Annotated in this window: 54 protein-coding genes and 1 pseudogene (1 of these 55 running past the window's edge); 23 read left to right on the top strand and 32 right to left on the bottom strand. The window is 65.1% G+C overall.

Annotated features, from left to right (window positions below):
- Positions 1-1,091, bottom strand: the 5' portion of a protein-coding gene (locus tag VGN46_RS10765; RefSeq protein WP_331643576.1) for a winged helix-turn-helix domain-containing protein. 178 nt of this gene lie to the left of the window's left edge; 1,091 of the gene's 1,269 nt are visible here — the first part of the coding sequence; the start codon lies at positions 1,089-1,091; its stop codon lies off the left edge, out of view.
- A 114-nt stretch (positions 1,092-1,205) separates the two neighbouring features.
- Between VGN46_RS10765 and VGN46_RS10760 the strand changes: the two genes are divergently transcribed.
- A complete protein-coding gene (locus VGN46_RS10760) occupies positions 1,206-1,787 on the top strand; it encodes an EF-hand domain-containing protein (RefSeq protein WP_331643574.1) in 582 nt (193 codons plus the stop codon).
- A 138-nt stretch (positions 1,788-1,925) separates the two neighbouring features.
- Positions 1,926-2,993, top strand: a complete 1,068-nt coding sequence (locus VGN46_RS10755) for a phospholipase A (protein ID WP_331643572.1) — start codon at positions 1,926-1,928, stop codon at positions 2,991-2,993.
- A 113-nt stretch (positions 2,994-3,106) separates the two neighbouring features.
- On the opposite strand, the gene VGN46_RS10750 is transcribed toward VGN46_RS10755, so the two are convergent.
- Positions 3,107-3,589: a peptidylprolyl isomerase gene (locus VGN46_RS10750; RefSeq protein ID WP_331643570.1), complete on the bottom strand. Its 483-nt coding sequence runs from the start codon at positions 3,587-3,589 to the stop codon at positions 3,107-3,109.
- 187 nt (positions 3,590-3,776) lie between these two features.
- On the opposite strand from VGN46_RS10750, the gene VGN46_RS10745 reads away from it, so the two are divergent.
- The 12 genes and pseudogenes from VGN46_RS10745 (at position 3,777) to VGN46_RS10690 (ending at position 15,806) form a co-directional block, all read left to right on the top strand.
- Positions 3,777-5,771 (top strand): acetyl/propionyl/methylcrotonyl-CoA carboxylase subunit alpha, encoded by a 1,995-nt coding sequence (locus tag VGN46_RS10745; protein WP_331643568.1) that lies wholly within the window; start codon positions 3,777-3,779, stop codon positions 5,769-5,771.
- 11 nt (positions 5,772-5,782) lie between these two features.
- A complete protein-coding gene (locus VGN46_RS10740) occupies positions 5,783-6,682 on the top strand; it encodes a hydroxymethylglutaryl-CoA lyase (RefSeq protein ID WP_331643565.1) in 900 nt (299 codons plus the stop codon).
- A 128-nt stretch (positions 6,683-6,810) separates the two neighbouring features.
- Positions 6,811-7,299, top strand: a pseudogene (locus VGN46_RS10735) (GNAT family N-acetyltransferase); the annotation flags it as partial.
- A 75-nt stretch (positions 7,300-7,374) separates the two neighbouring features.
- Positions 7,375-7,785: a GNAT family N-acetyltransferase gene (locus tag VGN46_RS10730; protein WP_331643627.1), complete on the top strand. Its 411-nt coding sequence runs from the start codon at positions 7,375-7,377 to the stop codon at positions 7,783-7,785.
- A complete protein-coding gene (locus VGN46_RS10725; protein ID WP_331643563.1) occupies positions 7,782-8,345 on the top strand; it encodes an N-acetyltransferase family protein in 564 nt (187 codons plus the stop codon). The genes VGN46_RS10730 and VGN46_RS10725 overlap by 4 nt, the downstream gene beginning before the upstream one ends.
- A gap of 161 nt (positions 8,346-8,506) precedes the next feature.
- Positions 8,507-9,274, top strand: coding sequence for an SDR family NAD(P)-dependent oxidoreductase (locus tag VGN46_RS10720; RefSeq protein WP_331643560.1), 768 nt, complete (start codon positions 8,507-8,509; stop codon positions 9,272-9,274).
- Between the two features lie 27 nt (positions 9,275-9,301).
- Complete coding sequence (yeiP, locus tag VGN46_RS10715) at positions 9,302-9,865, top strand: elongation factor P-like protein YeiP (RefSeq protein ID WP_331643557.1); 564 nt, start codon at positions 9,302-9,304, stop codon at positions 9,863-9,865.
- 115 nt (positions 9,866-9,980) lie between these two features.
- Positions 9,981-12,053 carry an FUSC family protein gene (locus VGN46_RS10710; protein ID WP_331643555.1) on the top strand — a complete coding sequence of 691 codons (2,073 nt, stop codon included), beginning with the start codon at positions 9,981-9,983 and terminating at the stop codon, positions 12,051-12,053.
- Between the two features lie 101 nt (positions 12,054-12,154).
- Positions 12,155-13,231, top strand: a complete 1,077-nt coding sequence (locus VGN46_RS10705) for an amidohydrolase family protein (protein ID WP_331643553.1) — start codon at positions 12,155-12,157, stop codon at positions 13,229-13,231.
- A 77-nt stretch (positions 13,232-13,308) separates the two neighbouring features.
- Positions 13,309-13,809: a hypothetical protein gene (locus VGN46_RS10700; RefSeq protein ID WP_331643551.1), complete on the top strand. Its 501-nt coding sequence runs from the start codon at positions 13,309-13,311 to the stop codon at positions 13,807-13,809.
- 18 nt (positions 13,810-13,827) lie between these two features.
- On the top strand, positions 13,828-15,108 hold the full coding sequence (gene kynU, locus VGN46_RS10695; protein WP_331643549.1) for a kynureninase: 1,281 nt from the start codon (positions 13,828-13,830) through the stop codon (positions 15,106-15,108).
- 53 nt (positions 15,109-15,161) lie between these two features.
- Entirely contained in the window at positions 15,162-15,806 is a 645-nt protein-coding gene (locus VGN46_RS10690) for a hypothetical protein (protein ID WP_331643547.1), read from the top strand.
- A gap of 42 nt (positions 15,807-15,848) precedes the next feature.
- Here the strand turns inward: VGN46_RS10690 and VGN46_RS10685 are convergent, their stop codons facing one another.
- The 9 genes from VGN46_RS10685 to VGN46_RS10645 form a co-directional block, all read right to left on the bottom strand.
- Positions 15,849-17,102, bottom strand: coding sequence for a glutamate-5-semialdehyde dehydrogenase (locus VGN46_RS10685; protein ID WP_331643545.1), 1,254 nt, complete (start codon positions 17,100-17,102; stop codon positions 15,849-15,851).
- Positions 17,099-18,238 (bottom strand): glutamate 5-kinase, encoded by a 1,140-nt coding sequence (proB, locus tag VGN46_RS10680; protein WP_331643543.1) that lies wholly within the window; start codon positions 18,236-18,238, stop codon positions 17,099-17,101. Before proB ends, VGN46_RS10685 begins: the two co-directional genes overlap by 4 nt.
- A 97-nt stretch (positions 18,239-18,335) precedes the next feature.
- Complete coding sequence (locus tag VGN46_RS10675; RefSeq protein WP_331643541.1) at positions 18,336-19,628, bottom strand: argininosuccinate lyase; 1,293 nt, start codon at positions 19,626-19,628, stop codon at positions 18,336-18,338.
- 9 nt (positions 19,629-19,637) lie between these two features.
- On the bottom strand, positions 19,638-20,585 hold the full coding sequence (gene argC, locus VGN46_RS10670; RefSeq protein ID WP_331643539.1) for an N-acetyl-gamma-glutamyl-phosphate reductase: 948 nt from the start codon (positions 20,583-20,585) through the stop codon (positions 19,638-19,640).
- 8 nt (positions 20,586-20,593) lie between these two features.
- On the bottom strand, positions 20,594-21,859 hold the full coding sequence (locus VGN46_RS10665; RefSeq protein ID WP_414675250.1) for an acetylglutamate kinase: 1,266 nt from the start codon (positions 21,857-21,859) through the stop codon (positions 20,594-20,596).
- A gap of 40 nt (positions 21,860-21,899) precedes the next feature.
- Positions 21,900-22,997 carry an acetylornithine deacetylase gene (locus tag VGN46_RS10660; protein WP_331643535.1) on the bottom strand — a complete coding sequence of 366 codons (1,098 nt, stop codon included), beginning with the start codon at positions 22,995-22,997 and terminating at the stop codon, positions 21,900-21,902.
- A gap of 9 nt (positions 22,998-23,006) precedes the next feature.
- Complete coding sequence (locus VGN46_RS10655) at positions 23,007-24,215, bottom strand: argininosuccinate synthase (protein ID WP_331643533.1); 1,209 nt, start codon at positions 24,213-24,215, stop codon at positions 23,007-23,009.
- Positions 24,216-24,262: 47 nt separating this feature from the next.
- Complete coding sequence (locus tag VGN46_RS10650) at positions 24,263-25,294, bottom strand: N-acetylornithine carbamoyltransferase (protein ID WP_331643531.1); 1,032 nt, start codon at positions 25,292-25,294, stop codon at positions 24,263-24,265.
- 381 nt (positions 25,295-25,675) lie between these two features.
- Positions 25,676-26,236, bottom strand: coding sequence for a glycine zipper 2TM domain-containing protein (locus VGN46_RS10645; RefSeq protein ID WP_331643529.1), 561 nt, complete (start codon positions 26,234-26,236; stop codon positions 25,676-25,678).
- Positions 26,237-26,442: 206 nt separating this feature from the next.
- Here VGN46_RS10645 and cysS point away from each other — a divergent pair, with 206 nt between their 5' ends.
- Positions 26,443-27,822 (top strand): cysteine--tRNA ligase, encoded by a 1,380-nt coding sequence (gene cysS / locus VGN46_RS10640; RefSeq protein WP_331643526.1) that lies wholly within the window; start codon positions 26,443-26,445, stop codon positions 27,820-27,822.
- Positions 27,819-28,259, top strand: coding sequence for a SufE family protein (locus VGN46_RS10635; protein WP_331643524.1), 441 nt, complete (start codon positions 27,819-27,821; stop codon positions 28,257-28,259). The genes cysS and VGN46_RS10635 overlap by 4 nt, the downstream gene beginning before the upstream one ends.
- A gap of 75 nt (positions 28,260-28,334) precedes the next feature.
- On the opposite strand, the gene VGN46_RS10630 is transcribed toward VGN46_RS10635, so the two are convergent.
- On the bottom strand, positions 28,335-29,753 hold the full coding sequence (locus tag VGN46_RS10630; protein WP_331643522.1) for a nicotinate phosphoribosyltransferase: 1,419 nt from the start codon (positions 29,751-29,753) through the stop codon (positions 28,335-28,337).
- A 76-nt stretch (positions 29,754-29,829) separates the two neighbouring features.
- On the bottom strand, positions 29,830-30,843 hold the full coding sequence (dksA, locus tag VGN46_RS10625) for an RNA polymerase-binding protein DksA (protein WP_331643520.1): 1,014 nt from the start codon (positions 30,841-30,843) through the stop codon (positions 29,830-29,832).
- 120 nt (positions 30,844-30,963) lie between these two features.
- Here dksA and yidD point away from each other — a divergent pair, with 120 nt between their 5' ends.
- From yidD to VGN46_RS10610, 3 genes are all read left to right on the top strand, one after another.
- A complete protein-coding gene (gene yidD, locus VGN46_RS10620; RefSeq protein WP_331643518.1) occupies positions 30,964-31,224 on the top strand; it encodes a membrane protein insertion efficiency factor YidD in 261 nt (86 codons plus the stop codon).
- Positions 31,217-32,557: a dihydroorotase gene (locus VGN46_RS10615; RefSeq protein WP_331643516.1), complete on the top strand. Its 1,341-nt coding sequence runs from the start codon at positions 31,217-31,219 to the stop codon at positions 32,555-32,557. The genes yidD and VGN46_RS10615 overlap by 8 nt, the downstream gene beginning before the upstream one ends.
- A gap of 95 nt (positions 32,558-32,652) precedes the next feature.
- A complete protein-coding gene (locus VGN46_RS10610) occupies positions 32,653-33,441 on the top strand; it encodes a M23 family metallopeptidase (protein WP_414675248.1) in 789 nt (262 codons plus the stop codon).
- Positions 33,442-33,540: 99 nt separating this feature from the next.
- Here VGN46_RS10610 and folE2 read toward each other — a convergent pair whose 3' ends face one another.
- The 7 genes from folE2 to efp all read right to left on the bottom strand — a co-directional run bounded on the left by folE2 (position 33,541) and on the right by efp (position 39,092).
- Positions 33,541-34,464, bottom strand: coding sequence for a GTP cyclohydrolase FolE2 (folE2, locus tag VGN46_RS10605; protein ID WP_331643514.1), 924 nt, complete (start codon positions 34,462-34,464; stop codon positions 33,541-33,543).
- A 96-nt stretch (positions 34,465-34,560) separates the two neighbouring features.
- Positions 34,561-35,397, bottom strand: coding sequence for a squalene/phytoene synthase family protein (locus tag VGN46_RS10600; RefSeq protein WP_331643512.1), 837 nt, complete (start codon positions 35,395-35,397; stop codon positions 34,561-34,563).
- Positions 35,394-36,074: an HAD-IA family hydrolase gene (locus VGN46_RS10595; protein WP_331643510.1), complete on the bottom strand. Its 681-nt coding sequence runs from the start codon at positions 36,072-36,074 to the stop codon at positions 35,394-35,396. The genes VGN46_RS10600 and VGN46_RS10595 overlap by 4 nt, the downstream gene beginning before the upstream one ends.
- On the bottom strand, positions 36,071-36,802 hold the full coding sequence (ubiG, locus tag VGN46_RS10590) for a bifunctional 2-polyprenyl-6-hydroxyphenol methylase/3-demethylubiquinol 3-O-methyltransferase UbiG (RefSeq protein ID WP_331643508.1): 732 nt from the start codon (positions 36,800-36,802) through the stop codon (positions 36,071-36,073). The genes VGN46_RS10595 and ubiG overlap by 4 nt, the downstream gene beginning before the upstream one ends.
- Before the next feature lie 10 nt (positions 36,803-36,812).
- Entirely contained in the window at positions 36,813-37,088 is a 276-nt protein-coding gene (locus VGN46_RS10585) for a YciI family protein (RefSeq protein WP_331643506.1), read from the bottom strand.
- Positions 37,085-38,425: a TRZ/ATZ family hydrolase gene (locus VGN46_RS10580; RefSeq protein WP_331643504.1), complete on the bottom strand. Its 1,341-nt coding sequence runs from the start codon at positions 38,423-38,425 to the stop codon at positions 37,085-37,087. The genes VGN46_RS10585 and VGN46_RS10580 overlap by 4 nt, the downstream gene beginning before the upstream one ends.
- Positions 38,426-38,510: 85 nt before the next feature.
- Positions 38,511-39,092 carry an elongation factor P gene (efp, locus tag VGN46_RS10575; RefSeq protein ID WP_331643502.1) on the bottom strand — a complete coding sequence of 194 codons (582 nt, stop codon included), beginning with the start codon at positions 39,090-39,092 and terminating at the stop codon, positions 38,511-38,513.
- An 88-nt stretch (positions 39,093-39,180) separates the two neighbouring features.
- Between efp and epmB the strand changes: the two genes are divergently transcribed.
- Both epmB and VGN46_RS10565 read left to right on the top strand, forming a co-directional pair.
- Positions 39,181-40,206: an EF-P beta-lysylation protein EpmB gene (epmB, locus tag VGN46_RS10570; RefSeq protein WP_331643500.1), complete on the top strand. Its 1,026-nt coding sequence runs from the start codon at positions 39,181-39,183 to the stop codon at positions 40,204-40,206.
- 103 nt (positions 40,207-40,309) lie between these two features.
- The gene (locus VGN46_RS10565) at positions 40,310-42,373 is read left to right on the top strand and encodes an EAL domain-containing response regulator (RefSeq protein WP_331643498.1); all 2,064 of its coding nucleotides are present in this window, start codon (positions 40,310-40,312) and stop codon (positions 42,371-42,373) included.
- Positions 42,374-42,533: 160 nt separating this feature from the next.
- On the opposite strand, the gene rplS is transcribed toward VGN46_RS10565, so the two are convergent.
- The 5 genes from rplS to ffh all read right to left on the bottom strand — a co-directional run bounded on the left by rplS (position 42,534) and on the right by ffh (position 46,025).
- Positions 42,534-42,935, bottom strand: coding sequence for a 50S ribosomal protein L19 (gene rplS, locus VGN46_RS10560; protein ID WP_331643496.1), 402 nt, complete (start codon positions 42,933-42,935; stop codon positions 42,534-42,536).
- 10 nt (positions 42,936-42,945) lie between these two features.
- Positions 42,946-43,728 (bottom strand): tRNA (guanosine(37)-N1)-methyltransferase TrmD, encoded by a 783-nt coding sequence (gene trmD, locus VGN46_RS10555; RefSeq protein WP_331643494.1) that lies wholly within the window; start codon positions 43,726-43,728, stop codon positions 42,946-42,948.
- Positions 43,729-43,746: 18 nt separating this feature from the next.
- On the bottom strand, positions 43,747-44,262 hold the full coding sequence (rimM, locus tag VGN46_RS10550) for a ribosome maturation factor RimM (protein WP_331643492.1): 516 nt from the start codon (positions 44,260-44,262) through the stop codon (positions 43,747-43,749).
- Complete coding sequence (gene rpsP / locus VGN46_RS10545) at positions 44,262-44,513, bottom strand: 30S ribosomal protein S16 (RefSeq protein WP_045831310.1); 252 nt, start codon at positions 44,511-44,513, stop codon at positions 44,262-44,264. Before rpsP ends, rimM begins: the two co-directional genes overlap by 1 nt.
- 132 nt (positions 44,514-44,645) lie before the next feature.
- Positions 44,646-46,025, bottom strand: a complete 1,380-nt coding sequence (ffh, locus tag VGN46_RS10540) for a signal recognition particle protein (RefSeq protein ID WP_331643488.1) — start codon at positions 46,023-46,025, stop codon at positions 44,646-44,648.
- Between the two features lie 119 nt (positions 46,026-46,144).
- Between ffh and VGN46_RS10535 the strand changes: the two genes are divergently transcribed.
- The gene (locus VGN46_RS10535; protein WP_331643486.1) at positions 46,145-46,939 is read left to right on the top strand and encodes a cytochrome C assembly family protein; all 795 of its coding nucleotides are present in this window, start codon (positions 46,145-46,147) and stop codon (positions 46,937-46,939) included.
- Between the two features lie 145 nt (positions 46,940-47,084).
- Here the strand turns inward: VGN46_RS10535 and radA are convergent, their stop codons facing one another.
- The 4 genes from radA to VGN46_RS10515 form a co-directional block, all read right to left on the bottom strand.
- The gene (gene radA / locus VGN46_RS10530) at positions 47,085-48,476 is read right to left on the bottom strand and encodes a DNA repair protein RadA (RefSeq protein WP_331643483.1); all 1,392 of its coding nucleotides are present in this window, start codon (positions 48,474-48,476) and stop codon (positions 47,085-47,087) included.
- A 70-nt stretch (positions 48,477-48,546) separates the two neighbouring features.
- Positions 48,547-49,635 (bottom strand): alanine racemase, encoded by a 1,089-nt coding sequence (gene alr, locus VGN46_RS10525; protein ID WP_331643481.1) that lies wholly within the window; start codon positions 49,633-49,635, stop codon positions 48,547-48,549.
- 135 nt (positions 49,636-49,770) lie between these two features.
- Positions 49,771-50,739 carry a CsgG/HfaB family protein gene (locus VGN46_RS10520; RefSeq protein WP_331643479.1) on the bottom strand — a complete coding sequence of 323 codons (969 nt, stop codon included), beginning with the start codon at positions 50,737-50,739 and terminating at the stop codon, positions 49,771-49,773.
- A gap of 268 nt (positions 50,740-51,007) precedes the next feature.
- Positions 51,008-51,769: an SGNH/GDSL hydrolase family protein gene (locus VGN46_RS10515; RefSeq protein ID WP_331643477.1), complete on the bottom strand. Its 762-nt coding sequence runs from the start codon at positions 51,767-51,769 to the stop codon at positions 51,008-51,010.
- A gap of 186 nt (positions 51,770-51,955) precedes the next feature.
- On the opposite strand from VGN46_RS10515, the gene VGN46_RS10510 reads away from it, so the two are divergent.
- The gene (locus tag VGN46_RS10510; protein WP_331643475.1) at positions 51,956-52,288 is read left to right on the top strand and encodes a low molecular weight protein tyrosine phosphatase family protein; all 333 of its coding nucleotides are present in this window, start codon (positions 51,956-51,958) and stop codon (positions 52,286-52,288) included.
- A 56-nt stretch (positions 52,289-52,344) separates the two neighbouring features.
- Here VGN46_RS10510 and VGN46_RS10505 read toward each other — a convergent pair whose 3' ends face one another.
- The 3 genes from VGN46_RS10505 to VGN46_RS10495 all read right to left on the bottom strand — a co-directional run bounded on the left by VGN46_RS10505 (position 52,345) and on the right by VGN46_RS10495 (position 56,588).
- Positions 52,345-53,793 carry an NAD(P)/FAD-dependent oxidoreductase gene (locus VGN46_RS10505; RefSeq protein WP_331643473.1) on the bottom strand — a complete coding sequence of 483 codons (1,449 nt, stop codon included), beginning with the start codon at positions 53,791-53,793 and terminating at the stop codon, positions 52,345-52,347.
- 34 nt (positions 53,794-53,827) lie between these two features.
- Positions 53,828-55,240, bottom strand: coding sequence for a replicative DNA helicase (locus VGN46_RS10500; protein ID WP_331643471.1), 1,413 nt, complete (start codon positions 55,238-55,240; stop codon positions 53,828-53,830).
- A 127-nt stretch (positions 55,241-55,367) separates the two neighbouring features.
- Positions 55,368-56,588: an alginate export family protein gene (locus tag VGN46_RS10495; RefSeq protein ID WP_331643469.1), complete on the bottom strand. Its 1,221-nt coding sequence runs from the start codon at positions 56,586-56,588 to the stop codon at positions 55,368-55,370.
- Positions 56,589-56,768: the final 180 nt, after the last annotated feature.

Genomic DNA, 56,768 nt, shown 5'->3' with positions numbered 1-56,768 from the left:
AGGCCGGCGCCACGGTGTGCTTTCGCATCCAGCCGGCCGACCAGGCGACCACGATGCAGGATGGGTAACGCGTAATAGCCGTAGCGCCGCTTCGGCGCTGGCGTGTAGCACTCGATCGTGTACTCGAAACCGAACAGTTCCAGCGCCCGCGCGCGGTCCCACACGACGGGATCGAACGGCGAGAGGAGGGTGGTACGCGTCGCACGCAGCGCATTCGCCGCGGCCTTTTCGAGCAGGCCGGCATGTCCCGCATGCACGTACGCGGACTCACCCCACCCATCCACCTCGACGCGCAGTAACGCGCCTTGTGCTACGAGAGGATCGAGTTCCGCCTCTGTCACACGAGGTTTAAGGCGAAAATAGTCGGCGATCCAGCGAGCCCGTGCGATCCCCAGTGCCTGAACGCTGCGTAAGATGAAATGCGTACGCACGGCAGCTTCGTCGAGTGTTCCCGCCGGCGGCTGTTCGGGCCAGCGCGATGTCACTCGCCCCGCAAGATCGTAGACACGCTGGAAACGTTCGCGGCGCAGCACCATTAACTCGCCAAGCGCGAACCACGCTTCCAACCATTTCTTCTCAGGTTTCCACCCCCACCAACCCTTGCTGGCCGGACCTTCGCGTTCAAAGTCCGAAGCACGCAGCGGCCCTTCACTGCGAATGCGTTCCAGCAATGCGTCCATGTCCTTGCGCGCTTCGGCATGGGTGCGTTCAGCGAGTTTCTGCGCCCAGTGGCCTGCACGACCTAGGCGATAATCGCGGTGATAGTGGAATTCACCCGCGGGCACGAACGACGCTTCGTGGGCCCACGCTTCCGCCAGGTGGCCTTCCGCCAGCGCATCGTCCAGCCACTCGTTGCGGTAATCACCAAGGCGCGAGAAAAGCACCATGTAGGGACTGCGCGCGACCACGTTGATCGTATCGATCTGCAACATGCCCATGCGTGCCACCGTGGTGGCGATGTCGGCCTTGCGAGCCTTGCGGGTGGCCCGCTGGAGCAGCCCCTGGGCGGCCAGGTGGAGCAACTGGGCAGCGCGGGGCGATAACCGGATCACGTTGTCTGTCGAGGTCTCGTCGGAAACGCGTGACGCCACGGTGGAGGCCTGTTAGCAGTTGGGCCACCATTAAATCGCCCCTTGCTAGCGTCGGCAATGAGGTCGTGGGCGACGCTCGCGATGCCCTACCACGCTAACCCAAGGAGGCTTTCGATGAAGATGCCACTACGCGCCGCTGCCTTCGGCGCATCGCTGCTGCTGGCAGGCACGGCGTTCGCCCAGACCGCCCCCACCGGCCAGACGCCGCCGCCTCCGCCTCCGCCGGGCCAGACCATGCCCACGGATCCGTCGCAAGCGCTGCCACCACCGCCACCGGGCGAGGCCACGCCTCCGCCACCGCCTTCGCCAGCCGACAATCCGGGCATGCCGCCACCGGCCGCTACTGCACCGCCGCCGCCTCCACCCCCGCCGGCGCCACCGGGTCCGCCGCCTCCGGCTCCTCCAGCGCCTCCAGCCCCAGGTGATACCGGCTCAGCCGGCACGACCAGCGGCACGACGATGCCCACCCCGCAGGGCCAGGTGCAGGTCAACAGCGGGCCGGCGGCAGCCAAGCCCGCGGGTCCGGCACCCGACTTCAAGACGCTTTCGGGCGGCAAGGCGTCCATCACCGCTGAACAGGCTTCGGCCTATCCGCTGCTCGCGAATGACTTCCAATATGCCGATAGCAACCGCGATGGTCGTATCAGCAAGGCGGAATACCAGAAGTGGGTCGCTCATTCGGGGGCGGGTCAGTAACCGTGTTCACGCGGGAAGCGAATCGCCGCTTCCCGCGTCCTTACCTGAACGCGCGCGGCGTTACACATTTTTCACACGTTCGTGGCGGATACACTCCCGGCTCGCCGTATTTGGCTGCACGCCAGGGAGTACCAACGCATGAATCGATTACCCGCCCTGAGCGCACTGGGCGCCATCGCCTGCCTGCACGTTGCCCAGGCTTTCGCGCAAAACCCTAGCCCCATGGATATCCGTGCCTGCTCGGCGATCGAAACCGACTCGCAGCGCCTGCTTTGCTATGACAAGGCCGTCGGCCGCACGCAGATGCCGCAAGCGGCGAAGAAGGTCGACGAGAAGGCGAACTCGGTCAGCGTCGACCTGGCCACGCGTGATTCAGGCCATGTCGCCCGTCCGTTATCGCTGCTGGATAGCCGCTGGGAGCTGTCACCCGAATCGAAGCTCGGAACACTGAACCTGCGTGGTTACAAGCCCACGTATGTGCTGCCGTTCTTCGGGACCACGAACCAGAATGACACGCCGCACAGCCCTGCGCCGGACCACACCGTGACCACGCCCCAGGAGCTCGACAGCGTTGAGTCGAAGTTCCAGATCAGCCTGAAGACCAAGGCCTTCGAAAACCTCTTCGGTGACAACGGTGACCTGTGGGTGGGTTACACCCAATCCTCGCGCTGGCAGGTCTATAACAAGGACAATTCGCGTCCGTTCCGTGAAACGAATTACGAGCCCGAAGCCTTGCTCGTCTTCAGCACGCATTACAACATCCTTGGCTGGGATGGGCGTCTGGCCAGCATCGGCATCAACCACCAGTCGAACGGACGCGCGGATCCACTCTCGCGCAGCTGGAATCGCGTCGTGGCGGATGTCGGCTTCGAACGCGAAGGCTGGACGGTGATGCTGCGTCCGTGGTGGCGCATTCCGGAAGCGCGCAAGGACGATGACAACCCGGATATCCAGGATTACATGGGCCGCGGCGAAATCCAGGTGGTCCATGAGGTCGGCAGCAACGAATTCGGCCTGACCGCGCGACATTCGTTCCGCACGGGCGATCGCTCACATGGCTCGCTGCGTGGTACCTGGAGTTTCCCGGTGGTGAACAACCTGCGTGGCTACGTCGAGGTATTCAACGGGTATGGCGAAAGCCTGATCGATTACAACCACCGGGCGACGTATCTGGGGGTGGGCGTTTCGTTGCTTGATTGGTATTGATCGGAGCAGAGTCACTGCTTCGTCGGTTATCGCGTGCAAGCACGCTCCTACAGGGCCGAGGTTGTAGGAGCGCGCTTGCGCGCGATCAAAGGCATGGCGCCAAAGGCGCAACCTTAGTGGTGGTGGCCGCCTTCACCGTGCACGTGGCCGTGCTGCAGCTCTTCGTCGCTGGCTTCACGCACGTTGGTGATTTCCACGGCGAAATGCAGGGTCTGGCCGGCGAGCGGGTGGTTGCCATCGACCGTGACGTTGTCGCCTTCGATCTTCGAGACGGTAACGTTGATCGAGCCCTGGTCGTTGCGACCCTGGAACTGCATGCCCGGCTCGAGGTTCTCGACGCCCTGGAACGCAGCCTTCGGCACGACCTGGATCAGTTCCTCGTGACGCACGCCGTAGCCTTCTTCCGGGATGACGTCGACCTTGAACTGGTCACCGACCTGCTTGCCTTCCAACGCCTTCTCGAGGCCCGGAACGATGTGGCCTTCGCCATGGATGTAGGCAAGCGGCTCGCGACCTTCCGAGCTGTCGATGACGGTGCCCTGGTCGTCGGTGAGCGTGTAGTGGAAGGAAACGACGTTGCGGTTGGCGATCTGCATGAATTTCTCGCTCTGGGAGGGGGGGATGAAGGCTGGAAGCGCCCTCGTGCCCGCCAAGGCTAGGGGACCGGCCCCTCAGGTGCAAACCCACGCGCTGCCGGATGCTGCGCCGCAACCCGCCAGAACGGCACAATCTGTTAATTTCGCGGGCTTTCCCCCTACCCCACGCCGCGTCTCCGGGAGCCCCATGTTCGACTGCATTCTGATCGCCAACCGCGGCGAAATTGCTTGCCGCGTGATCCGGACCTGCCGCCGTTTGGGCATCCGCACCGTTGCGGTGTACTCCACGGCCGATGCCGACGCGCAGCATGTGCGCCTGGCCGATGAGGCCTGGCCGATCGGTGGTCCCCGCCCTGCCGAGTCCTATCTGCGTGGCGACGCGATCATTGAGGTGGCGAAGCAGGCCGGCGCCCAGGCGATCCACCCGGGCTATGGGTTCCTTTCAGAAAATACGGATTTTGCTCGCGCCTGCACGGCCGCCGGCATCGCGTTCATCGGCCCACGCCCGGAGAGCATCGATGCCATGGGCTCGAAGGCCGCCGCGAAAGCGCTGATGGAAAAACACGCGGTCCCGTTGGTGCCTGGCTACCACGGGGCCGACCAGGACCCGGCGCACCTGGCACGCGAGGCTGAAAAGACTGGTTTCCCGCTGATGATCAAGGCTGCTTCCGGCGGCGGTGGCAAGGGGATGCGCATCGTCCGTGACGCAGGCGGCTTCGTCGAGGCGCTGGCCTCCGCACAGCGTGAGGCGGCCAACGCGTTTGGCGATACCCGGGTCATCCTCGAACGCTACGTCGAGCACCCGCGCCACATCGAATTCCAGGTATTCGGCGATACCCACGGCAACATCATCCACCTCAACGAGCGTGAATGTTCGGCGCAGCGCCGTTACCAGAAGGTACTGGAAGAAACCCCTTCGCCGTTTCTCGATGCGGACCGTCGCGCACGCATGGGTGCCGCCGCCGTCGCCGCCGCGCGTGCCGTGGATTACGTAGGCGCGGGCACCGTCGAATTCATCGTCGGCCAGGATGGCGAGTTCTTCTTCATGGAGATGAACACGCGCCTGCAGGTGGAGCATCCGGTCACCGAGGAGACGCTTGGCCTCGACCTGGTGGAGTGGCAGTTGCAGGTGGCCGCCGGGGAGGCGCTGCCGCTCTCGCAAAGCGATGTCAGGGCCCACGGCCATGCGATTGAAGTGCGCCTGTACGCCGAAGACCCGGAGGCGAACTTCCTGCCGGGATCAGGCAGGCTTATGGCACTGACCTTGCCGACGCCGTCCCGCCATGTGCGCCTCGATGGTGGCGTAGTGGCCGGCGACACCGTGACGATCTTCTACGACCCGATGATCGCCAAGCTCATCGTTTACGGCGAAGACCGCGCCGACGCGCTCGAGCGCCTGCGCGACGCACTGGCGCACACCGAGATCGTCGGTCCGAAATCCAACGTGGCGTTCCTTGAGCGCCTCGTCCGTCACCCGGTGGTCATCGAAGGGCGCATCGATACGGGTTATCTCGATCGCCACCTCAATGAATTCCTCGCGGCCGATACCCGGGCCGGTGACACCGAACGATTTGCGGCCGCCGTGGCAATGCTGATGGCCGATGAGGCCGAACAGCGCAATGCATCCCACGACCCGTATTCGCCGTGGGGTGGTGCCGATGCGTGGCGCCTCGGTCACCCAGGCAAACGTGTGATCGCGCTGATGGAAGGTGACACCCGCCACGAGATCGACGCGCACGGGCACGCAGGCCATTACGTCCTGCACCAGGGCGACGCGCGCACCACGGTCGCTGGCGCCCGTGTGGGCGGTGCCGCCCTTTCCGCCCGCTTCGACGACCATGCGCGGCGCATCCCGCTGGCCACGATGGGGCCTCGCGTGCGCGTGCACGATGCGGAGGGTCGCCGCTGGACCTTCGAGCGCGCGCCCGCCTTCGCCTGGGCCGGTGCCACCGGCGATACCGCGCGGCACGTCGTGGCGCCCATGCCCGGCCGCATCGTGCTGGTGCGTGCCGCGCCAGGCGATACCGTGGAAGAAGGCCAGGAACTACTGGTCATGGAAGCGATGAAGATGGAGCTGGCCTTGAAGGCGCCGCGTGCCGGCCGCATCGAATCGATAGCGGCCGCGCAGGGCGATTTCGTGGATGCCGACAGCATCCTCGTCCGCTTCGCCGAATCGGCCTGACCGGAGCATCCATGAACACCTCGAACCACATCCGTATCGTCGAAGTGGGCCCCCGTGACGGCCTGCAGAACGAAAAAACCATGCTGCCCGCCGCGGTAAAGATCGAACTGATCAACCGTCTCTCGGAGACGGGATTGCAGACGATCGAAGCCACCAGCTTCGTGAGCCCGAAGTGGGTACCGCAACTCGCCGATGCCGCCGAGGTGTTCACCGCGATCCGCAAGGCGCCTGGCGTGGTCTACCCCGTGCTGGTGCCGAATCTGCAGGGCTATGAGCGGGCTCGCGAAGTAGGAGCCACGGAAGTCGCGGTATTTACCGCCGCGTCGGAAGCGTTCAACCAGAAGAACATCAACGCGTCCATCGATGAGTCGATCGATCGCTTCGTGCCGGTGATGGAGCGTGCGCGCGCCGAGGGCGTGGCCGTGCGTGGTTACGTTTCCACCGTACTGGGCTGCCCCTACCAGGGCGAGGTGCCGGTGGCCGATGTGGTGCGTGTCGCGAAACGCCTCCACGAACTGGGCTGCCACGAGATCTCGCTGGGCGACACGATCGGCGTTGGCACGCCTGCCAAGGCGCGGGCGATGCTGCGCGCGGTGGCAAGTGAAGTACCGATGGCGGCACTGGCCGTGCATTTCCACGATACCTACGGCCAGGCCCTCGCCAATATTCTTTCCTGCCTGGAAGAAGGCGTGCGCGTGGTCGACAGTGCGGTCTCAGGGACGGGCGGCTGCCCCTACGCAAAGGGCGCCACAGGCAATGTGGCAAGCGAAGACGTGGTCTACATGCTGCATGGCATGGGCATGAGCACGGGCGTGGATCTGGATAGCCTGGTGCAGGTCGGCGCGTGGCTCGCCGCGCAACTGGGCAAGGACACGGCGAGCCGGGTGACCAAGGCTCGTACGGCTGCCTGAGGAGGCGGGGATCGCGCGCAAGCGCGGCTCCTACAAAAGCCTTCGCAGGTCTTGTGTAGGAGCGCGCTTGCGCGCGATCCGGCAACGAAGCGGTGACGCCATACCCTCCCCCATGGCAGCATCACCCCATGGCCTCTCCCGAACCCCTCATCCGCCCCATCGAACCGCGCGACGACACCCAGGTCGCCGCGGTCATACGTGCCGTCATGCCCGAGTTCGGGGCGGATGGACCCGGCTTCGCCATCCATGACCCCGAGGTGGACCACATGTCCGCTGCCTACGCGGGAGGACGAAAGGCTTACTTCGTCGTCGAGATCGACGGCCATGTCGTCGGTGGCGCGGGCATCGCCCCGCTCGAAGGCGGCGACGCGGTCACCTGCGAACTGCGCAAGATGTATTTCCTGCCTGCCGCGCGCGGTACCGGCGCCGCCTCACGGCTGATGCGCCAGTGCCTCGATGCCGCGCGGCGCGAAGGTTTCACCCGCTGCTATCTCGAAACGCTTACCGGTATGGACGCCGCCCAGGCGGTGTACCTGCGCCACGGCTTCACGCGAATCAATGCCCCGATGGGTGGCACCGGTCACTTCGCCTGCGATCGTTTCTTCTTGCGCAGCCTCAACGACGGCGACCTCATCGTCGCGCCGAAACCGCCCTCCCTCGCCTTCGCCATTGACGATCCGGGCCGCACCGATGTGCTGCCCCTGATCGAACAACTGCACGGCTACCTTTCCGACCTCGACCGCCACCCCGTCTCACCGGCGGTCACCGTGGAAAGCCTGCAGCGGCCGCACGTCACCTTCATGACCGCGCGTGTCGACGGCATCCCGCTTGCGTGCGGTGCCGGCCTCGACCTGGGCGAGTACGTGGAGTTGAAATACATGTATGTACTCCCCGCTTGCCGTGGCATGGGCCTGGGCAAGCAGATGCTGGAAGCCCTTGAAGCCCAGGTACGCAAAGCGGGCGGCACACTGGTGCGCCTGGAAACAGGTACGGCGCAACTGGAATCGATCGAACTGTATGAACGTTCCGGCTACCGCCGCTGCCCGCCGTTCGGCGATCATCACGCGCACCCCGGCAGCATTTTCATGGAAAAGCCCTTGTGATCCGTATCGCCACCGAAGCCGACGCCGCCGCGTGCCACGCCATCTACGCCCCCATCGTCGAGACCAGCGCCATCACCTTTGAAACCGAACTGCCTGGCGAAGCGGTGATGCGCGAGCGCATCCGCACGCGCCTGCAGAACCACCCGTGGCTGGTTTGGGAAGACCAGGGCGAGGTCGTCGCCTATGCCTACGCCGGCCGATTCCGCGAGCGTGCCGCGTACGACTGGATCGCCGAGACCTCGATCTACGTGCACGAAAAGGCCCGCCGCCGCGGCATCGCCCGCCGGCTCTACGCAGTGCTGCTGGACGCGATGCAGCGCCAGGGGATCAACCAGGCGGTCGGCGTGATCACCCTGCCCGGCGACACCAGCGTGGCCATGCACGAGGCCATGGGCTTCGCCCCCGCCGGTGTCTGGCCGAAGGCAGGCTACAAACTCGGCCGCTGGTGGGACGTAGGCGTGTGGAGCAGGTTCATGAGCGAACCATCGGTACCGCCGGTGCCCGTCGTGCCGTTCGCCACGCTGGCCACGCAGGGCGGCCTGGACGACCTCCTCGACTAACCGAGCCCTTTAGGAGCGCGCTTGCGCGCGATCGGGGCTTGCCGCGAGCACCCATCGCGCGCAAGCGCGCTCCTACATTCGGCTTTTTGCGGCGGCGCGGCAGCGCCTTGGGCGCGCCCTCGGCTAAACTCGGCGTTTTCGCCCCTATCCCCGGAGTCATCATGCAGCTCGATCAGGTCAAGGCCGTCATTACCGGTGGCGCCTCCGGTCTCGGCCATGCCGTTGCCCAGCGCCTCGTCGCCGCCGGCGCCAAGGTCGCCCTCTTCGATGTGAACGAGGAAAAAGGCCACGCTGCGGTAGCGGCCCTAGGCACCCAGGCAAGCTTCCAGCGTACCGACGTGACCTCCGAAGAAGGCGTGGCCGCCAACGTCGCCGCCGCCGCGCAGGCCATGGGTGGCCTGAACGTGGTGGTGAACTGCGCAGGCATCCTCGGTGCGGGTCGCGTCCTGGGCAAGGAAGGCGCCATGCCGCTCGCGACCTTCGGCGGCACGGTCATGGTCAACCTCGTGGGCAGCTTCAACGTGGCCAAGGCGGCAGCGCAACTCATGCAGGCCAACAGCGCCGGTGACGACGGCGAGCGTGGCGTCATCATCAACACGGCATCCGTCGCCGCCTATGAAGGCCAGATCGGCCAGGCCGCGTATTCCGCCTCGAAGGGCGGTGTCGTGGGCATGACCTTGCCGATGGCGCGCGAGCTCTCGCGATTCGGCATCCGCGTGAATACGATCGCCCCAGGTATCTTCTGGACCCCGATGGTCGATGGCATGCCGCCGCAGGTGCAGGAGTCGCTGTCAGCCTCCATCCCGTTCCCCTCGCGCCTGGGCAAGCCGGATGAATTCGCCGACATGGTCGCGTTCATCCTTGGCGCGCGCTACCTCAACGGCGAAACCATCCGCCTCGACGGCGCCGTCCGTCTCGCTCCGAAATAATCCAACCAACGCACCGGCATCCAGGCCATGAAAGCATCTGACGTAAAGAAGGGAAATGTCGTCGAGAACGACGGCATCGTGTACCAGGTACGTGATATCGAACGCAGCTCGCCCAGCGCGCGCGGCGGCAACATCACCTACCGTTTCACGCTCTACTCCATCCCCGGCAACCGCAAGTTCGACCTGAGCATCCGCTCGGAAGATGAGCTGAAGGAAGTCGACCTGGCCCGTCGCCAGGCGAAATTCTCGTACATGGATGGCGACGCGTTCGTCTTCATGGATGACGAGGACTACACGCAGTACGTGCTCGACGCGGCGGTGGTTGGCGACAACGCCGGCTACATCGTCGAAGACGCCGAGGGCTACTACGTGCAGGTGATCGACGATGCACCGGTCGGCCTGCAGGTTCCCAGCAGCGTCGTGCTCACCGTGGTCGACACGGCGCCTGAACTTAAGGGCTCCAGCGCCACCAAGCGCAACAAGCCGGCCAAGCTCAGCACCGGCATCGAGATCCAGGTGCCTGAGTACATCACCAACGGCGAGAAGGTGACGGTGAACACCCTCACCGGCGAATTCTCAGGCCGCGCCTGATGCATCGCGCGGGGCGGAACGCATCATCGCTTCCGCCCTGCGTTTTCGCTCGCCGTACAGTCAGGAAGGCTGCGGCACAATCATCGGCCCACAGGAAGGGCCACCGCACACCACCATGAGCCAGGGTTACTCGCTTCGCGCCAGCGTCATCGATACCCTGATCCGGACGAAGCGTCCCGATGTCCCCATGCGTGTCGCCCTGCGCAATACCGCGGCGGTCGTCCTTCCACTCGCGATCGGCATCTACGCCGGCTACCCGCAGGTCGGTATCGGTATCGCCGCCGGTGCGCTCGATACCATGTTCTCCGACCAGCCTGGCCCCTACCAGCAGCGACTCAGCCGGTTGTTCCTCGCCGCGCTCTCCGCCGGTGCCGCTGGCCTCATCGGCTTCCTGATCGGCAACGATGTCTTACCCATGGCGCTGGCCTGCATCGTCTGTGGTTTTTTCGGCGGCATGCTCGTGGTGTTCGGGCCCGATCTCGCACGGGTGGGCATGACCAGCATGTTGCTGCTCGTGATCTGCGCCGCCGTGCCCACCGACTGGCGCGGCGCGGTGGCCGGTGGCAGCCTGATTTTCGCTGGCGGCATGTTGCTGGCCGCCTTCTCGGTCGCCGCATGGCCTTTGCAGCGCTACCTGCCCGAGCGGCGCGCGCTTGCCGCTGTCTACCGCGGCCTGGCCGAGCTAGCCAGGCAGCCGCTGCGCGAGGGCGAGGCGCCAGCCCTGACCGAGGCGATGAATGAGCTGCAGATCACCCTGCTCGGCCGGCACCACGCACGCGGCCGCGCAATGGAAGCGTTCCGCGTGCTGCTGGAACTCGCCGAGCGCGTGCGCCTCGAGCTCGTTGCCATGGCTGAACTGGAAACACGCCGCGATAGCATGGGGGAGATGTTCCGCGCCGATGCCGCCCGCGTGCTTAGCGCAACCGCGGCGGCGCTGGATGCCGCCGAACCGCCGGAACGGGCACAGCGCGCGCTGGCCACGCTGCAGGCGAGCGAACGCGCCCTGCTCAGCGCCGGCGCCTCGGGCCTGGGACTCACCGCGCATATCCGCGCCCTATCCGGCCAGCTCGCCGCCGTGGTGCGTAACACCAACTGGGCCGGCAGCCGCGGTGAAGAGCGCGCACAACGTGAGGAAGTCACCCTCCCCGAAACCCTGCGCAGTACGTCACCGTGGGCGACGCTGCGTGCCAACCTCACGCCGCATTCGGTCGCGTTCCGGCATGCGGTGCGCTGCGCCGTGGTGCTCACGCTGGCTTTCGTTCTATCGCGGCACTTCCAACTGCCGCATGGTTACTGGCTGCCGATGACCGCCGCCATCGTCCTGCGCCCGGACTTTGCCGCCACGTTCAACTTCGGCTTGCTCCGCGTCGTCGGTACCGTGCTCGGCCTGATGTTGACCACTTTCCTGTTGCGCCTGACCCCGGATGTCGTCTGGGCGCACCTCACGGTGATGGCGGTCCTGTGCGTCGCGTTCCGTTACCTCGCCGGCGCGCATTACGGCATCGCCGTCGCCGCCCTCACCGGCACCGTCGTGGTGCTGCTGTCGTTTGAGGGCGTGGATCCGTTCAACGCAATGTCTGATCGCGTGCTAAATACGGTGCTGGGCAGCGCGCTCGCCTTGCTCGCTTACGTGTTGTGGCCATCGTGGGAGCGTCACCGCGCCCGCACCGCGTTGTCGGAAATGCTTTGCGCGTATGCCGATTACCTCGATGCGCTGGTGTTGCCTGCCGACGCCCGCAAGCGCCAGGAAGTACGCAGCGCCACGCGCACTGCCCGCACCAACGCACAGGCCTCCGTCGACCGCATGCGCGCGGAGCCGGGCACACCCGCCTTGCTACAAGAACTGGCTGAAACGCTGTATGCGAACGGCAACCGTGTCGCACGTACCGGTATGACGCTGGAAGCCCTGATCGAAGCGGGCGATACCCCTCCCGAATGGGAGCACGTCGGGCCGTTCATCAAGGAAGCCTCGGGGGAGTTGCGCAAGTTCGGCCTGGCCCTGACCCATGTCGAGCCGGTGGATATCCCGCCGCGCCTGCGCGACCACCAACGCGCGCTGGTCGATGCGCTGGCGCGTACGCCGGACCGCGCGCTGGCCGAGGTCATCGGGCGCCTCACCGATCGGTTGACCGATAACGTCGATACCATCGCCCATGTGGTTAATCGGCGGAGCAGCGCTCCGGCCTGATCGCGCGCAAGCGCGCTCCTACAGGGGTGCGCGCGGCCGCCATGCGCAGGTCTTGTGTAGGAGCGCGCTTGCGCGCGATGGCTGAGACCCCGTGAACGCCCATGCTGCACCGCCAGAGGCGCCCGGCGGCCGCCGGCCCTACACTCGGCTCCATGCTCAAGATCGACACCCACGCGCACATCCTGCCTCGGGACTGGCCCGATCTGGCGTCCCGTTTTGGCGACGACCGTTTCCCGGTCATGACCCACAGCGGCGGCCACCACCGGATCTACCGTGGCGGCAAATTCTTCCGCGAAGTGTGGGATTCCGCGTTCGACATGGATCACCGGATCAAGGACTACTCCCGCTTCGGCGTCGGCGTCCAGGTGGCCTCCACGGTACCCGTGATGTTTTCGTACTGGGCGAAGGGCCACCAGGCGCTCGAACTGCACACGCATCTCAACGACAGCATGGCCCAGGTGTGCGAGGCACGCCCGCGCAACTACGCCGGTATCGGCACGGTACCGCTGCAATCGCCTGACCTCGCCATCCGCGAAATGGAGCGCTGCATCGGCGAACTCGGTCTGCAAGGCGTGCAGATCGGCTCGCATTGCAATGACTGGAACCTGGACGCGGACGAGCTGTTCCCTTTCTTCGAAGCCGCCGCCGATCTTGGCGCCGCGGTTCTGGTGCACCCGTGGGACATGATGGGCACGGAGACGATGCCCAAATACTGGATGCCCTGGCTCGTGGGAATGCCGGCGGAGCAATCACGGGCTGCATGCTCGCTGATCTTCGGTGGCGTGCTGGAACGCCTGCCCGACCTGCGGGTGATGCTGGCCCACGGTGGCGGCAGCTTCCCCTACACCATCGGCCGTATCGAACACGGTTTCCGCATGCGGCCCGACCTGGTCGCCACCGACAACGCGCGCAACCCGCGCGAATACTTCAAGCGCCTGTTCTTCGATTCCTGCGTGCACGACGACACGGCACTGCGCTACCTGCTGGATACCGTCGGCACCGACCGCGTGATGCTGGGGACCGACTACCCCTTCCCCCTGGGCGAACAGGAGCCCGGCAGTGGCATCGAGGCCCTGGGCCTCGACGAGGCCAGCCGCGCCCGCCTGTTCCACGGCACGGCACTCGAGTGGCTCGGGGTCCCCCTCGCCCGCTTCCAGTCCGTTGCTGCCGTGGCGTGACGCGGCGCACACCGCCATCGCGGCCGGGTCGCGGCGGGTATGCCAAAATGGCAAGACTTCCCGGGGGAAATCGACCGATGCTTCGCAAGTTGCTGCGCGCCCTTCCGCTCGCGCTCGTTCTGGCCGCACCTGCTATCCACGCTGCCGATGTCGCCATGGCCGACGGGGTCATTCATTTCACCGTACCGGACAACTGGTCGCTGATCATGCAGTCCAGCGGCGAGACCGAAACCCAGGTATTCCAGGTGCCCGGCTCCAGCCATGCCGACGCCACGCTCTCCCGCGTGACGATCACACTGAAGAAGGCGATGGACCTGCGCGCTTTCCAGACCTTCTCGGGCGAGTTGCGCAGCCGCGCCACCAACCTGAAGGACTATGCCCCAGGCAACCCCAAGGCGCCGACGGAAAATGTCTACTCGGCGAAAGAAGGCACGACGAAGCTCGACTACTACGAGCGCTACCTGTTCGCCAACGGTTACGCCATCCAGCTGCGTTGCATACGCCCCGATGGCGATGCGAAATTCAGCGCCACTTTCGACAAGGGCTGCACGGACGTGGCCAACTCCCTGCCCAACTGATGCTCCAGGTTTTTTGCCATGAACGGTTTTGAAGCCACCCATGCCTGGGCCGATGCCCAGGATGCCGCCGACCCCCTGCGCCGTTTCCGCGACGAGTTCCATATCCCGCCGCATGATGGTGGCGAAACGCGCTACTTCTGCGGCAATTCGCTAGGCCTGCAACCGAAGGGTGTGCGTGCCGCGTTGGAAGCGGAACTGGATGACTGGTCCGGGCTAGCGGTCGAGGCACATTTCCGCGGCCGTTCGCCCTGGATGAACTACCACGAGTATGTGCGTGACGCGATGGCCGACGTCGTCGGTGCGATGCCGCATGAAGTCGTGGCGATGAATTCGCTGGGCGTGAACCTGCACCTGTTGATGGTGAGCTTCTACCGCCCGACCCGGGAGCGCCCTGCGATCCTGATGGAAGCCGGCGCCTTTCCGACCGACCGTTACGCGCTGGAATCGCAGGTGCGCTTCCACGGCTTCGATCCGGCTACCGACCTGATCGAGATGAAGGCCGACGGCCCGGGCGGCACGCTGTCGATGGATGCCATCGAAGCGGCCATCGCCGAGCATGGCCACCGCGTAGCGCTGATCCTGTTGCCCGGTATCCAGTACCGCACCGGGCAAGTGTTCGACCTCAACCGCATTGTGGAATGCGGGCATGAAGCGGGTTGCCTCGTCGGTTTCGACCTTGCCCACGCTGCCGGCAACCTGCCGCTGACCTTGCACGACACCGGCGCGGACTTTGCCGTGTGGTGCACCTACAAATACCTGAACGCAGGTCCAGGTGCCGTCGCCGGCGCGTTCGTGCACGAACGCCACGCCAGGGCTGACGTGCCGCGGTTCGCGGGCTGGTGGGGTCACGACAAGAGCACCCGCTTCCAGATGGGTCCGGAATTCGTTCCGACACCTGGTGCCGATGGCTGGCAGCTTTCAAACCCACCGATCCTCGCCCTGGCGCCACTGCGTGCATCACTGGACGTATTTTCCCGCGCCGGCATGCCGCGCCTTGTCGAGAAGAGCCGCCGGCTCACGGCATACCTCGACTGGCTTATTCGCACGCGCCTGGATGACACGCTGGATATCGTGACGCCGAACGATCCAGCCCAGCGTGGTGCCCAGCTCTCGGTACGCGTGCGCGCCGGGCGTGACGCGGGGCGCGCGTTGTTCGAGTACCTCGAAACGAATGGCGTGATCGGCGACTGGCGTGAGCCTGACGTGATTCGCCTGTCGCCTACCCCGCTTTACAACCGCTTCGCGGATTGCCTTGGCGCCGTGGAAGCGATCGAAGCCTGGCGTGCGGGTCTGGCATGAGCGCGGGGGATCTTTTCGCCGCGCCGCACGTCGAGCGCGGGGACGACTTTGCCATGCAAGCGACCACGCATTGGTTGCGGCTGGTCCCGGGCAGGACGCTGTTTGGCCTGAAGGCCGGCGGCTTAGCCGTACAGCTTCCGGATTTACCGGATGGCGTTCGCCATCCAGGCCTGGAAGCCGCGACCGATGGTCACCGCGTCGCCTTGATCGACGTCAGCAGCCAATGGTTGCGCGATAACCCGGACCTCACCGACCGCTATGCGGCGAACCTGCGCGGCGTACTGGCGAACAAGGCAGCCCGCGTGGACGCGTATGCGAAGCACGTGATGGTCCATGGCAGCATCGAGTTGTTCCTCGGACGGGAGCTGGATCGTGTGCCGCTTGAGGTCGAAGCGGGTGATGGGTCCTATGAGGTGGCGGTGAACCTGCTCGCCAACGCGCCGCGTAATGGGCGTGCCGCCTTTGCCATGCCGCGTGGCGCGGGGTCCTCTAAGTACGACGACCCGGACTTTCTTGCCGGCACACAATCGTGGATTGATGGCGAGCGGTTGCTGATTGAGTTCACACCGGAGGAAGGCGGCCGGCAGGAGACGCTGGCTGCGGACCGCAAGCAGTTCCTTACGGCTCTAGAGCGGTGCTGGGCGACCATGCAAGCCGTCTCCGAACGCATGCGCCGCGGCCTGCCTGGCGTTGCCTGACGTTGTCGTTGCTCAGTCTTCGATTGCCGGCCATTTGAATCGCTAAACAGGATGCCGCGTCTGACCCACTCCACGCACCACGAACCTTTCGACGGTCAGTGATTCGGCACCCATGGGGCCATACGCGTGCAATCGTGTCGTCGAAATGCCGATCTCGGTCCCCAGCCCGAGCTCTCCACCATCGCTGAAGCGCGACGAAGCGTTCACCATCACCACCGCCGACCGAAGCGCCTTCACGAACCGCTCGCCGGCGTTCACGTCCTGCGTGGCGATGACCTCGGTATGGTCGGAACCAAACCGGCGAATGTGTGTGATGGCTTCATCGATATCCGGCACCACACGCACGGCGATAACGAGATCAAGAAACTCGGCAGCGTAATCTTCGTCGGTGGCTACGCCGACCTCGGGCGCAAGGATGCGCGTGGCTTCGTCGCCACGTACTTCCACACCGCGGGCGTGCAACGCGGCAACCGCTTTGGGAAGAAACGACGCGGCGATGTCCTGGTGGACCAGCAAGGTCTCCAGCGCATTGCACACGCCGGGTCGGCTGGTCTTGCCGTCGATGAGCAGGTCGATGGCGAGCGTTTCGTCGGCATCCTGGTCGACGTAGAGATGGCAGACGCCCTTGTAGTGCTTGATGACCGGCACGCGGGCATGCTCGGCAACGAAGCGGATGAGGCCTTCGCCGCCGCGGGGGATCGCCAGGTCGACGATGTCGGTGAGTTGAAGCAGTTCAACCATGGCCTCGCGGCTGGGATCGTCGATCACCGTGACGGCTGCCTCGGGCAGGCCTTCCTCGCGCAAGGCACGGCGAAGCGCACCGGCGATCGCGAGGTTGGAATGCATCGCATCGGAGCCGCCACGCAGGATCGCGGCGTTTCCCGCCATGAGGCAGAGCGCGGCGGCGTCGGCGGTCACGTTGGGGCGCGCCTCGTAGATCATGGCGATGACGCCGAGCGGGATGCGGACACGTTCGACGGTGATGCCGTTCGGGCGCACCTCGCGCCGGGTGACCTGGCCCACCGGATCGGAAAGTTCGGCGACCTGCCTGATCGCGGCAACCACGGCTGCCACGCGCCCCTCGTCGAGACGCAGCCGGTCGAGCATCGCAGCGCTTGTGCCGTTGTGGCGTGCGGCCTCCATGTCACGGGCGTTCGCTTTGAGTACCGCATGCGTCTCAGCGGCCAGCGCGTCCGCCATACGATGGAGCAGGCGCTGCTTCGCTGCCGTATCGAGGGCAGCGACGGCCGGCGCGGCGTCGCGGCAGGCCAGGGCCTGGTCTCGCAGGTGGGTCATGGTGTTCTCGCGGGTTCGGGCAGGACGACGAGATCATCCCGGTGGACGATGGTTTCCCCGTAGCTGTAGCCGAGGACCGCTTCGATGTCACGCGTATGCCGTTTGGCAATCCGGCGTACGTCGGTCGCGGCGTACTGCGCAATGCCGCGGGCGAACGGTGCATTGTCGGTAGCTATCTCGATGACATCGCCACGGGCGAAGTCGCCGGTCGCGTCGACGACGCCACCGGGAAGCAGCGAGGCACCACGGCCGCGCAGCGCATCGAGCGCACCGGCATCCACGCTGATACGTCCCACTGCGGGGGCATGACGTAGCCAGTACTTGCGGGCAGCCAGGCGTGACTGTGGCGCGCGCAAGCGCGTGCCGGTAAGGACGCCATCAGCGAGGCGGCCAATGCACCGCGCATCCCGGCCATCGAACAACACCGTCTCGATACCGGCCGCCGCAGCCTTCATGGCAGCTTCCAGTTTCGTACGCATGCCGCCGGTTCCAGCGGCCGTCCCTGCGCCGCCCGCGCTGTCGAGATGCGCTGGGGTAAGCTCGACGACCTCGGGCACCGCCTGCGCGGAAGGATCAACGCGTGGATTGGCGGTGTACAGGCCAGTGATATCGGAGGCGATGAACAGCACATCGGCATCGACCAGCGCAGCGACGATCGCCGCAAGGTTGTCGTTATCGCCGAGCTTCAGTTCGTCGACGGCGACTGTGTCGTTCTCGTTGATGACGGGAATCGCGCCGAGGGCCAGCAACTCGCGCAGCGTGGTGCGGGCATTGAGATAGCGGCGGCGGTTACGCAGGTCGTCGTGGGTCAGGAGCACCTGCGCGACCGGAGCCTCGAAGAAGGTTTGCCACAAGCCAACGAGGCGGGTCTGGCCGAGCGCGGCGAGCGCCTGGCGGCCGCTGAGGCCCGTGCTGCGTGTGGGGGGTGGGACAATGCCGCGGCCGGCCGCGACGGCGCCTGAGGAGACGATGACGACTTCCCTGCCCGCCCGCCGGCTGGCCGTGACGAAGGCGGCCAGGGCCTCAGCGTACTCACCGGTGAGTGCACCCTCCGGCGTGGTCAGCAGGCTGCTGCCGACTTTCAGGACGGCGCGGTGCCATGCGGGTAGCGCTTGTTCGGTGAAGCCGGATGCCATCGTGCCTCCTGCTGTCTCCGTGTAGGAGCGCGCTTGCGCGCGATGGGGTCTTGTCGCGAGCACCCATCGCGCGCAAGCGCGCTCCTACAGGGAAGGGTTATTGCATCTTGGAGAGCCTTGCGCGGAGCGTGTCGAGCATCAGGTCGTTGCCAGCACCAGGCGAGGTGCGGGCGGCGAGGCTGGATTCCGGCGACCGGCCTTCGCCGGCCGAGCCGGCGGTCTCGGCGGCGGCGCGGTAGGCGTCGCGGAACGGGACGCCGGCCACGGCCTGCTCGATCGCCACGTCGGTGGCGTACATCGCCGGTTCGATCGCCGCGCGCATCTTGTCGGCCTTCCACTCGAAGCGGGCGAGCATGTCCGGCAGCAGTTCCAGGGCACCGAGGCCCATGGAGAAACCATGGAACAGCGAGCCCTTGGAGAACTGCAGGTCGCGCTGGTAGCCCGACGGCAGCGATAGCAGCTGCTCGATCTCGGTACGCGCCGCGGCGACGCTGGCGTAGCTTGCGCGAAGCAGCTCGACCACATCGGGGTTGCGTTTGTTCGGCATGATCGACGAACCGGTGGTGTACTCCGCCGGCAGTTTCACGAAATCGAACTCGGCCGTGGTGAACAGGGAAAGATCCCATGCCAGGCGGCGCGTATCGAGCAATGCGGTACCCACCGCATCCAGGGCGGCCATTTCAAACTTGCCACGGGAAAGCTGCGCGTAGATCGGCGAGACCTGCATGCGCGCAAAGCCCAGCGCCTGTGTGGTGTGCGCACGATCCAAGGCGACATTCACGCCATAACCTGCCGCGGTACCCAGCGGGTTGGCGTCGATCAGCTCCAGCGCCTGGCGGGCGCGCAGCGTGTTGTCGATAAACGCTTCGGCGAAAGCGGCAAACCACATGCCCGTCGACGACACCACCGCACGCTGGATGTGCGTGTAGCCCGGCATCGGCAACGCTTCGCCAGCGGCGCGCTCAAGACATACCTCGGCGATGCGGCGGCACACTGTCTCCAGCGTCGCCAGCTTCTCTTTCAACCACAAGCGCGTGGCGACCAGGATCTGATCGTTACGGCTGCGGCCAGTGTGCACGCGACGGCCGGCATCGCCGAGGCGCTCGGTCAGGCGAGCTTCGATCGCCGAATGACCATCTTCGAAGCGTTCATCGAGCACAAAAGCACCGGCCGTGAAATCCGCGGCCAGTGCATCAAGCTCACGCTTCAACGCGTCACGCTCATCAGCGGATACGACACCGATATTGGCAAGGCCCTCGACATGCGCCTTGCTCGCGGTGATGTCATGCAGGAAAAATTCGCGATCCAGCACCACGTCGTTGCCGGCGAGGAAGCGCATGATCTTCGCATCGACCTGGGTATCGGATTTCTGCCAGAGCGGCTGGGTCATCGTCGGTCCTTAAAGCGGGATGGCGGTCAGCTCGTCGAAGCCGAGCGCGCGGTTGACGTTCTGCATGGCCTGGGTAGCGGCACCCTTGAGCAGGTTATCGAGCGTGGCAACCACGACGACGCGGCGACCATCGACGGAGAGCGCAAAGCCCCCCACCTCGAGATAATGCTTGTGCGCGATCTGGCTCACCCACGGCGCTTCATCCACGACGTGGATCAGCTTCTCGTTCGCGAAACGCGCCTCGAAACGCAGGACGATGTCCTCACGCCTGGCCTGCTTGGCGAGGTACAGGTTGGTGGTTACGGTCAGGCCACGGAAATGCGGCGCCACATGAGGCATGAACTCCACCGGCACGCCCAGGTGGCGGCTGGCTTCCTTTTCATGCATGTGCCCGGTCAGCGAGTACGGCATGAGGTTGTCGCGTAGCTTGTCCGGGTCGTTGCGGTCGGACGGCGTGGTACCCGCCCCCGAATAGCCCGAGACACCGAACGACACCGGCGGTGCGGCCAGCAGGTCCTTGATCGGCGCGATCGAGCACTGGATCGCGGTGGCATAGCAACCGGGGTTGCTGATGCGCTTCTCGCCGCGCCAGCGGTCGCGGTACAGCTCGGGCAGGCCGTAGTACCAGCGCTCGTCGAAGCGGTAGTCCGCGGAGAGATCGACGATGACGGTGTTGCCACCGACCTTATCGATCGCCTCGACGAAGGGCGCCGCCTTGCCGTTGGGCAGGGCCAGAATCACCACATCCACGCCCTGCTCCGCCACGGCGGCCGGATCCAGGTTGGAGTAGGCCAGATCGCCCTTGTACACGTCGTTGTGCTCGGCAAGGCGCTGGCCATCCAGCTCGCGCGACGACACAAACGCCAGTTCCAGCGAGGGATGGCGAGCGATGAGGCGGATCAGCTCGGCGCCCGTGTGGCCGCGTGCACCGACGATACCGATGGTCTTGGTGGCCATGGCTTGGGTCAATCCTGCAAGGTGGGGATGCGGGTGGCGCAATGAGTCACGCAGCGCTCGATATCGGCGAAGTTATCCAGGCCGTACCAGAACACCTTCCAGCGCGACTGCTTGAAGCAGCCATCGGATTCCGCGTAGTAAAAATGGTTGATCGCGTTGCCATGGCGCGAGCGCCAGAACAGCGTCGGGTTCTCGTCACGCATGACCTGCCACACCGCACGGCCCAGGCCTTCGCCCTGGGCCTCGTCGAGCACGGCGAACTTGTCGAGGTAGGCGAAGCCGTCTTCGTGAGTGAGCACCATCGCGGCGCGATAGTTCTCCGACACGTACAGACGGAACAGCTTCGTGCGCTCGAAATAGTCCGGGACCAGCGTGCGGCCGAAGCTGGATTCGATCAGCGAGGTCATCCGCTCAAGGTCCACGCCTTCCCACGAATCGAAACGCAGGACACGCTCACCACGGCGCACCAGCGTGCCCGAGCCCTTGTGCGTGAACAGTTCCTTCGCGAGATCAGCCGGGCGGGTGATCGACACCGACGAGGTCAGTGGCAGGTCGTCCAGCAGGTCTTTGATCTGCTCGATCTTCAGGCGCATGCCCGAGTGCAGCCAGGGTTGCTCAAGCAACTGCTCGAACTCGGTCGAGAGATTGATCGAATCGATGATGTTGCCTTCGCCATCAAGCAAACCACCTGTGCCGGTAAGGAACACGATCTTGTACGGCTGCAGCACGCGGACCAGTTCGTTGGCGGCGAAGTCGGCATTGATGTTGAGGATCTGGCCCGAATCTGTCTCGCCCAGGCTCGCGATGACCGGGATGGAGCCGGCACGCAGGCTGGCTTCGATCGGCGCCAGATTGATCGAACGCACCTTGCCGACCAGCCCGAGCTGATCCGGATCGAGGTAATCGGCGGTGAACACGCCCGACGGCACCGATGTCGCACGCGTATCCACTTCCTGCAGCGCTTCCACCAGGCGCAGGTTCTGCGACTGGAAGACCCGCCGCACGATCGCCAGGGCTTCCGGCGACGTGACGCGCAGGCCGTTCACGGTCTTCTTGACGATGCCGGCCGCCGAAAGCTCTTCATCCAGCTGCGGACCCGCACCATGCAGCACGATAGGGGTAAGGCCCACCTGCTGCAGGAATGAGAGCGACGAGGTCAGGTCGGCCAGCTCATCACGCAGCACCGCACCACCGACCTTGACCACCGCGAAGCGCTTGGCATCGAGCTGGGAGAAGCGCTTGAGGTACTGCTGGATCTCGCGCGCGCTGCCCATGGCACCCAGCAGGCGGACGATGGTTTTACGGGTGTGCTTGTTAGATTCCACGATCAACGATCCGATGGATGGTCTGGGCGTAGTGGGCGAGCTGGTCGAGGGCGACCCACTCATCGGCGGTATGCGCCTGGGCAATATCGCCAGGACCATAGACGAAGCAGGTGTAACCCGCCTTGGAGAACAGTGCCGCTTCGGTCCAGAAGTCCACGGCATTACCCACCGGGATCTCCAGCTCATCCGCGAGGTCACGCGCGGCAAGGCGGCGTGCCTCGGCGGTCGCCGTGTCACCCGCCGGCAGCGAGTCGCCGCGGAAGGTTTCGCCGTACTCCACCGGGTGCGGTTCCACCAGCGTGCGGAAGGTTTCCAACAGTTGGTCAGCGTCCATGGTCGGCAGCGGACGGAAGCCGAAACGGATGTCGGTCGTCGGGGCGATCATGTTCGCCTTGATGCCGCCTTCCACCTTGCCGATATTGAAACGCAAGCCGGTCAAGCCGCCGAAACGCTCGTGCGACAGCGCCTGCACGTGATCCAGCGCAGCGGCGCCCCACCGGATGCCCTGGTGCAGGGCGCTATCCGAAGGGGTCTGCTCACCAGAGGCATGCGCGGCGCGGCCCTTGAAGCGCATCTGCACCGAGTGGATGCCACGGTGCGCCAGCACGGCTTCGCCCCTGGTGGGCTCGGCAACGATCACGGCGTCATAAGCGGGCTTGCCCTTGAGGAAGCCATCGATGCAACGCGCATCGTTGGCTTCTTCATCGGTGGAGAGCAGCAGCGCCATGTCGCCGTTCGATGCATTAGCGACGGCGACGAGCGCTGCAGCGGCGCCCTTGATGTCGCAGGCACCCAGGCCGATGGCCCGGTCTTCGGTCAGGCGCAGCTCGTGCGGGCTGGCGGTCCAGTGCGGACTATCCGGCACGGTATCGAGGTGCACGTTGAACAGCACCTTCGGCTTGCCACGCACAGCGTAGAGATTCACCGCGCCTGCGCCAAAGTCGGTCACCTGCACGTCGAAACCGGGGAGGTTCGCGCGCAGGTAATCGAAGATGCCGCCGGTGCCGATCTCACGCGGCGGGTTGCGCGTGTCGAATGACACGAGCGCGCGCAGGTGATCCAGGGTTTCCTTCAGGAGCTTATCCATGGGCCTCGTTCACTTGCCGCCGTTGGCGCGGTCGACTTCAGCCCAGATCGTCGAGCTCATGCCGTACAGCTTGATGAAGCCCTCGGCCTCGGCCACGCCCCAGTCGGCGGCCTGCGCGTAGGTGGCCTTCTTCGAGTGCAGCAGGTTCTTCGATTCGACCTTTACCGCGTACACGGTGCCACCGCGGGTCTCGATGATGACCTTGCCATCGACCTTGCGCTGCGTGCTGACCAGGTAGGCTTCCAGGTCAGCCTTGATCGGGTCATTGAAGAAGCCTTCGTAGGCGACTTCCGTCCACTTGCGGCCAATCTCCGGTTTGAAGCGGTTCTGCTGCTTCGACAGCACCGTCTCTTCCAGCGCACGGTGTGCGGTGAGCAGCGCGGTGAGCGCCGGCGCCTCGAACACGATGCGGCCCTTCAGGCCGATGTTGGTGTCGCCCGTGTACAGGCTACGGCCCACGCCGTACTTCGCCAGCTCACGGTTGAGGAAGGCGAGGATTTCCGGACCGGTAGCGGCCTTGCCGTTGAGCATGGTGGCCACGCCCTTGTCGAAGCCCAGCTCAATACGCAGCGGTTCAGACGGCCATTCGGCGCGCGGTGCGCACCAGGCCACGGCGCCCTCTTCCGGGATCTCCCATGCATCGATCTCGCCGCCGGAGATGGTCACGCCGAGCACGTTCTCGTTGATCGTGTAGTGCTTGGTCTTGGCGCGGACTTCGAAACCCTTGTCTTCCAGGTACTTCTGCTCGTAAGCGCGGACCTGGGTGTGCTCGCGCTGGATCTCGCGGATCGGCGCGATGATCGTGTAATCGCCGAGTGCCTTCACGGTCAGGTCGAAGCGGACCTGGTCGTTGCCCATGCCGGTGCAGCCATGAGCGAACAGCTTGGTGCCGAGTTCATCGCAGCGCTCCAGCGAGGCCTGCACGATGAGGTAGCGGTCGGAGACCAGCAGCGGGTACTGGCCCTGGTAGAACTCGCCCGCCCAGATCAGCGGCGTGACGAAGCTGTCCCAGATCGCCTGCGAGGCATCGACCGTGCGATGCGAGGCGGCGCCCAACTCATGCGCGCGCTGTTCGATGTACTCACGCTCTTCGGTGGAGACACCGCCCGTATCCACGAACACGGTATGCACGGCATAGCCGCGCTCCATCAGGTAGGGGACGCAGAAGCTGGTGTCGAGGCCGCCCGAGAAGGCGAGGACGATATCTTTGCTGGACATGCTGGCTCCGGAAAAAGGCTGTGGGAAGGGCTAAAGGGCGGGACGAATCAGAAACCGAGTCCGGACTTCACGCCCGGCTGAGACATGAGCGAGGCCATGACGGCCTTCTGGACGTGCAGGCGGTTCTCCGCTTCGTCCACGGCGATGCAGGCCGGCGAATCCATCACCGCATCGGTCGCCTTGATGTTCCTGCGCAACGGCAGGCAGTGGCTAAAGAGGCCGTTATCGGTGAGGGCCATCTTGGCCTCGTCCACGATGAAGTGCTTATGCGCGTCGCGAATAGCCTTTTCCTGGTCCCAGCGACCGAAGTACGGCAGCGCACCCCAGCTCTTGGCGTAGACCACATGCGCGCCGCTGTAGGCGGCTTCGATATCGTGCGAGACCTGCAACGAGCCACCATTCTCTTTCGCGTTCTGCGCGGCGAAATCCATGTAGCGCTCGTCCAGGATGTACTCCGGGGTCGGGCACAGCAAGTTCACGTCCATGCCCATCTTGGTGGCTATGAGCAGCGCGGAGTTGGCGACCGCGGTGTTCAACGGCTTCGGATGGTAGGTCCAGGTCAACACGTATTTCTTGTTCTGCAGGTCACCCAGGTGCTCCTTCATCGCCAGCGCATGCGCCAGCTCCTGGCAGGGGTGGGTGATGGTTTCCATGTTGATGACCGGCACGGTCGCGTACTGCGCAAAGGCCTTGAGCACCTTGTCCTGGCGGTCTACCTGCCAATCCTGGAACTTCGGGAAGGCCCGGACCGCGATGAGGTCCACATAACGGGACAAGACGCGGGCGACCTCGGCGATGTGCTCTTCAGTATCGCCATCCATCACCGTGCCTACCTCAAACTCGATGGGCCACGCATCCTTGCCCGGCGCCAACACCACAGCATGGCCGCCCATCTGGAACGCGCCGATCTCGAAGCTGGTGCGGGTCCGCATGCTCGGGTTGAAGAACAGCAGCGCGATGGCCTTGCCGGCCAGCTGCTTGCCCTGGGGCGAGCGTTTGAACTCGGCAGCCTGCTCGAGCAGGGCATCGATCTCGGCGCGGCTGTAGTCAGTCGTGTTGAGGAAGTGGCGAACGGTCATGGCTATCCAGATCGGTCGGTGGCCTGGCGGGGCCGTGGGAAGAAGGGTGAATCCGAAACGAAAAAACCCGGCACGGGGCCGGGTTTTTTAGTCGATGCGAATGAAATGCGCGCGACAGCCTACCCGGCCGAGTATCCGATGTACGGTCGACGAGCACGGGACGTCATCCCCGCGGCCATGCGGGCGCTGGTGTAGACGTTCGATGTGTAGTCGGCGTGGGACACGGCGGGGTTCTTTTAGGTGAAGGGTCGATAATGCCGTGGATTGCTGCGCTGCGCAACTACCAGGACTGGCCGGGGCTTTGGCCGTCCGAACGGCCTCGCAGGAAAAGGAAAGGCCGCGATCGCTCGCGGCCTTTCCTCACTGCCTTGCCGGAACCTGTCAGTCGGCCGGGGACACGCTCACGCGGACGCGGAGACGCTCGCCCGGGTCGTAGTTCAGGCGGGAGACGTAGACCTCACCGCGGTAGCGGTACTCCACATCGTAGCCCGCGATACGGCGCTGCTCGGTCACCGAGCTCACATCGCGGCAGCGGGTTTCCGTGCCCTCGTAGGTACGATCGCCGCTGCGCGAGACATTGTTGCCGACTACGCCACCAGCGACTGCGCCAGCCACGGTCGCGGCCTTACGGCCATCGCCCTTGCCAACGGTATTGCCCAGCACGCCGCCCACCACGGCGCCAAGGATCGTACCGGCCGTGCTGCCGCTGCCCTGCTGGCGGGTCACCACCTGCTGGTCATAGCACTCCTGGCGCGGGGTCTCCACGCGCGACACGCCATACACCGGATCGACGCGCAGGACGTCGGCCCAGCCAAAGTGGGTGTTGTCATCCGGACCCGCGGACTGCGGCGGGGGCGGGGGCGGCGGCCCGTAACGATCCTGGGCACTGGCAGAGGTAGCGAAAGCCGCGAGGATCAACGCGGTGATGAGCAGGCGAGACATTTAGGAGAACCTCCAGCCAGGCGCACAGGCGCGCCTACTGGGTGATATTTCATCAAGATCACGCTGAATCCACGCTTAGGTCTTCTCCGGCGAATTCACGGGCCTGCTGTCAACCATTTCCCGGTTCGCGCGTGGGCGGGCATGGCCCGGCCTTGCTACTATTTCAGGCCGGCCCAGGCCGCCGGCCCGCCCCGCATGGACACCCGATGACGATCTCGCTCTACAACACCCTGACGCGCCGCACGGAGGCGTTCGCCCCGCTCGATCCGAACCGGGTGACCATGTATGTCTGCGGGCCCACGGTCTACAACTACATCCACATCGGCAACGCCCGCCCCCCCGTCGTCTTCGACGTGCTGGCCAGCCTGCTGCGCCGCCATTTCCCGAAGCTGGTCTACGCCCGGAACATCACCGACGTGGACGACAAGATCAACAACGCCGCGGCCTCCGCCGGGGTGCCGATCACCGAGATCACCGGCCGCTACGCCCAGGCCTATCGTGATGACATTGCCAAGCTGGGCGTGGCCCCGCCCGACGTGGAGCCCCATGCCACGGCGCATATCGCTGAGATCATCACCATGATCCAGCGCCTGATTGCCTCCGGCCACGCCTACCATGCCGAGGGCCACGTGCTGTTCCAGGTGTCGTCTTACCCTGAATACGGCGCCCTCTCTGGCCGCGACCCGGACGAACTGATCGCCGGCGCCCGCGTCGAGGTGGCTCCGTACAAGCGCGAGCCGGGTGATTTCGTCCTGTGGAAGCCCTCGGATGAGACGCTGCCCGGCTGGGACAGCCCCTGGGGCCGCGGCCGCCCGGGCTGGCACATCGAGTGCTCGGCCATGAGCGAGGCCCACCTGGGCGACACCATCGATATTCATGCCGGCGGGGTCGACCTGACCTTCCCGCATCATGAGAACGAGATCGCCCAGAGCGTCTGCGCCCATGGCGGCAAGCCGTTCGCCCGGTACTGGCTGCACAACGGCATGCTGACCTACGAAGGCCGGAAGATGTCAAAGTCGCTGGGCAACGTCCTTCAGCTGCACGAACTGCTCACCCAGCACTCCGGCGAGGCCCTGCGCCTGATGCTGCTGCGCGGCCATTATCGCCAGCCCCTTGATTGGTCGGATGCCGCCCTCACCCAGTCGGTACGCACGCTGGACGGCTGGTATGGCGCCCTGCGCGATATGGCCGACGTGCTGCCGGGTGCCTTTGTGGTGCCGCAGGCGGTGGAAGCGGCGCTATGCGACGACCTGAACACGCCGCAGGCCCTGGCCGAGCTTTCCCAGCTGGCCGATGCCGCGCGGCGGGCGACCGGCGACGAACGCATCGCCGCCAAAGCCGCCCTGCTCGGCGGTGGTGCACTACTGGGCTTACTCCAGCAAGAGCCGGAAGCCTGGTTCCAGCAGGGCAAGCCGGGCGACGCTGTTGATGCCGCCATGGTCGAAGCGCTGCTCGAAGAACGCCGCGCCGCCCGCGCGGGCAAGGATTTCGCAAGGTCCGATGCCATCCGCGACCAGCTCAAGGCGCTGGGCATCACCATTGAAGACGGCGCGCAGGGCACGCGCTGGAGCGTAGTGAAGGCATGAATGACCTCGTAGCACCGCAGGAACCCACCGCCGCCGAAGCGCAGGCCGCCATCGCCGAGGAATTTGCATTCTTCGGTGACTGGACCGAGCGCTATCAGTACCTGATCGACCTGGGGCGGCAGCTGCCGCCGTTCCCGGACGATGAGAAGAATGAGGAAAACCGCATCCACGGGTGTCAGTCCATGGTGTGGATGATCCCGTCGGGTGACGCCTCGCGGATGGATTTCGAGGCGATCAGCGATTCGGCCATCGTTTCCGGCCTGATCGCCCTGCTGTTGCGCGTGTATTCCGGGCGCTCGGCGCAGGAGATCGTCGATACCGAGCCGAGTTACATCCAGGAGATCGGCCTGGCGAAGCACCTCTCGCCCACGCGCTCCAACGGCCTGGTGGCCATGCTGGCGAAGGTGAAGGCTTACGCGGCTGCGGCCCTGGCCTGACCGCAGCCTGTTGTAGGAGCGCGCTTGCGCGCGATTCACGGTTGCGGCGAGCACCCATCGCGCGCAAGCGCGCTCCTACAAGGTTGCGCGGGTCCTGATTTCTGCGAAGGTCTGATCCTTTAGCAGCTCGCCGTTTTCCCACACGGTTTCCATCGCGTGCTCCCAACCGGGATCGAGGCGCATGTCCTCGGCTTTGGCGATACCGTCGGGGATCGGCACGGTCTTCCAGGTGCCGTACTCGCGGTGGCGGGTCAGGGTGAGCCGGCCGCGCTGGGAAAACTTGCCGGCATCGGTCACGGGGGCCTTGAACACATCGACCCACGCACCGTCGATGCGGGCGGCCGAACATTTCAGCGCGAATTTCTGCGTGTCGCGATCGACCTTCTGCAACAGCGCGCCGCCCATGCCGAAAGCGATATTGTCGGCCGAGTAACCGGCCCCGGTGATGCGCTCGAGGATCGCGCGGATGCTCTGCGGGTTCACGCCATCGCCCTGGATGACGCGGACATGGTTCAGCACCTTGTAGCCCTTGCCATTCACCGTGCAGCCGAACGCTTCATCCAGCAGCTCGATACATTGATGCACCACCTCCACCGGGTCGCCCGAATCAGGGCGCACGACCAGCGTGCCACCCGAGGCGATCACCTCGTCCCGCAACGCCTTGCCCCAGAGCTCGCGAATGGCGTGGAAAATGTCGTAGCTATCCGATACGACCGCGACCAGCGAAGCGGGCCGGGCGAACTGGCGAAGCATGTTGCGGTAGGCATCCACCTCGCGCTCACGGCCCCAACTGGTGATCGTGCTGTGCTCGGCCGCGGGAATGGAGTATCCGGCCATCTCCTCGTGATAGAAGCTCCGCGCAGCCAGGACACCTTGCACCGTATCGGTGCCCATGAAATTGACCAGATGGGCCATGCCACCTAGCGCCGCCGATTCCGCACTCGACACCCCACGGGCGCCAAAGTCGTGCAGCTTGAAGGGCAACTGCCCCGCCGGATCCTCGCTGGTCTTCTCCAGGAAGCCTGCGATGGTGCGCTTCACCTGCCAGCTCACGGTTGCCACGGTCACCGGGTACCACAGCCGCAACAGCAGGGTCTCGAGGTAGCTGGGCAGCCAGAACGCTTCCGGGTCGGTGGATTCGATGGTGACCAGGGCCTGGTGGGTGGGTACCACACTGCCCTCGGACACCGCGCGGATGCGCATGGGCATGCGGCCACCGTGCACCTCGACGAGACGGCGCCAGCCTGCCTCGTTGAAGGGCTCGCCATGGGCGGCGAAGAAATCGCGCGCCTCATCGACGTCGGCGTGGGTCACCGGACGCGAAAGCCAACCCTTCAGGATGGCCTGGAGGCCAAAGAAGACCGTGCGGTCGTACAGGCCGCCGCGCGATTCCACGTAGAAAAAAGTGGCGTCGGTACCCGACGGGTACTGCAGCCAGTGGCTGGCCTTATAGCTATCGGTGTTGAGGATGAGGTTCTGGAGGTGCGGGAACACGGTATCTCCCTGGAACGTCAAACAAAAAACCCCGCCATGGGCGGGGTTCTTCATGGGTGACGACGCCTGCGGCGTGTCAGTCGCCCATCTGCTTCTGCAGATGCTCGCGGCGCTCCTGCGCATCGAGCGAGAGGGTCGCGATGGGACGCGCATCAAGGCGGGCCACACCGATCTCCTCGTCGGTCTCTTCGCAGAAACCGTAGCGGCCTTCCTCGATCCGGCGCAGGGCCTTGTCGATCTTGGAGATGAGCTTGCGGTAACGGTCGCGGGTGCGGAGCTCCAGCGAGTTTTCCGTCTCGCGGGTGGCACGCTCGGCTTCGTCGCCCACGTCACGGACTTCCTCGCGGAGGTTGTCCATGGTCTGGCGCGATTCCTCGACCAGCTGCTCTCGCCAATCCTTCAGCTTGTTGCGGAAGTAAGCGAGGTGGCGAGGACTCATGTACTCCTCGTCCTCACCGGGCTTGTAGCCCTTCGGCAGGTCAATGATGGTAGAAGCCGGCAGCGCATAGCGGCCGTCTTCGCGGGTGATTCCGTTTTCAAGAGTGGTGCTGTTCATGCTGGCTTGCGCGGACTTCTCGTTTCTGGATGGGGCAGCGCTGCCCACCGCGGACGCCTTGCGACCGATGGCGGGACTAGCGGCTTTGGCCGCTGGCGCCGGCGCGGGTGCCGGCGACGCCTTCACCTGCTGCTTTGGAGTGGCCTTGGCGGCAGAACGTTCAACCACCGGGGCCGATTTCTTTGCGGGGGCGGGCGCGGCCTTGTGGGCCGGTGCCTTTGCCGCGGATTTCACCGGCGCCTTCGTAGCCGCCGTTTTCGTCACGGGCGCCGCCTTCGCGGGCGCCTTCTTGGCGGCGGCAGGTTTCGCCACCGTCTTTACGGCCGCCTTTTTCGCCGGCGCCGCCGCTTTTTTTGGGGCCGCCTTGGTCACGGCCTTCGCGGTTTTCGCCGCGGGTTTGGCCGCAGCGCGCACCGCTGTCTTCGCCGGTGTCTTGCCCCCGGCCACAACCGTCCTGGTCTTCGTCGCGTCGCCCGCCCCGCCCTTCTTGGCGGCAGCCTTGGCAACGGTAGAGCTACGAGCGTCTTTCGCCATTTCCTTCACCTCGGTGGCCGTGGCGGCGGGGTGTTATAGCCCAGATGCGTTACCCCAGCAACCTATCTTCTGGGATACTGTTGGGCGACCGATGCAGGCACCCCACCTGGCTAAGAGATAGTGACCCGCCTCCTCCTCTTCCTGTTGTCCCTATACAAGCGGTGGCTCAGCCCCCTGCTAGGGGCCAATTGTCGGTTCCATCCATCCTGTTCCGATTACACACGGATTGCCATAGCCCGCTTTGGCCCACTCAAGGGCTCGCTGCTCGGTGGCTGGCGCATCCTGCGCTGCCAGCCCCTCTGCGAGGGCGGCCACGATCCCGTGCCTGAACAATTTGTCCTGCGCCGCTGCGGCGCCCAAGGAGCTCATACCCATGACTGATGCCTGGCTGATCAAGAACGCCGAACTGGTTAACGAGAACAAGCGATTCGTCGCCGACGTTCGCATCCGCGACGGAAAAATCGCGACGATCGCGCAGGGATTGGAAAAAGAGCGTGATGAAGAAGTGATCGATGCGAGGGGCTTGCTCCTGCTGCCCGGCATGATCGACGACCAGGTCCATTTCCGTGAACCGGGTCTCACCCAGAAAGCGGATATCGCCAGCGAATCACGCGCCTGCGCCGCGGGCGGTATCACCAGCTTCATGGAAATGCCCAATACCAAGCCGCCCGCGCTGGATCGGGACAGCCTCGAATACAAGTACGAGCTGGCCGCGAAATCGTCGGTGGTCAACTACGCCTTCTACATGGGCGCCAGCAACGACAACCTTGAGCACATCCGTAGCCTTGACCCCAAGGCGGCGCCGGGCGTGAAGGTATTCATGGGTGCTTCGACGGGCAACATGCTGGTGGATAACCCGGAAACGCTCGACGCGATCTTCAAGTACACGCCGGTGCCGATCATCACGCACTGCGAAGATACCCCGATGATCGACGCGAACCTGGCCAAGGCGCACGAAAAATACGGCGAGGACATCCCGGTATGGGAACACCCGAACATCCGCTCGCGCGAGGCCTGCATCAAGTCCACGCGCCTGGCCATCTCGCTGGCGAAGAAGCACAACACCCGCCTGCACGTCCTGCACATCTCCACTGCCGACGAGCTGGCGCTGTTCGAGCCGGGCCCGATCGAAGGCAAGCGGATCACCGCGGAAACCTGCGTGCACTTCCTGCATTTCGGCGGCAAGGCCGACTACGAGGAAAAGGGCTCGCTGATCAAGTGCAACCCGGCGATCAAGGAGGCATCTGATCGCGAGGCCATCACCAAGGCACTGGCCGAAGGCCGCCTGGATGTCCTGGCCACGGACCACGCCCCGCACCTGCTCGAAGAGAAGGCGCAGAAGTACGACAAGGCCCCGTCCGGCCTGCCGCTGGTCCAGTTCGCCCTGCAGGCCGCCCTGGAGCGCGTCGTGGAAGGCAAGCTGACCCTGGAGCGCGTGGTCGAGACCGTCTGCCACAACCCCGCCAAACTGTTTAGCGTCGAGAACCGTGGCTTCCTGCGCGAAGGGTACGCGGCCGACCTCGTCCTCGTGGATCCGAACAAGAAGCACACCGTGACCCGCGAGGAAGTGCTCTCCAAGTGCGGCTGGTCGCCGTTCGAGGGCACCACCTTCAGCAGCAGCATCGCCTCCACCTTCGTGAACGGTCAGCGCGTATTCGATGGCAAGCACGTTGACGGCAGCGTCCACGGCCAGCGCCTGACCTTCGCTCGATGAGAAAAACCGCAAAGGAGTGCATCGGCATCGCTAGCACCGATCGCGCGCAAGGGCGCTCCTACAAGAGCCTGCGCAAGTCTTGTGTAGGAGCGCGCTTGCGCGCGATGGCCCAGGGCGCCGCACTGATGTACGCCGCCACCGCTACCGCCGCGACCACCGACGTCCCGACGGCCATGTCCCAAGGCGCCCTGGTCATCGCCCACGCCCCGCCCGGCGCCGCCGTGCGGGTGAACGGCAAGCCGGTTCACGTCGGCGCGGATGGGCTGTTCGTGTTCGGTGCGGGCCGCGATGAAGCGGGACCGGTCAACGTCGCGGTCGGCGGCCAGACCTACCGGATCGCCGTAACCCCGCGCGACTGGCCGATCGAGCGTGTGGAAGGCGTGCCGCCCAAAACCGTAAACCCGCCGCCGGAGATCGCTTCCCGGATCCAACGCGAACAGGCGCAGGTGGTCGCGGCACGTAACCGCGATGACGCCCGCGAAGACTTCAACCATGGCTTCATCTGGCCGGTGACCGGGCGCATCAGCGGGCGGTTCGGCAACCAGCGCATCTACAACGGCGACCCCAAGGCGCCACACTCAGGCATGGATATCGCGGTGCCGGAAGGTACGCCGGTGAAGGCACCGGCGGGCGGCATCGTCACGTTTGCCCAGCCGGACCTTTACCTCACCGGCGGCACGGTGTTGCTGGATCACGGGTTCGGGCTGTCGTCGAATTTCCTGCACCTGTCACGCATTGACGTGAAGGTGGGGCAGCGTGTGCAGCAGGGGCAGGTGATCGGCGCGGCCGGCAAGACCGGGCGTGCGACCGGACCGCATGTGCATTGGGGATTCAACTGGTTCGGGATGCGGTTGGATCCGTTGTTGTTGCCGGGGATCCGGTAGCGCGTCGCTTCGGCTGATCGCGCGCAAGCGCGCTCCTACAGAAGACCTGCGCAGGCTCTTGTAGGAGCGTGCTTGCGCGCGATGGGTCCGCGATAACGCTCAGCGCGCCTTGCTGGCGAACGCCACTGCGTCGTGCGGGTGCAGGCTTTCGTGGTGGGCGACGCGGACGTGGAAATCAGCGACGCCACGATCCGCTTCCAGGGTCTTCTGGATCCGGCGGGCCGCGTCTTCGCAGAACATCAGGTTGCTACCGTTGGCGAGCGCGAACGCCTGCTCATCCGCACGCTTGACCGCGGTCTGCACCGGGGTGCCGAGTGCCGCTTCGACGTTATCGATCATGCCGATGAGGTTGAACACGCCCTCGCCCTTCGGCGCCACGCGGATCGTGGCCGTGCTGCGCTGGGCGTGTGGCGTGGCGATGATGCCCTGCTCCGTTCCCAGCCAGGCCAGGATCGTTTCGCGATCCATCGACTCGCCGGCCGGGAACGACCTGGCGAAATTGTCCTGGATGAGCTGGCGCGAAAGCGCTGCGGATGCGGGGCATGTCGACGAGTACACGACGTCGGTCGTGACTTCGAGGTGGAACTGATCGCCACGCATCGTCGCGTCAATCGTGATCGGATAAGCCCGCCAGCCACTGTTGTCGCTGCGCAGCGCCTGGCGGCGCACCAGATGTTCGAAGCCGATGGTGATGCGTGCGTGGTCCGAGAGACCCTCGTGCGAGGACAGGAACTCGCCAAGCAGCGAACGGATGCCCGCGACCGTCAGCGGACCCGCCGACAACGCCTCGGACACCAGCAGGTACAGGCGTGACATGTGAATGCCGCGCTTTTCCGGCTTCGTCAGGTTAACGAAGGCACCGACACGGGCGCCGGTGGAGCGCACGTCGCCATCACCGGCGTCGAAAGCCACAGGCATTTCCATGCCATCCATGCCGACCCAGTCGAGCGTACCAATCACGAGGGCATGCTCCTGCGACGCGACGTCAGGCAGCAGGCGGGTCGGGGAATCTTGGATGTACATCAGGGGTTCCTAGGGACGTAGGTCGTTTCCGGCCGTTCAGCCCGAAATGGGGGCCGCAGCCAACGGGTCAATGGTGTGTGCCCGGAAACGGTGCGTTCAGCCCAATCGACCGGCCTGCCGTGCCGCGCGCCAGGCGCGAAAGGCGGTTGCCGGGCCGGTGCGGGACTGGCGCTTGTGCAATTCAGCAAAGGGTTCGCCCGCACGAGCGGCGCCGCGGGCCGTGGCCAGCGCCGTACGGCCCTCCAGGCCACGGAAGGTGGACAGGGGTTGCCCGCGATCGAGCGCGGCGCTCAGGCCGGCTGCAAGCTCGGTCAACTGGGCCTTCAGGGCGTCGCGACGCCCCGGGGAGTCTTCCTTCAGCTGGCCACGGCTCAACCCATGCCGGGCCAGCCGCGACATCGGCAAGGGCAGCCGTTCGCGGTCCGCATCCAGCTCGAGCCGGGACAGGGCGAAGACCAGGTGCGACAACGTGGCAATCTCGGCAGCCGCGTCGCTAGGCGCGTCGGCGCCGAACCACCAGGCATTCTCCAGCGCCGCGAGGGCGCCGTGCATGTTGCGCGAGGCCATGACCTGTCCGGCGAAGTCCGACGAGGTGCCCTGCTCCAGCTGGGCCATGGCCGCGAGCACCGGCGCGATCCATAGCTGCGGCGAGATCGCCTTGGCGCGTGCACTGGCGAACAGCACCTTGGTCAGCGGATGGCGGCCGCCACTGGCGGCAGCACCGGAAAGCTCCTCTGCCCACCACTGCAGCTTGGCCGCGGCCACCTGGGGTTCACGGATGCCATAGGCTGAAGAAATCAGTTCCTGCTCGAACGCAGCCAGCGCGACACGCTCATCGCGCACGTCGGGATGGACGAAGCCCACGGCGATACGCTGCTGGGGCTGGATCGCCAGCCATTTGTCGACGTAACTCTGGATAGCGCCGTCGCTCATGCCGACACCTCACCGACGCCCAGCAGTGCAGCCAGGTCGTCCGGATGATCGACCACGGCATCAGCACCCCAGGCATCGGGATCGCCGCCATCGAGGTAGCCCCAGCGTACGGCCACGGTGAACAGACCAGCGGCGTGACCCGCGACGATGTCACGCCGGTCATCGCCGACGAACACCGAGCGCGCCGGCGCGCAGCCGGCGGTCTCGCAAGCGAGCAGCACCGGCGCCGGATCGGGCTTTTTTACCGGCAACGTATCGCCCGAGACCACGGCGGCGGGATGCCAGTGCGGCACCGCTTGCGGCAGGAGCCCATCCGTGAGGAACCCCGGCTTGTTGGTGACGATACCCCAGCGGATGCCCGCACCCACGAGGCCGGCGAGCATCGGCTCGACACCGGCGAAGGCCACCGTGTGCGTCGCCATGTTCGCTTCGTACAACGCGAGATAGCGCGGCACCAGCGCAAGCACGCCAGCGTCATCAAGCTGCGGAAAACCTACGCTGATGATCGCGCGCGAACCACGCGATACGACGGGGCGTACGGCGTCATACGGCGGAGGCACAACACCTTCTTCCGCACACAGCAGGTTCAGCGCGTGCTGCAGGTCCAGGCCGCTATCGAGCAGCGTGCCATCGAGATCGAAGAACACGCCCTCCGGCGTGAACGGCAGAATGCTCACGCCGGCTTCCTCGCCGCGAGCACGTAGTTCACGGCCGTGTTGCGGGTGAGGCTCGCATTACGCGTCAGCGGGTTGTACGCGAGGCCCGAGATGTCCTCGAGCTCCAGGCCGACATGGCGCAGCATGGTCGCGACTTCGGACGGCTTGAGGAACTGCGCGTAGTGATGGGTGCCGCGCGGCAGCAGGCGCATCAGGTACTCCGCACCGACGATCGCGGCGCCAAAGGCGGCCGGCGTGCGGTTCAGCGTGGAAAGGAACAGCTGGCCGCCGGGCTTGAGCATGGCGGCGAGGTCGCGGATGAGCACGAACGGATCGGGCACGTGCTCGATCATTTCCATGCAACAAACGACGTCGAACGATTCGTGTTCGGCAGCGGCGAGCTCTTCTGACGACTGCACGCGGTAGTCGACCTGGAGGTTCGATTCGAACAGGTGCAGCTTCGCAATCTCGATCAGCTTGGCGCCGAGGTCGATGGCCGTGACGTTGGCACCCGCGCGAGCCAGGGCTTCGCTGAGCAGGCCGCCACCACAACCGACATCGACCACCTTCGCGCCGCGCAGGTTGGCGCGGCCGGCGACATAGGCGGAGCGGACTGGGTTCAGGTCATGCAACGGGCGGGATTCGCCATCGGGATCCCACCAGCGCGCGGCGAGCTTTTCAAATCGCGCGATTTCTTCGGCGCTGACGTTGGCGTTGGCGTTGGCGTTGGCGTTGGCGTTGGTTTGCATCGTGGTTGCCTCAGGGAAAACGGCGCACGCGCCACTCGTGGACAGTAAGGGTGGACGAGCCGCTGGTATGCAGCGGGTCACCATGGACGATCTGTGTCGCGGTTTCCAGATCGGCCGCACGCAACAGGTAAGCGCCGCCGGTGCCATCGGTAAACGGGCCGGTCATTTCGAGCAGGCCTCGTTCGATGAGGTTTTCAAGAAACACCATGTGCTCCTGCGCCGCCGACGCCTGGAAGCCCGGATTGCGCATGGCCATCACGAGGTAGAGGTGGATCGTTTCGCTCACTCGGCATCTCCCGCGGCAATCTGCTCGCGCCAGCCGCGCGCCTTGTCGCGGATGGCTTCGACATCCACCCCGACCAGCGTTTTGTTATTGAGCTTGCGCTGACCATCGATCCATACATCACTCACCTGGTGGCGGCCGGTGGCATACACCAGCTGCGACGCCACGTGGTACAGCGGCTGCGTTTCCAGGTCATCGAGACGCACCGCGGCGAGGTCGGCGCGCTTGCCCGGCTCGATCGAGCCGATCTTCTCGCCCAGGCCAATCGCCTTCGCGCCATTCAGCGTGGCAGCGCGCAGGGCGCTGGCCGCATCGAACGCGGCGGCATCGCCGGCCACAGCTTTCGCCAGCATCGCCGCCGTACGCATTTCGCCGAACATGTCGAGATCGTTGTTGGAGGCGCAACCATCGGTGCCGATGCACACGTTGACGCCCGCCACACGCAGCTTCTCCGCCGGGCAGAATCCGGAGGCGAGCTTGAGGTTGGATTCGGGGCAATGCACCACGGACACGCCAGCGGCGGCGCACGCGGCGATCTCACCGTCGGTCAGCTGGGTCATGTGCACGGCGATGAGCCGCTCGTTCACCAGACCGAGTTTCTGCAGGCGTTCAAACGGGCGCATGCCATCGCGGGCGGCGCCCTCTTCCACTTCCTGCGCGGTCTCGTGGGTGTGCAGGTGGACTGGGATATCGAGCTGCTCGGACAGGACGCGGATGCGTTCGAAGTTCTCGTCGGAGACCGTGTATGGCGCATGCGGTGCGAAGGCGGTGGTGAGCAGAGGCTCGCCGCGCAGGCTGTCGTGCACTTCCTCGGCGCGCAGGAAATACTCGTCCGAGGTTGTCGCCCACGGCGTGGGGAAATCGATGACCGGCAGGCCGATAACCGCGCGGAAACCCATCTGGCGATACGTCGCCGCGATCACATCAGGGAAGAAATAGTTTTCGTTGGCACAGGTGGTGCCGCCACGAATCATCTCGGCCACGGCGAGCTCGACGCCATCGCGGATGAAGTCTGGACCCATCACGCGGCCTTCGGCCGGCCAGATATGCTCCTGCAGCCAGACCATGAGTGGCAGGTCGTCGGCCAGGCCGCGCAGCAGCGTCATCGGGTTGTGCGTATGCGAGTTCACCAGGCCGGGGATCAGCGCGTGCTCGCTTAGCGACACCCGTTCGCGCGGTGTGTAGTGCTGGCGCGCTTCATCGGCCGGCAGGATGGCGAGGATCTCGCCCTTGTCGATGGCGACAGCGTGGTCGTCGAGCACCACGCCGTGCGGTTCCACCGGAACCACCCAACGGGCTTCGATGAGGAGATCGATTTCTCGGATGTCGTTGGAGCTCATGAAGACCTTTTCCTTACGCCTGATAAGCGAACGGCACGGCGCCCTGGGGGCGGCCGTGCCGTCGTGTACGTCGATCAAAGACGCCTTACTTGACGCGGCTGTCGTATTCGCCGGTACGCGTATCCACCTTGATCGTTTCATCCTGATTGACGAACAGCGGCACGCGGACCACCGCACCCGTCTCGAGCGTGGCCGGCTTGCCGCCACCACCCGAGGTATCACCGCGGACGCCCGGATCGGTTTCAACGATCTTCAGCTCAACGAACTTCGGCGCCTGGACCGAAATGATCTGGGTTTCATTGAAAATGGTGATGACGCACTGTTCGTCGCCCTTCAGCCACTTCCAGGTATCGCCCATGGCGGCCAGATTGGCGCGGTACTGCTCAAAGGTCTCCGAGTGCATGAAGATCCATTCGCGTTCGTCGCCCGTGCCTTCGATGTACGAGAAGCTGGCGTCGGTATCGGTGGCATTCGCCTCTTCGTACGAATCGCTCGACTTCAGGGTGAGCTCGGTCGTACGGCCGTCTTTCAGGTTGCGGACGCGGATGCGGGTGAAGGCCTGGCCCTTGCCCGGCTTGACGAATTCCGCTTCGGTGATGACCCAGGGGTCGCCGTTGTGGAGGATCTTCTTGCCCGTTTTGACGTCATTGAGGCCAAGGGTCGCCATGTGTTGCATGCTCCAGAGGTGAATCCGCCCGCAGGGCGGCTAAAATAGGGGTCTGTTACGGGCCGTATAGCCCGCCCCAAGGCCCACCATGATAACCGCAAGCCCCACTTCCCGCCTACCGACGCCCGCCCAAGGCTGGCGCGAGGCCTGGCGGGAGGCCATTACCAACGCCGGCGAACTCCTGCAGGCGGTCGGCCTCGGCCACCGCGCCGACCTGCTCCCGGCCGATGACGCCGGGTTCCCCCTGAGGGTCCCCCGGGGCTTCGTGGCACGCATGCGCCAGGGCGACCCTGACGACCCTTTGCTCCAGCAGGTGCTGCCCCGCGCCGCCGAGCACGTGGCTGCGCCGGGCTATAGCGTGGATGCGGTGGGCGACATGGCCGCGAAGGCCGGCCACGGCCTGCTACACAAGTACGACGGGCGGGCACTGCTGATCGCCAGCGGGTCGTGCGCGATCAACTGCCGGTATTGCTTCCGCCGACATTTCCCCTACGGCGAGGAAATCGCCGCGGCGGCGCAGTGGCGTGAGGCGCTGGCCCACGTCGCCGCCGACACCTCGATCCGCGAGCTCATCCTCTCCGGCGGCGACCCGCTCTCGCTGGCCACGCACAAGCTCGAAGAGCTGACCCGCGGCTTGGCCGAGATGCCCCACGTGATCCGCCTGCGCATCCACACCCGCTTGCCGGTGGTGCTGCCCGAGCGGGTGGATGATGCCTTTGTCGCCTGGCTAGCCTCCCTGCCCCTGCAAAAAGTCGTGGTGCTACACGCGAATCACGCCAACGAGTTCGATGCCGCGGTGGATACGGCGTGCGCCCGTCTACGCGAGGCCGGGGCGACCCTGCTCAATCAGTCGGTGCTCCTGCGCGGCGTGAACAACGATGCCGCGGCCCTCGCCGAGCTGTGCGAGCGGGCCTTCGCCGCCGGGGTGCTTCCCTATTACCTGCACCAGCTCGACAAGGTCACCGGGGCAGCGCACTTCGAGGTGGCCGATGAAGCGGCCCTTGCCCTGGTGGAGGCGCTGCGCGCCCGGCTACCTGGGTACCTTGTCCCAAAACTCGTGCGTGAACTGCCTGGTGACCCCTCAAAGCGTCCTATTGCCGATTTCGCGCGCTAGTATGGGACCCATCCTGCCGGCCAGCCTGGCAGGACCGCGCGACAGGGGGTGCACACTGGCTATCCGGTGTGCCGGGGTGGAACTGCGGTAGCCAAGAAGAAACATGAAACACGACAACGTCATTCGCGTCCTCTTTATCGAATCGTCGGTGGAAGAGGCGGAACTGCTGATCAATGTCCTGCGCAACGGCGGCATCGCCGTGCGCGCGTCCCGTGCCACCAACGCCGATGAGATCCGGGCCTGCCTGGATGAACAGGTGCCCGACCTCGTGCTGCTGAACCCGCGGGTTCCCAGCATCGAACCCGCGCTGGTGCTGCGCCAACTCGACGCGAGTGGGCGTGACCTGGCCGCCATCGCCGTGCTGGAGCACCTCGACGATGACGAGGTCTCCGACCTCCTCGCCGGTGGCGTCCGCGGCGTAGCCTTGCGCAAACGCCACGACCAGATCCTTGCCACGGTTCACCGTGAGTTCCAGTCGCTGTCGATGCGCCGCCAGGTGCGCCGCCTGGAAACGGCCCTGCGCGAAACCGAGCGCCGCTGCGATTCGCTGCTGGATTCGTCACGGGATGCCATCGCCTACGTGCACGAAGGCATGCACGTCCGCGTGAACCAGGCCTACCTCGAGGCCTTTGGCTTCAACGAATACGACGACATCATCGGCCTGCCGATCCTGGATCTGATCTCCGGGACGCACTCCGATGATTTCAAAAACGCCCTGCGCGGCGTTTCAAAGGGCGAGAAAACCCCGCCCCCCATGGAGCTCCTCGCCCGTCGCGACGACAGCAGCACCTTCAAGGCCGTGGTCGAGTTCGCCCAGGCCACCTTCGAAGGCGAGGCCTGCCTGCAGATCGTGTTCCGCCAGCAGACCGTAGACCCGGCGCTGGTCGCCCAGCTTTACCAGGATCCGGTCACCGGCCTGTTCAATCGCGCGCGTACGCTGGAGCATATCGACGAGGCGGTGGCCTCGGCGGCCGCCGGTCGGGCTGGCCAGGCGGTGCTCCTGATCGAGCCGGATAACTGGAAGGAGCTGGTCGCCAGCGCCGGTATCGCGAATGCCGACCAGGTTCTGGCCAGCCTTGCCACGCGGATCAAGGATGCCCTCGATGAGGAGGACGTGCCGGGCGTACTCGGCGACCACACCTTCGGCATCGTGCTCGCCCCACGCGGCGACCTGGAGCACGCCGCACTGACCGAGCGCCTGCGCGCGTCGATCGCCGACGCGATCGTGGATGCCGGCACGCGCTCGCTCACCGTGACCATCACCGTCGGCGGCACGCTGCTTGCCGAAAAGAACGCTAACGCCGAGACCGTCCTCGACCAGGCTAGCGCCGCGCTGCGCAATGCCCAGAACCAGGGCGGCAATCGCGTGGAGCTGCACGACCCGGCGGCGCGCGAGAAGGCCGACGCCGAGCGTGAGCAGTACTGGCTTGACCTGGTCCGTGAGGCACTCGCCCAGGATGGTCTGCGCCTGTACCACCAGCAGATCATCAGCCTGCAGGACGCCGCAGGCGAGCACTACGACATCCTGGTCCGCATGCGCGGACCCAAGGGCGATGTGCTGCCCTCGTACTTCTTCCCGGTCGCCGAGCGTAACGGCCTGCTACCAGCGATCGACCGCTGGGTGCTCGGCCACGCTATCGACGCCCTCGCCCACCGCGAGAACGACGGCCTGACGACCACATACTTTGTGAAGATCACCGCCCAGTCGCTGGAAGACCCGGACCTGCTGCCGTGGCTGAAGCGTCGCCTGGAAACGGCCAAGCTGCGCCGCAGCCAGCTGGTGATCGCCATGCCGGAATCGAAGGTACTGACCATGCTGCGCAAGGCGCAGGAGTTCTCGGCCGGCTGGCGTCAATCAGGCGGCAAGTTCGCGATTGAACAGTTCGGCTCGGGCCTGAACTCGTTCCAGATGCTGAACCACGTCGAGGCCGATTTCCTGAAGATCGACCGCAGCTACATGACCGACCTGCCGCAACACCCGGAAAACCAGAAGCGTATTTCCGACATCTGCAAGGAAGGCCATGCCACTGGCAAACAAACGGTCGCCGAGTGGGTCGAGGATGCGGTGAGCACCTCGCTGCTGTTTGCCTGCGGGGTCGACTTTGTGCAGGGTAACTTCCTGCAGGAGCCGGCTAAGGTATTGGCGGAAGAGTATTTGCCAGTCTGAGGGGATCGCGCGCAAGCGCGCTCCTACACAAGACCCGCGCAAGCTCTTGTAGGAGCGCGCTTGCGCGCGATGCGCGACAAAGCCGCCCCGCCTCCCACAGACAGGCACAAAAAAGCCCACGATCGCTCGCGGGCTTTTTTGTGTGCCTTGCGGCAGCCGATTACTCGGCGGCGGCGGAAGCAGCAGCCTTCTTCGCGGCCTTGGCAGCAGCGGCGGCGGCCACGTCTTCCTTGATGCGGGCAGCCTTGCCTTCCAGACCACGCAGGAAGTACAGCTTGGCGCCACGGACCTTGCCCTTGCGCTTCACTTCGACCGAGTCGATGGACTGGCTGTGCGACTGGAACACGCGCTCAACGCCGGTGCCGTGCGAGATCTTGCGGACGGTAAAGGCGGAGTGCAGACCACGGCTACGCTTGGCAATGACGACACCCTCGAACGCCTGGACGCGCTCGCGGTTGCCTTCCTTAACCTTGACGTTCACGACCACGGTGTCGCCAGGGCCGAAATCCGGCAGCTGGCGGGTGATCTGCTCGGCTTCGAACTGTTGGAGAAGTTTGTTCATGGCACACCTGTCAATTTTTGTTACGGCGGTCGTCGCCGGCCGCACCGTTTGGCCGCGAATATTCACGGCGGAATTCATCCAGCAAAGCCCGGGATTCGTCATCCAGGACCAGCTGCGTTAGTAAATCCGGCCGGCGCAGCCAGGTTCGACCTAGCGACTGCTTCCTGCGCCAGCGGCGAATAGCCGCGTGATCGCCTGAGAGCAGCACCTCCGGCACGCCACCCCATGCGTCGTGCTGCACGGGACGGGTGTAGTGCGGGCAATCCAGCAAACCGTCCGAGAACGAATCCTGCTGGTGGGACTGCGCATCGTTTAATGCGCCTTCCTGCAGACGACCTACCGCATCGATAACCACCGCTGCGCCAAGCTCACCGCCAGACAGCACATAATCGCCGATTGAGAGCTCTTCGTCGACCTCGTGCTGGACCAGGCGTTCGTCCACACCTTCATAACGTCCGCAGATCAGGGCAATTCGCGGCATGTTCGCCAGCGCCTCCACCCGTTTCTGCGTCAGCCGCGCGCCTTGCGGGCTGAGGTAGATCACATGCACCGGTTCCGGTGCGGCCTCGCGAATGGCCACCAGGGCCGCCCGCAAGGGTTCGATCAACATCACCATGCCTGGCCCACCGCCAAAGGGGCGGCCATCCACAGTGCGATAATTATCGGTGGCGAAGTCGCGCGGATTCCAGGTTTCCACCTGGAGCAGCTCGCGCTGCTGCGCCCTTCCCACCACCCCGATGCCGGCCGACTGGCGGACGAAATCGGGAAACAGCGTTACCACGTCGATGCGCATGACTTCAGGTACCGCTGCTTAGAACTCAGGGTCCCAGTCCACCACGATGCGGCCAGCGTCGAGATCGACGGACTGCACGTAGGGGCCCTGGACGAACGGGACCAGACGCTCCTTCTCGCCATCCTTCACCACCATGACGTCGTTGGCGCCGGTGGAGAAAAGGTGGCTGACCCGGCCAAGCGAGACGTTTTCCGTGGTGACGACCTCGAGGGTTTCGAGGTCGAACCAGTAGAACTCGCCCGGTGCGGGCGGCGGCAGCAGATCACGCGAGACCGTAATCTCGCAGCCGATCAGCGTAGCCGCCTGGTCACGATCCTCGATACCTGGCAGGGAGGCTACGACGCCCTTGCCCTGCGCGTTACCGCGGATCCCGCTCATCTCCCGTTCCACGCCCGGCGCGGTCAGCAGCCAGGGCTGGTACCGGAAGAGCTGGAGGCGGGGCTCGGTCCAGCTTTCGAGCTTGACCTGGCCCTGCACACCATGGAGCCCAACGATGCGCCCTACGCGGACGCGCCTGCCAGGCTCCGTCGACATCAGGCAGCCAGCTTGCCGGCTTCCTTGACGAGCGCGCGGACCTTATCGGTCAGCTGGGCACCCTTCGCCACCCAGGCGTCGACCTTGGCGACGTCGAGCTCGAGACGCTTGTCCGCACCCGAAGCAACCGGGTTGTAGTAGCCAACACGCTCGATGTTACGGCCGTCGCGCGGGCTGCGCTGGTCGGTCACAACGATGTGATAAAATGGACGGCCCTTGGCGCCACCGCGCGAAAGACGAATCTTAACCATAAGTTACGTGCTCCAGAGTGCCGAATGCCGGCAAGGCGCGCGCGAGAAGCGGGCGCGGTAAAGCCGGACATTTTAGCTAAAGTTTTCAGAAATGGAAGTACCTGCGGGCACTTCCGTGGCCCGGAGGCCGGTTTAACGGGGCGGCATCATCCCGCCCATGCCGCCCATGCCCTTCATGGCGCCGCGCATCTGGCGCATAAGGCCCTTGCTGCCGCCCTTGGACAGCTTGGACATCATCTTTTCCATCTGCATGAACTGCTTCAGCAGGCGGTTCACATCCGCCGGCTGGGTGCCCGAGCCGCGCGCCACACGGGCTTTGCGCGAGCCATTCAGGAGATCCGGATGACGGCGCTCCTTCTTGGTCATCGAGCCGATGATCGCAACCATCTTGTTGAGCTCACCGTCGTTGACCTTCGATTTCACGTTATCCGGCAGGCCGGAGACGCCAGGCAGCTTGTCCATAAGACCGGCCAGGCCGCCCATGTTGCTCATCTGCTGAAGCTGGTCGCGCATATCGTTGAGATCGAAGCGCTTACCCTTCATGACCTTTTCGGCCAGCTTCTGCGCCTTCTCGTGGTCGACCTTGCGCTCTACTTCTTCGACCAGCGACAGCACGTCGCCCATGCCGAGGATGCGCTGGGCCACGCGATCGGGGTGGAACGGTTCGAGGGCGTCGGTCTTTTCGCCAGCGCCGAGGAACTTGATCGGGCGACCGGTAATGTAGCGAACCGACAGCGCGGCGCCGCCACGGGCGTCGCCATCGGTCTTGGTGAGGATCACGCCGGTGAGTGGCAGGGCGTCCGAGAATGCCTTCGCGACGTTGGCTGCATCCTGGCCGGTCATCGAGTCGACGACGAACAGGGTTTCGATAGGATCAAGCGCGCCGTGCAGCGCCTTGATCTCATCCATCATGGCTTCGTCGATATGCAGGCGGCCAGCGGTATCGACCAGCAGCACGTCGATCACCTCGCGGCGCGCGGCGGCCACGGCGGCCTTCGCGATATCGACCGGGTTCTGGCCGGGCTCCGAGGGGAAGAAGGACACCTCGACCTGCGACGCCAGGGTGCGCAGCTGCTCAATGGCGGCCGGACGGTACACGTCACAACTGACCACCATGACGCGTTTCTTCTTCCGCTCCTTGAGGAAACGGGCGAGCTTGCCGACGGTGGTGGTTTTGCCGGCGCCCTGCAGGCCTGCCATGAGGACCACGGCAGGCGGCTGGGCAGCGAGGTTCAACTCGCTGTTGGCGACGCCCATCACCGCGGTGAGCTCGTCGCTGACGACCTTCACCAGCGCCTGACCCGGCGACAGGCTCTTCAGCACATCCTGGCCAACGGCGCGCACCTTCACGCGCTCGACCAGTGCCTTTACCACCGGCAGGGCCACATCGGCCTCGAGCAGGGCGATGCGTACCTCGCGCAGGGTTTCGCGGATGTTTTCCTCGGTCAGCCGGCCGCGGCCCCGCAGGCGGTTGACGGTGTCGGAGAGGCGTTGGCTGAGCGATTCAAACATGGCGGGAGCCGTCGGGGTATTCGTAAACGACGGATTATAGCGAGATCTCAGCAGGGAGGGTGGCAAATGCCACTGTGTCGCATTCCGCTGCCCGGCCCCCTATGCCACACTGCGCCTCCATGATCGTCACCCTTTCGCTGGCCGCCATCCTTTTCTACCTGTCCGCCGCCGGCGTTCTCGCCCGGCCGCTGGTGACGGGCGGCCAACCGTTGGCCCGATGGGGCATGGCGCTCGCGCTGGTCGCCGCTATCGCCCACGCCGCGGCGCTCCTCGGCGCACACCGCGGCACACTGGACCTGCATTTCTTCGCCGCCTTGTCACTGGTGGCCTGGATCGCCTCAGCGCTCACCCTGGTGGTGAACGTTTCCCGGCCCGTCGCCGGCCTGGGCATCCTGATCTTCCCGCTTTCGGCCGCGTTCCTCGCCATCGATGCCTTCCTCGCCCCGCGCACCGCACCCATGGCGATGACCTGGCAGATCGAGATGCACGTGACGATCGCGGTGTTCGCGTTTGGCTTCCTTTCGCTCGCCGCAGCCCTGGCCATTCTTCTCGCTATCCAGGAACGGGCGCTTCGGCGTAGCCGTTTCGGTCACTGGGTACGCGCCCTGCCCCCGCTCACCCTGACGGAAGTGCTGCTGTTCCGCCTGATCGCGGTCGGCTTCATCCTGCTCACGCTCACCCTGATCACCGGTGCCCTGTTCGTGGGTGACCTGTTCAGCCAGCACCTCGTGCACAAGACGGTGCTGTCGATTGTCGCGTGGGTCGTGTTCGGGGTGCTGCTATGGGGCCGCTGGCGGTACGGCTGGCGCGGCATCCGCGCGGTGAACCTGACGCTGACCGGCATGGCGATCCTGCTGCTGGCGTTCTTCGGCACGAAGATGGTGCTGGAGTTGATCCTGCATCGCACCGCCTGAGGCTGCGGCTTCATCGCTTCGTCGGCTGATCGCGCGCAAGCGCGCTCCTACAACAAACCTGCGCAGGCTCTTGTAGGAGCGCGCTTGCGCGCGAATCGAAGACGCGGCGGCGCAGCCGCAACCTCCAAACGCGCTTGCGCGCGATTCACTCCCGCGAGGCGTCGATGGCTTGCGACAGGCGTTCTACGGGGATGACTTCCATATCGCCGACGCGGCCGCGCTTGGGTGCGTTGGCGGCGGGGACGACGGCGCGGCGGAAGCCATGGGTGGCGGCTTCTTTCAGACGCTCTTCGCCGTTGGGTACCGGGCGAATCTCGCCGGACAGGCCGACTTCGCCGAAGGCGATGGTTTTTTCCGGCAGCGGACGATCGCGCAGGCTGGAGAGAACGGCCATCAGTACCGGCACATCCGATGCGGTTTCCTGGACACGGATGCCGCCGACCACGTTGACGAACACGTCCTGGTCGTACGCCGCGACACCGCCGTGGCGGTGGAGCACGGCCAACAGCATGGCGAGGCGATTCTGTTCGAGCCCGAGCACCACGCGGCGCGGATTGCCCAGCGACGACTGATCGACCAGCGCCTGCACTTCCACCAGCAGCGGACGCGTACCTTCGCGCGTGACCATGACCGCACTGCCCGGCGTCGGGCCGGCATGCGCCGAGAGGAAGATGGCGGAGGGATTCGGCACCTCGCGCAGGCCTTTTTCGGACATGGCGAAGACACCCAGCTCATTCACCGCGCCAAAGCGGTTCTTGAACGCACGTAGCACACGGAAACGGCTGCCGGACTCGCCCTCGAAATAGAGCACGGCATCGACCATGTGTTCGAGCACGCGCGGGCCGGCGATGCCACCCTCCTTCGTCACGTGGCCGACAAGGAACACGGAAGTGCCCGTTTCCTTGGCAAAGCGCGTGAGCTTGGCGGCCGATTCGCGAACCTGGCTGACAGAACCCGGTGCCGCGGTGAGCATCTCCGTCCAGATCGTCTGGATGGAATCGATGACGAGCACCCGCGGGCGCGCGGCCGCGACCTGCTCGAGGATGCGTTCGATGCAGGTTTCCGCCAGCGCATGCAGCGGTGCGAGTGGCAGGTCGAGGCGCTGCGCGCGACCGGCGACCTGGCCCAGGGATTCTTCGCCGGTGACGTAGAGGCTGGGTAGCGTGACCCCCAGCGTGCCAAGCATCTGCAGCAACAGCGTTGATTTGCCGATGCCGGGATCACCGCCAATCAGCACCACCGAGCCATCGACCAGGCCACCGCCCAGCACGCGATCCAGCTCGCCGATGCCGGTGTTCGTGCGCGCCTCGGCGGTGAGCAGCACTTCGGTCAGTGGCGTGATCTGCGGCGCACCGGCGGCTGCGCCTGCGTAACCGCCACGGCGCGCACCCGTGGTCGCCACGGCATTCGGCTTCGCCGGCTGCACCACGAATTCGGAGAGCACGTTCCATTCGCCGCATTCGGCGCACTGGCCCTGCCACTTGCTGTGTTCGGCGCCGCACTGGGTGCAGACGTACGCGGTCTTGGCCTTGGCCATGGTGATCGGTATTCCTCAAAGCAGGCGGGCTATATAGCGCATCCGAGTCGCACGGGGCGATACCGGCGCGTCAGCCCTCGTCTTCCACGAAGAGTACGCGACGGGTCATGCCGCAGGTGAGGTCGTACGAGATCGTTCCTGCGGCGGCGGCCACCGTCTCCACGGGTAGGCCAGCACCCCAGAGGGTGACGCGATCGCCGACGCGCGCATCCGGGACGTCGCGCAGATCCAGCGTGATCAGGTCCATGGAGACCCGGCCGACCAGCGGGGCGAGCTTGCCGTTGACCAGCACGGGCGTGCCTTGCGCGGCGCTACGTGGGTAGCCATCGCCGTAGCCGATCGCCGCGACACCCACCGCCATGTCTTCAGGGCAGGTATACGTGCCGTTATAGCCCACGCGTTCACCCTTCGCGAGGTGGTTGATCGCGACCAGGCGGGTGGACAGTGTCATGGCCGGGCGGAAGCCGAAATCGGCACCGCTGCGGCCTTCGACAACGGAAAGGCCGTACAGCAAGCCGCCCGCACGCACCCAATCGCCGCGCGCGTCGGGCCAGCCGAGCACCGCGGCCGAGTTTGAAAGGGCACGCGGGCCCTCCAGCCCCTCGGTAGCTTCGCGAAAACGCTGAATCTGTGCCGCCGTATCGTGCCCTTCGAATTCCTCCGATGACGCAAAGTGCGTCATCAAACCCAGCTCGGGTGCGATGACGGGCATGGCCTTGAGCAGCGCATGCACCTCGCGAGCCCGAGCCGGGGCGAAGCCAAGCCGATGCATGCCAGTATCAACCTTGATCCACACGGTTAGCGCGCCGCGTGCCGGATCGGCCTTGGCCAGCCAAGGCAGCTGGGCGTCGTGGTGGATCAGCGCTTCCAGCTTCAGGCGCTGCATTTCCGCGATATCCGCGAGGGTATCGGGGCCAGACAACACCACGATGCGCTGCTTGTGCCCGGCAGCGCGCAGGCGCAGGCCATCGGCGATCGCAGCCACGGCGAAGGCTTCGGCCTCGGTGTCCAGCGCACGGGCGACACGTTCCAGGCCATGGCCGTACGCGTCGGCCTTGACCACCGCCATGACGCGCGCACCGCTCGCAAGCGAGCGCACCCGCGCCAGGTTGTGGCGCAAGGCCCCGAGGTGAATGGTGGCGACGGTGGTGCGGCTCATGCGGCAGATCTTCTCTCTAGGAGCGCGCTCGCGCGCGATCCCCAGTTGGGACAAGCGCCCAAGTGTACCCGGCACCCCGGGGCACCCGCATGGCACGGTTATGGCGAGAGGCGGCCAGCCTCCCGCCACCACGCATCATTTCGCCAGGTCGAAGTGCTCCGACGATACCCAGCCACGGTTGCCGTGCTCGTCTTCCACCTCCCACGCGAGGCCCAGCTTGTCGCCCGTGGGGTACACCAACATGCCCGGCTCCAGCGAACGAACGATCTTCGACTTGGCCTGGGCTGAGGCGCGCATGGCTGTCGGCTTGCTGATCGTGCCCGACTGGCGGGTGTTGGCTGCGGATGCGTTCGATGGCAGGCCACCGAGCTCATCCACGAGTTTCGTATAGGCATCGAGGTAGGCGGCAGTGATGACCTGGCCTTGCGTCGTGCTTGCGTAGGCGCCCACGGACGCCTTGCCGCTCATCTCCGAGCCCCACAGGCCACCTGCTGCACCGAAACCGAGATCGTTCTTCTCGCCATGGCCTTCGACCATGGCCACCTGTTCCGACGAACGCACATCGGTGACCGTGAGCACGACGTCTGCCGTCTTTGAGCTCAACGTGACATTGCTCGCGAGACGGCCGGTCGTCCCACCGATAAGGCCACCGACCAGTGCACCGATACCCGCGCCACCTGCGTCACGATTGCTCGCCACCAGGTCAGGCACCATCACGTAGTCCGCCGCCTTGATCTGGCCCTTGCCGAGGTTGGAACCGCCGCGCAGGTCGCCACCTGCCGAGAGTTCCCGTTCGCGCATGGCCGCGCCCATGCCCTTGCCGCGATCGACAAGGGTGAAGCAGCCCGACTTCTGCACGAATACCTTGATGAGCCTGGTTGGCGAAGGCAACTGCTGCTGCGTCCACCAATGCACGTCGCCTTCCGGCTCGATGACCGAGATGCTGCCGAGCTTCTTGCTGCACTTCGGAATGGCCTGCACCTTGGCCTCGTGTTCCCGCTGCGACCTGGTCACCAGCGGATTCGCCGCATTACACGCGGAAAGCGCGAACGTACTGCCCACGGCCAGCACGAAAATGGCGGCCTGCTTGTTGAAACGTTCCATCAATGGTCCCTGTCCTTGCGCGCCCGGAAGAAAAGACCTGCCCGGGCTTCGGGCGCGTGAACGGACAGGCTGTCGCGAGACCGAGGAATGCTATCGGTCAGCGAGCAAGGACTGGATTAGGAGAACTCCTAAAAGTACGTGCGACTTGTCCACCGTGTGTTGTCAGTTCATGCCTACAAATACGGGCACGACGTCGGCGCATACCATGTAGGAGCGCGCTTGCGCGCGACGGGTGCTCGCAGTAACCCCATCGCGCGCAAGCGCGCTCCTACATGGAGCCGGCCAGGGCGTTGTCGATGGCCTTTTGCACCAAGGGTGCCATCACTGCGTAACCGGCTGCATTGGGGTGCAGTCCGTCGTCACTGAGCTCAGCGCGTAGCTGCCCGCTTTTGTCGACCGCGGCGGTGAAGTAGTCGACGAAGCCGAGATGCTCGCGGGCCGCGTAGGTGCGAATCCACGCGTTGAGCGCGATGATGTCAGCGGGCGGCCGCCGCTGGCTGGAGGTCTTGTCGTTGTAATTGCTGATGGGCAACAGGTCCGTCATGACAACCCGAATGCCGTTCGCACGTGCCAGTTCGGCCATCGACGTCAGGTTGTCTTCGATCATCTGCAACGACGACGGCCCCGTATTACCCGCGATATCGTTGGTTCCCGCGAGAATCACGACCACCGCGGGCTTGAGCGCGATGACATCCGCGCGGAAACGCACCAACATCTGCGGGGTGGTCTGCCCACTGATGCCACGATTGATGTAACCCTTTCCCGGGAAAAATTCGCCGACGGAGCGACCCCAGTTATCGGTGATCGAATCGCCCATGAAGACGACACGTTTTTCACCGGCCTTCGCGGGAGGCAACGCGGCATTGTCTTTCGCGTAGCGAGTCAGCTGGGGCCAGTCATTCAGCCGCCACTCGATATCGCCTTTCTGATCGGCCGTTGGGTGCTCAGGGAGCACCTGGCGCGCGGTGTTGGTCGCGGCAGCGGCAAGAGAGAGGCTTGTGAGAAATGCGAAGAGCACAGTACGGCGCATGCTGAATCCCTTGATAAGGTGCGTTAGCGACGCCTGGCGCGAAGTAGCGCGAAGGCGACCACGATGGCAAGCCCGACGCCCACCCAACCGATAACCGACTGCAGGCTGTAGCGGAGGCTATCGATAGTCGGTGAATCGGTGGGCCAGTGCAACGGGAGTGGGTCACAGACCAGCTAGGATAGGTCCATGACCCGCGTCCTGTTTCTCTGTGGCAAGAACCGCCTGCGCAGCCCCACGGCTGAGCAGGTTTTCGCATCATGGCCTGGCGTGGAGACCGACTCCGCGGGCGTCAATCATGATGCGGATTGTCTCCTGGCCATGGAGCAGGTGCAGTGGGCGGAGCTGACCGTCGTCATGGAAAAGGCGCATCTGGCGAAGTTGCGGAATGGGTTCCGCCAGGGACTCGGGAAGGCGCGACTGGTCTGCGTCGACATTCCGGATGACTTTGACTATATGCAGCCCGAGTTGGTGACGCTGTTGGAGCGACGGGTGGGGCCGCATCTGCGTCGGGGCAGCTAGCCGTTCGCGTGGACGATCGCGCGCAAGCGCGCTCCTACAGGGGGCTCGCGGATGCGTTAGCGGACTTCGAGTGCCGGGTCGTCGATCGGTTCGTCGAGGAGGACCTGGCGGTCGATCTCGTAGCGATGCGTGACCTGCCAGGGACGATTCTTGCCCTGCCTGGGCAGCTGCGACTCGCCGCGCATGACATAGCCGGCGCGGAGGGCGTCCATGATGCAGGCCTCGGTGGCCTCGCCCGCCGGTGACCTCGGTGCGACGGCGCGGACACCGCGCGTCTCCATCCACGCCAGCAGGCGGCAGACATACTGAGCCGCAAGATCAACCTTCAGCGTCCACGACGCGTTGATGTAGCCGAACAACACCGCGGCATTGGGGATACCATCGAGCAGCACGCCCTTGTAGGTCATCAGCTTGCCGGGATCCCGCGGCTCACCATCGACATCGAGGGCCATGCCGCCGAGGACCTGCAACTGGAAGCCCGTGGCACTGATGACGATATCGGCATCAAGCGTCGCGCCCGATGTGAGCTGGAGGCCCGTGGGCGTGAACGAGGTCACCGTGTCAGTCCACACCGACACCCTGCCCGCGCGCAACGCGTCGAACAGGTCGTTATCAGGGACCACGCAAAGTCGCTGCGTCCATGGATCGTATGTCGGTGAGAAGTCGGCCAGCGAGGCGGCCCCGTCCAGGCGATGGCGCACACCGGCCAGCAACAGGGAGCGCATGCGCCTTGGCCAGCGCATCGCCGCCCGATACAGGAGCCGCTGCAAGGTGATGTTGCGACTGCGCGCCCAGCGGTACACCGTGCGCTCCGGCAGCACGTGCAGAAGCAAAGCGGAAATCGCGTCACGCGAGGGCACCGAAAGCACGTAGCCGGGGGAGCGCTGGAGCATCGTCACGTGCGCCGCCTCGCGTGCAAGCGCCGGCACCAACGTGATCGCAGTAGCACCACTGCCGATCACGACCACGCGCTTGCCCTCCCACGACAGATCCGCCGGCCAGTGCTGGGGGTGAATGAACTGCCCCTTGAAACTTTCCCTCCCGGGATAATCGGGCACGTAGCCTTGTTCGTACGCGTAGTAGCCGGTGCAACCTACAAGGAAGCCAGCGGTGAAGTGGTGTTCTTCATCGTCCTCGTCGCGCGCCGTCACCATCCACTGCGACGATTCCGACGACCACGACGCATGCGTGGTGCGCATGCCGAAGCGCACCAGCCGCTCAATCGAATACTCGCGTGCGGTGTCGTGGATGTACTTGAGAATGGCCGGCCCATCGGCCAGCACCTTCAGTTCGTTCCACGGCCGGAACCCAAAGCCGAAGGTGAACATATCGGAATCGGAACGGACCCCTGGGTAGCGGAACAGGTCCCAGGTCCCGCCCATACTCCGGCGCCGCTCGAGAATGCCCACGCGCTTACCTGGGCAGGCCATCGCCAGCCGGCACGCCATGCCGATGCCGGACAGGCCGGCACCGATGATCAGGACATCGTAGTGGTCGCCACGCATGCGCACCCCCGTCGATACGACGAGGGTACGCCGATCAGTCGAAGGTGCCTACGTAAGAATCCGGGGCCCAGTTCTCGAACTTGGTGTAGTGGCCGAGGAAGGCCAGCTTCACCGTATCGGTGGGGCCGTTACGCTGCTTGCCGATGATGATCTCGGCCAGGCCTTTATCGGGCGATTCCTTGTTGTAGTAGTCATCGCGGTAGATAAACATGATGACGTCCGCGTCCTGCTCGATAGCGCCGGACTCGCGCAGATCGGACATCATCGGGCGCTTGTCGGCGCGCTGCTCGAGCGAGCGGTTGAGCTGCGAGAGGGCGACGACAGGCACGTTCAGTTCTTTCGCCAGGGCCTTCAGGCCACGGGAAATTTCCGAGATCTCCGTCGCGCGGTTTTCGTTATTGCCAGGAATCTGCATGAGCTGCAGGTAGTCGATGACGATCAGGCCCAGGCCATGTTCACGCTGCAGGCGGCGCGAACGCGAGCGCATTTCGACCGGTGACATCGCGGGGGTGTCGTCGATGAAGATCTTGGCGTCGGAGAGCATGGTGATAGCCGACGTGACGCGCGGCCAATCTTCCTCGGCCAGGTCGCCGTTACGCAGATGCTGCGCGTGGATGCGGCCCAGCGACGAGATAAGACGGAAGGCCAGCTGCGAGGCCGACATTTCCATCGAGAACACAGCGACCGCTTTCTTAGAGCGCATGGCGGCCGCTTCGGCCAGATTCAGCGCAAACGCGGTCTTACCCATCGAGGGACGCGCAGCAATGATGATGAGATCGGACGGCTGCAAGCCGGCGGTCAGCTCATCGAGATCCGTGAAGCCCGTGGACAGGCCGGTAAGCTGGCCGCGGTTTTCGTAGCGCTCGGTGAGCTGGCGGAAGGCATCGCTGACCGCCTCGCGCATGGAGACGATATCTTTCTTGCCACGCGCGCCCGACTCTGCAATACGGAACACGCGCTGCTCGGCCAGCTCCATCACTTCCTGGACACTCTTGCCCTCGGGGCGGAAGCCGTCCTCGGTGATCTCGGTGCCGGCATCGATCAGCTTGCGCAGTACGGATTTCTCGCGAACGATATCGCCGTAGGCGGCGATATTCGCAGCGCTGGGCGTGGAGTTCGCCAGCTCCAGCAGATACGCCGGGCCGCCCATCATCTCGTCCATGCCGTTGGACTGGAACCACTCACCCAGCGTGATGGCATCGCAAGGCATACCCTTGCCGGCCAGCTCGTTGATGGCCCGCCAGATCATCCGGTGATCCTTGCGGTAGAAATCTTCGTCGTTGAGCTTGTCGGCCACCTTGTCCAGCGAATCCGGCGAGAGCATCAGGCCGCCCAGTACCGCCTGCTCGGCTTCGATGGAGCTCGGCGGTACGCGCAGGGCATCGATGCCGGTGGGCTCGCGGCGGCGGCGCTCGCCGCGGTTGCCGCGCTCGGGATTGAAGGACATGGATTACCTCGTCATGCAGGCGGCGCTGACCCGGGCCCGGGTCGCCGTGTAAGCATGATACGCGCAGGGGTCGCACGCGTTGAGAGGATAAGTCTGTGGATAACTTGTGGGAAACCCAAAACCTGCCTTATTTCACCGGTTTGCCGTAGCGATATTCACCGATGAGCCAGAACTTTCGCTCGTCGACGCCATGGCGGCGGGCACGGTAGTCACCGTATTGGAGATCCACCGAGAAGCCCCGTCCAAGGTCGACCAGCAGCCGTACATCGACTTCGTCCCCCAGCATGGCGCGCCCCTGCACGGGCCGGAAATGCCGATAGGTCACCTGCCAGTTCGCGGGGCGCCCCACGTCCACACTGCCCAGCAGGCCTACGTAACGCTCGCGCAGGCCAGTGTTCGGGATGCGGAACGCCACCACCCAGCCATTGAAGGCGCGCGCCGCGCCATAGGCCACATTCACCGCGTTGCGGCCGTTGCCATCGAGCTTCTCTTCACCCACGCGCGCCGAGAGCGACTTGTAGCCGAACGTCGCGTCGAGCAGGTGGTAGCCAAGGCTGAAGTCGGCTGGGTTATTGGCGTAGTCGTACTGCCGCGCCACCTCGGTGGCCCAGGTCAGCGTGGGGCCGCCCTGTCCGAATCTTTCGGTGCCGGTGTAGCGCAAGCCCACGGTCTTCACGGAGTTCACCGCTGCCGTATCGTTGCGGACGAAATAGCCATAAACCGTGAGCTTACCCACCGGCAACGCCTGGTCGGCATGCAGGAGGTGGGCGTTGAGCTTCCAGCGGCGCTGGTCACGGTCATGGAAATCCGCTCCCAGGGTGCGGTTGACCCGGCCCAGCCAGTAGTAACTGAGTTCGGTGCCCTGCCCGGCCTCCCATGTGACATGCGCCCCATCAAATGACTGCAGGTTCTGCCGCCAGGGGTTATTGCTGAAGAAGCGGCCGTTATCGATGCTCACGTACTGGCGGCCAGCGCGCAGCGCGATATCGCCCTGCGTGTAGCCGACCCAGGCATTGGTGATACCGGTGGACGCGGGATCCGCCTCGGTGGGATACGGCGTGATCCGCGCCGAGCCGTCGTCGTACTGCTTGCCGAAGAGCGACCAGGTGCGAATGCCCTCCGCGTACGCGCTCCAGCCATGCCCGATGGCCCACTGGTAGCCGAGCTGAAGGCGCGCCGTGTTGGCGTGGCCGCGCTTCGGTTTCCCGTCGGCATGCAGGTTACTGTAGCGATAACGCGTCTCGATATACGGCGCGCTTTCCTGGGGCACTTCGGCGGCAAATGCCGACATCCCCGCCATCGAACTCCCGGCCATGCCCATGCACGACCGCCACCACCACTGCTTCATTCGCCTGCCGACCCTGCGCTGCTGCTTGACCGGTGAATGTAGGCGCGAGGTGGACGACGCGCCAAGACGATGGGCCGCAATGCGTTGTCCGGTGGGGATTTACCACACACGCCACAGGTTCAGGACAGCCAGCGCACATGAGAAATGTAGGAGCGCGCTGGCGCGCGATCGCGCGCCCGC

The sequence above is a fragment of the Luteibacter sp. genome, from assembly GCF_036500425.1.
In the GTDB taxonomy this organism is placed as follows: domain Bacteria; phylum Pseudomonadota; class Gammaproteobacteria; order Xanthomonadales; family Rhodanobacteraceae; genus Luteibacter.
This window is presented reverse-complemented; position numbering and strand designations above follow the sequence as displayed.

Excerpts from the sequence above, each read along its gene's own strand:
- VGN46_RS10505 (WP_331643473.1), bottom strand. The coding sequence starts at position 53,793 with ATGCGTGGCGACCACTACGATGTCCTGATCATCGGTGCCGGCCTGTCC.
- proB (WP_331643543.1), bottom strand. The coding sequence starts at position 18,238 with ATGGCATCCGGCTTCACCGAACAAGCGCTACCCGCATGGCACCGCGCC.
- VGN46_RS10635 (WP_331643524.1), top strand. The coding sequence starts at position 27,819 with ATGAATGACCTCGTAGCACCGCAGGAACCCACCGCCGCCGAAGCGCAG.
- VGN46_RS10655 (WP_331643533.1), bottom strand. The coding sequence starts at position 24,215 with ATGTCCAGCAAAGATATCGTCCTCGCCTTCTCGGGCGGCCTCGACACC.
- VGN46_RS10660 (WP_331643535.1), bottom strand. The coding sequence starts at position 22,997 with ATGGATAAGCTCCTGAAGGAAACCCTGGATCACCTGCGCGCGCTCGTG.
- VGN46_RS10600 (WP_331643512.1), bottom strand. The coding sequence starts at position 35,397 with ATGAGCGACGGCGCTATCCAGAGTTACGTCGACAAATGGCTGGCGATC.
- VGN46_RS10705 (WP_331643553.1), top strand. The coding sequence starts at position 12,155 with ATGCTGCACCGCCAGAGGCGCCCGGCGGCCGCCGGCCCTACACTCGGC.
- VGN46_RS10510 (WP_331643475.1), top strand. The coding sequence starts at position 51,956 with ATGACCCGCGTCCTGTTTCTCTGTGGCAAGAACCGCCTGCGCAGCCCC.
- VGN46_RS10690 (WP_331643547.1), top strand. The coding sequence starts at position 15,162 with ATGCAAGCGACCACGCATTGGTTGCGGCTGGTCCCGGGCAGGACGCTG.
- VGN46_RS10675 (WP_331643541.1), bottom strand. The coding sequence starts at position 19,628 with ATGACCCAGCCGCTCTGGCAGAAATCCGATACCCAGGTCGATGCGAAG.
- VGN46_RS10740 (WP_331643565.1), top strand. The coding sequence starts at position 5,783 with ATGAACACCTCGAACCACATCCGTATCGTCGAAGTGGGCCCCCGTGAC.
- folE2 (WP_331643514.1), bottom strand. The coding sequence starts at position 34,464 with ATGTACATCCAAGATTCCCCGACCCGCCTGCTGCCTGACGTCGCGTCG.
- VGN46_RS10750 (WP_331643570.1), bottom strand. The coding sequence starts at position 3,589 with ATGCAGATCGCCAACCGCAACGTCGTTTCCTTCCACTACACGCTCACC.
- VGN46_RS10760 (WP_331643574.1), top strand. The coding sequence starts at position 1,206 with ATGAAGATGCCACTACGCGCCGCTGCCTTCGGCGCATCGCTGCTGCTG.
- VGN46_RS10500 (WP_331643471.1), bottom strand. The coding sequence starts at position 55,240 with ATGTCCTTCAATCCCGAGCGCGGCAACCGCGGCGAGCGCCGCCGCCGC.
- VGN46_RS10565 (WP_331643498.1), top strand. The coding sequence starts at position 40,310 with ATGAAACACGACAACGTCATTCGCGTCCTCTTTATCGAATCGTCGGTG.
- ffh (WP_331643488.1), bottom strand. The coding sequence starts at position 46,025 with ATGTTTGAATCGCTCAGCCAACGCCTCTCCGACACCGTCAACCGCCTG.
- VGN46_RS10720 (WP_331643560.1), top strand. The coding sequence starts at position 8,507 with ATGCAGCTCGATCAGGTCAAGGCCGTCATTACCGGTGGCGCCTCCGGT.
- ubiG (WP_331643508.1), bottom strand. The coding sequence starts at position 36,802 with ATGCAAACCAACGCCAACGCCAACGCCAACGCCAACGCCAACGTCAGC.
- VGN46_RS10700 (WP_331643551.1), top strand. The coding sequence starts at position 13,309 with ATGCTTCGCAAGTTGCTGCGCGCCCTTCCGCTCGCGCTCGTTCTGGCC.
- rplS (WP_331643496.1), bottom strand. The coding sequence starts at position 42,935 with ATGAACAAACTTCTCCAACAGTTCGAAGCCGAGCAGATCACCCGCCAG.
- VGN46_RS10650 (WP_331643531.1), bottom strand. The coding sequence starts at position 25,294 with ATGACCGTTCGCCACTTCCTCAACACGACTGACTACAGCCGCGCCGAG.
- argC (WP_331643539.1), bottom strand. The coding sequence starts at position 20,585 with ATGGCCACCAAGACCATCGGTATCGTCGGTGCACGCGGCCACACGGGC.
- efp (WP_331643502.1), bottom strand. The coding sequence starts at position 39,092 with ATGGCGACCCTTGGCCTCAATGACGTCAAAACGGGCAAGAAGATCCTC.
- VGN46_RS10615 (WP_331643516.1), top strand. The coding sequence starts at position 31,217 with ATGACTGATGCCTGGCTGATCAAGAACGCCGAACTGGTTAACGAGAAC.
- yeiP (WP_331643557.1), top strand. The coding sequence starts at position 9,302 with ATGAAAGCATCTGACGTAAAGAAGGGAAATGTCGTCGAGAACGACGGC.
- cysS (WP_331643526.1), top strand. The coding sequence starts at position 26,443 with ATGACGATCTCGCTCTACAACACCCTGACGCGCCGCACGGAGGCGTTC.
- VGN46_RS10520 (WP_331643479.1), bottom strand. The coding sequence starts at position 50,739 with ATGGAACGTTTCAACAAGCAGGCCGCCATTTTCGTGCTGGCCGTGGGC.
- VGN46_RS10645 (WP_331643529.1), bottom strand. The coding sequence starts at position 26,236 with ATGTCTCGCCTGCTCATCACCGCGTTGATCCTCGCGGCTTTCGCTACC.
- VGN46_RS10685 (WP_331643545.1), bottom strand. The coding sequence starts at position 17,102 with ATGACCCACCTGCGAGACCAGGCCCTGGCCTGCCGCGACGCCGCGCCG.
- trmD (WP_331643494.1), bottom strand. The coding sequence starts at position 43,728 with ATGCGCATCGACGTGGTAACGCTGTTTCCCGATTTCGTCCGCCAGTCG.
- VGN46_RS10710 (WP_331643555.1), top strand. The coding sequence starts at position 9,981 with ATGAGCCAGGGTTACTCGCTTCGCGCCAGCGTCATCGATACCCTGATC.
- VGN46_RS10535 (WP_331643486.1), top strand. The coding sequence starts at position 46,145 with ATGATCGTCACCCTTTCGCTGGCCGCCATCCTTTTCTACCTGTCCGCC.
- VGN46_RS10665 (WP_414675250.1), bottom strand. The coding sequence starts at position 21,859 with ATGGGCAGCGCGCGCGAGATCCAGCAGTACCTCAAGCGCTTCTCCCAG.
- rpsP (WP_045831310.1), bottom strand. The coding sequence starts at position 44,513 with ATGGTTAAGATTCGTCTTTCGCGCGGTGGCGCCAAGGGCCGTCCATTT.
- VGN46_RS10755 (WP_331643572.1), top strand. The coding sequence starts at position 1,926 with ATGAATCGATTACCCGCCCTGAGCGCACTGGGCGCCATCGCCTGCCTG.
- VGN46_RS10515 (WP_331643477.1), bottom strand. The coding sequence starts at position 51,769 with ATGCGCCGTACTGTGCTCTTCGCATTTCTCACAAGCCTCTCTCTTGCC.
- VGN46_RS10580 (WP_331643504.1), bottom strand. The coding sequence starts at position 38,425 with ATGAGCTCCAACGACATCCGAGAAATCGATCTCCTCATCGAAGCCCGT.
- VGN46_RS10745 (WP_331643568.1), top strand. The coding sequence starts at position 3,777 with ATGTTCGACTGCATTCTGATCGCCAACCGCGGCGAAATTGCTTGCCGC.
- alr (WP_331643481.1), bottom strand. The coding sequence starts at position 49,635 with ATGAGCCGCACCACCGTCGCCACCATTCACCTCGGGGCCTTGCGCCAC.
- radA (WP_331643483.1), bottom strand. The coding sequence starts at position 48,476 with ATGGCCAAGGCCAAGACCGCGTACGTCTGCACCCAGTGCGGCGCCGAA.
- epmB (WP_331643500.1), top strand. The coding sequence starts at position 39,181 with ATGATAACCGCAAGCCCCACTTCCCGCCTACCGACGCCCGCCCAAGGC.
- kynU (WP_331643549.1), top strand. The coding sequence starts at position 13,828 with ATGAACGGTTTTGAAGCCACCCATGCCTGGGCCGATGCCCAGGATGCC.
- VGN46_RS10495 (WP_331643469.1), bottom strand. The coding sequence starts at position 56,588 with ATGAAGCAGTGGTGGTGGCGGTCGTGCATGGGCATGGCCGGGAGTTCG.
- rimM (WP_331643492.1), bottom strand. The coding sequence starts at position 44,262 with ATGTCGACGGAGCCTGGCAGGCGCGTCCGCGTAGGGCGCATCGTTGGG.
- dksA (WP_331643520.1), bottom strand. The coding sequence starts at position 30,843 with ATGGCGAAAGACGCTCGTAGCTCTACCGTTGCCAAGGCTGCCGCCAAG.